The sequence below is a fragment of the Rhodococcus sp. IEGM 1307 genome (genome assembly GCF_030056915.1).
Taxonomy (GTDB): Bacteria; Actinomycetota; Actinomycetes; order Mycobacteriales; family Mycobacteriaceae; genus Rhodococcus_F; species Rhodococcus_F opacus_D.
On the sequence record NZ_JASHKW010000005.1, the window covers coordinates 288,358 to 345,487 of the forward strand.

Consider the following 57,130-nt stretch of genomic DNA (forward strand, 5'->3'; position numbering starts at 1 on the left):
GACGCCTGAACCCCTCGGCGTCACCTCAAAGAAATACAATGAGTTAAGGATCCCGTCATGGATGTGGGCGTAGTTTATTTCTTCACCGATCAGGGTCCGGACCCCGTGGAGTTCGGGCAGGCCGCGGAAGGGTACGGATTCGAGTCCCTGTTCGTGCCCGAGCACACGCATTTTCCGGTATCCCGGAAAACCGACTACCCGATCCCCTACGGGGGACCCGAACTACCCGAGTTCTACCTACGCACCTACGACCAGATCGTCACGATGTCGATGATCGCTGCACATACGCAGACGATCATGCTCGGCACCGGTATCTGCCTTCTGGCCCAACATGATCCGATCGCGAAGGCCAAGCAGATCGCCACCCTCGACCACCTATCCGGCGGACGCGTCATCTGCGGTGTCGGAATGGGGTGGAACGTCGAGGAAGCGGAAGCGCACGGCGTCGTGTGGAAGCAGCGCTACTCCACCGTGCGGGACAAACTCAAAGTCATGCAGGCACTGTGGACCGAGGAGGTGGCGAGCTTCGACGGCCCCCGTGCGTCGCTCGCCCCTTCGTGGGCCTGGCCGAAGCCCGCGCAGCCGAACGGCCCGCGCACCTACCTCGGCGGCGCCGGTCCCACCACGATGCGGCATGCCGCCGAGTGGGCCGACGCTTGGTACGTCGTGCCCTCCGCGGAAGATCCGAGTCTGTCGAAGACGGTGCCCGAGTTCCGCAGAGTCGTCGAGGAGTCCGGCCGCGACCCCGAGTCGGTCGGCATCGCGGTGGCCTCGGCGCCACCGGATCCCGCACTGCTCGAGAGCTATCGAGAATTGGGGATCGAACGGGCGGTGCTGTGGGTCGACCCGGCAGACAACCCGGGCGAGGGCATGCGCAACCTCGAGACTGTCTCCAAGGTTCTCGCACAGATCTCCTGACAAAAATTTCCCAGAAATCAACCCTCACAGGAGGACCCGTTATCATGAACGCTACTACCGCGGATGTGAGCGTCACCGAGCTCGCCGAGCGACTGACACGACTCGAGGACGTCCGCGCAATCGAACAGCTCAAGTATCGCTACGCCGGCTTCTGCGACAACGGCTACGACCCGCAAGGCATCGCCAGTCTCTTCGTCGAAGACGGCCGGTGGGTCGTGGACGGCGAGGGTGGGTCCATGACCGGCCACGAGGAGATCAAGGCGCACTTCCGGGCGTTGTCGGACAAGATCACCTGGGCTCTGCACTACATGATCGCCCCACGTGTGGAACTCGCCGACGACGGCCAGAGCGCAGTTGGATATTTCTACCTGCTGTGCCTGTGCACCATCGAGAACAGTCGGGACGCCACCGAGAAGGACCCGGTCATCCTGACCATCAACTACACCGATCAGTTCGTCAAGCGCGACGGCACCTGGTACTTCCAGGAACTGCGCGGACGCACACACCAGGTGTCCAACTGGGATCAGGGTTGGGTCAAGCAGCCGTTCCGCGACTGAGCCACATACCCCATCGCGGGTGGGCAGGGTAGCAAGAGCTCAATTCTGTTCCGCCATTTCATATTCAGGGGAGGAAGTAATGATCGAAACGGCTAGCGCTACGGGAACTCGACTTGCCGATCGGACGGCGGTGATCACCGGCGGCGCGTCGGGTATCGGCCGCGCGAGCGCTCTACGGTTCGCCTCCGAGGGCGCCGAGGTCGTCGTGTGGGACCTCGATCCGGTCGGGATCGATGCCGTGGTCACCGAGATCCGCCAGGCGGGCGGACGGGCTCACGGGGTGGCGGTCGACATCTCCGACGCGTCGGCGGTGGCAGCGGCGGCCACCGAGACTGCAGCTGTGGCGGGTGAGGTGACGGTGCTGATGAACAACGCAGGTGTTCTCGACGATTATGCCCCGATCCTCGACACCGACGAGGCGCTGTGGGACCGCATCGTCGGCGTCAACCTCAAGGGCATGTTCCTGGTGACCCGCGCGGTGTTGCCGTCGATGATCGCCGCCGGCGGCGGGTCGATCGTCAACACCGCCTCGGTCGCCGCGTTCATCGCCGGTGGGGGCGGTACTGCGTACACCAGTTCCAAGCACGGTGTCGTCGGGTTCACCCGGCAGATGTCCTTCGACTACGCGCACCAGAATGTGCGGGTGAACGCGATCGCGCCCGGTGCGGTGGAAACCGGGATGTCCAAGGATATCTTGTACAACGAGGATCTGCCGGTCGTCGAGGCGCTGCGTAGTGCACCGGCTGGCCGGCACGCGCAGCCCGAGGAGTTGGCGAACGTCGCGCTGTTCCTGATCAGCGACGAGGCGAGCTTCGTGCACGGCGCGGTCTACGTCGCGGACGGCGGCTGGACCATCCGCTGAGATGTGCCCTCGTAGTCGAACGGCTCGGACCGGTTCCCGGTCCGAGCCGTTCGACGTCCGTCCACTCGGCGTCACGGTTGTGACGCGCGGCGGACGATGCAGTACTGCGCGGGGTGTGCACAGCTGAAGCTCTCCGGATCCGGGCTCGCGCGCCGATAGTGTGTGAACCGCCCGGAACCGGAGAGCGTGTGGAGGCCGACCCGCGAGGGCGCAGAGGCTGGGATAGCGGGCCAAGTGGGTCGGCGATCAGGGGGTGGAAGGAGTGGGGCTCACAATCGTGAGCGGCGGGCGCACTCCACGCTCAGCAGGCCGAGGACTCCGATGGTGACCATGGCGTAGGTGGCGCTGCCGGTGGCGTCGATGATCAATCCGAGCATCGGCGCGGCGAGGACTGCTCCGACGTTGCTGACGGTGACGATGAGTCCGCTCGTCTGGTAGTTCGCCTGCGGCTGAGACAGTTCCGCCGCCCACGCCCAGTAGGTGCCACCGTACAACGAGGCTGCCAGGAACATCATGCACAGGTAGATCCCGAGAGTGCTCGCGGGAATCCCGGGCAGGGCGACCACCATGATGCCGGCCAGACCGGCACCGATCATGTTCGTCTGGAATCGCTCGCCGCGGAAGAGCCGGTCCGACATCAGCCCGCCGATGGGAGCCGCGACGAGTTTGAACATGAAGGTGACGCCGATGATCGCCGAGGCTTCGAGCAGCGTCATGCCGCGGTCTTGTTCGAGGAACAAGGGCAGGGCGTAGGAAAGCCCGTAAAGGGTGATCGCAGTGCCTGCACCGTACAGCGAGGACCACCACACTCGGGAGCTGCGCAGCGCCTCGGCGAGTGATCCCGGTTTGGGGAGCGCGTCGAAACGGGTCGAGTGCGGGCGCCGGAGTCCGACGGGTTCGGCAACGAGGGCGTCCATCGAGGGCACACCGGGGTGGGACTTGTGGAAGTCCTTGACGGTGAGCACGAACAACGCACCGCAGGCGATGCTCGGGACCACGGTCAGCCACATCGAGGCGACCTCCCACGACATGCCGCTGTCGGTCAGCAGCGGTCCGGCGAACGAGGTGATCGAGAAGCCGACGCCGAGGAAGCCCATCAGGAGGCCGGTCGCGAAACCGCGCCGGTTCTTGGGAAACCACAAGGATGCATGGGTGGCCAGCGAGGCATTCATCACGCCGCCGCAGCAGCCCAGGAGCAGACGCAGCACGAGCATGCCGGTGTAGGACTCACCGACGACCGGGATCAACAGCCCCGAAACGACATTGCAGAGCAGGCCGATGACGACGATCTTCTTCACCCCGATACGGGCGGCCCACTTGCCGGCGAAGACCGGAACCACGCAGAACGTGAGCATCGATGCGGTGGTGAGCAAGGACAGCTGGGTGGCGTTGATCCCCCAGTCGTCCTGGATGACCGTGCCGAACACGGCCACGGTGTTCAGACCGATGAAGCAACACATGAAGCACAGCAGGCTGACCAGCAGGACCCACCAGCTGTAGAGGGGCGCGCGCGTGGATGTCACACGCGCGCCGGTGAGCGTCGAGGTTGTCATGACGTGCTCCTGTGTCTGGGGCGCCGCCCGCAAGGCAGGAGGCGCAGTCGGGACGAGCGCGACGGACCGGAGTACACACGGCGCGTGGTGAATTCGACCGTGAATCGCACCCGGAACGGAAGGTGCGGTAGCTCGGAACGGAACCGCATCAGCAAAACGAACGTACGTATGTTAGTGCGGCATCACCTGTCGTGTCAACGGTCACAACGAGGATTCAGGACCGGACGCGCCCAACGCGATCGAGTGGTGAGATGACCCACCGGGATTCGCCCACGGAACGCGCAAAACGCCCGGCTGGTGCACCAGCCGGGCGTTTACGGGAGGGTCGACGAACAGTGGTCAGGCGAGCGAGACGGTAACCGCCTTGCTCTGCAGGTAACCGTCGAGGGCTTCGCCGCCCATCTCCTTACCCCAGCCGGACTGCTTGAAGCCGCCGAACGGCAGCGCGGCGTCGAAGACGTTGTAGCAGTTGACCCATACCGCGCCGGCGTTGACCGCCTCGGCGAAGCGGTGGGCGCGACCGACGTTGCTCGTCCACACACCGGCCGCCAGACCGTAGGTGGTGTCGTTCGCGCGGCGCAACACCTCGGCTTCGTCGTCGAACGGCATCAGCGAAACAACCGGACCGAAGATCTCCTCCCGGGCGATGGTCATGTCGTCGTCGACCCCGCCGAGCACGGTCGGCTCGAGGTAGTAACCGGGCTCGCGGGTCTGGGCACCACCGGCGATGATCTCCGCTCCGTCACTGAGCGCGCCCTCGACGAAGGTCTTGACCTTGGAGCGGTGCTGGTCGGAGATCATCGGGCCGACCAGGACGCCGCGCTCGGCGCTGGGGCCGATCTTGATCTCCGGCACCTTGGCGGCGATACGGGCCTGGACCTCGTCGTAGACGTTGCGCTGCACATACAGCCGCGACCCGGCCGTGCAGGCCTCACCCTGGGCATAGAGGACGGCACCGAGCACTCCGTCGACGGCGATGTCGAGATCGGCGTCGTCGTAGATGACATTGGGGGATTTGCCGCCGAGTTCGAGGGTCAGCTTGCTCAGGTTCGATGCCGCCGCGACGACGATCCTCTTGCCGGTCTCGACCGAGCCGGTGAACGCGACCTTGTCGACCTGCGGGTGACCGGCCAACGGAGCACCGGCGTCCGCACCTGTTCCGGTGATCACGTTGACCACTCCGTCGGGCACACCGGCTTCGACGGCCAACTCCGCCAGGCGCAGCGGGGCCAGGGAGGCGAGTTCGGCGGGTTTGAGCACCACGGTGCATCCGGCGGCGAGTGCCGGGGCCAGCTTCCAGACCGCGGCGAGCGCGGCGCCGTTCCAGGGGATGATCTGGGCGACCACGCCGACCGGCTGCCGCCGGGTGTAGGAGAAGAAGTCTCCGGGGTTCTGCCGCGACAGCGGGATGGTGCGTCCCTCGAGCTTGGTGGTCCACCCGGCCATGTAGCGCAGCAGGTCGGCCATGTTCGGCAGGTCGATGTCGCGGATGAACGCGTAGGGCTTTCCGCAGTCCTGGGTGTCGATGAGGGCGATCTCGTCCGCGTTGGCGTCGATGAGGTCCGCGAAGCGGTGCAGGATCCGGGCGCGGGACTCGGCCGGCATCCGCCGCCACGGGCCGTCGTCGAATGCGCGGCGGGCAGCCTGCACCGCCAGTTCGACATCGCGCGGGCCGCCTGCGGCGATCTCGGCGAGCTTTTCTCCGGTCGACGGGTTGAAGACGTCGACAGTGCCGCCTTCGACCGGATCCACCCACTTACCGTCGATCAGCAGTTGATGACGGCTGGGGCTGGTCTCGGACATCTTTTCTCCTTCAGGTAGAGCTGCTCGGCGAACACACGAACGCTGGCGGCGATGATGCGGCCGTGGGTGCCGCCCGGCGCGCGCGGAGGTCCTCGGGACCCGGCGCGCTTACCACATACGAACGATTGTTTTCTACGGTACCGGGTGGGCACCCATCCATGTCAACGATCGGCGCCCACCGGGAGATCAGGGGATGTTGCCGCGGTAGCGGGCCGACCGGTACGGGGTCGGCCAGTCGAGCGTGTCCTCGACGCCGAGTTCCTTTGCCGCCTTGAGCGGCCACATCGGCTCGCGCAGCAGGTTCCGTCCGACGAAAACAGCGTCCGCGGCTCCGTCGACGAGGACTTGCTCGGCCTGAGAGGAGTCGGTGATCAGCCCGACGGCCGCGACCGGCAGGGATGTGTCGTTGCGAATCCGGCGAGCGAACGGCACCTGGTATCCCGGTCCCACGGTGATCTTCTGGTCCGGGGTCAGGCCACCGCTGGAGACGTCGACGAGGTCGATCCCGGAACCCTCGAGCGAGCGGATCAGTGCGACGCTGTCCTCGACGTCCCAGCCGTCCTCGGCCCAGTCGGTGGCGGAGATCCGCAGCAACAGCGGCAACTCCTCCGGCCAGACCGCGCGAACCGCGGCAATGATCTCCCGCAGCAGCCGGGCGCGGCGGTCGGGGTCTCCGCCGTAGTCGTCGGTGCGCTGGTTGGTGATTGGCGACAGGAACTGGTGGAGCAGGTATCCGTGTGCGGCGTGGATCTCGACGACCCGGAATCCTGCGGCCAGCGCACGGGCGGCGGCATCGGCGAAGTCGGCGACCACCTTCGCGATGTCGGCGACGGTCATCTCGCGCGGCACGGCCTGGTCTCCCCAGGCCGTCGCCGACGGACCGACCGTCTCCCAGCCGCCCTCGCTGATCGGGACGGTGCCGTCGCCCTCCCAGGGAACCTGCGCGGAGGCCTTGCGGCCGGCGTGCGCGAGTTGGATACCGGGGATCGATCCGTGCTCCGTGACGAACCGGTTGATGCGGGCGAACGCCTCGAGCTGCGTGTCGTTCCACAGCCCGGTGCACTTGGGGCTGATCCGCCCTTCCGGGCTGACCCCGGTCGCCTCGGTGAGCACCAGGCCGGCCTTCCCCTTGGCGAACGAGCCGAGGTGCACCAGATGCCAGTCGTCGGGTACGCCGTCGTCGGCGGAGAATTGACACATCGGCGCCACCCAGAGGCGGTTTCGGAAGGTCACACCGCGCAGGGTCAGCGGTGAGAACAGCCGCGTGCGATGAATAGTGGGTTGAGACAACACGAACTCCTAGGTCGGGGTGGTGCGGCTATTCCAGCGTCGAGCCGGCGTTCGGGCCCTCGAGGAACTTGTTGGGGGTCAGGAAGAAACACAGCACCAGTGCCCCGTTCGGCGCAGAGGCGCGGTGCTGGTTGCCCTGCGGTCGCCACGAGAAGTTCCCGACGGTGGTCTCGCCTTCCTCGTCGACGATGCTGCCTTCGAGCACCCAGGTCTGCTCGATCCGGACGTGCTCGTGCAGCGGTAGAACCGATCCGGGCTGCCAGCGGAACAGGGCGGTGAGCAGACCGCTCTCCTCATCCTTGAGCAGCACCTTGATATCGATGCCGTCGTACCCGGAAGGGCGCCAGGGCAGGGCGTCGACGTCGACGTAGCGCGAGGCCAGCGGCGGAAGTGCGTTGAGTTCGTCGGCAAAGGGGGTGATCGCGGGCATGATGGTGTTTCTTTCTGTGTTGTGGTGTACGGGTACGCGAGTCAGAACGACCGCGGCAATCCCAGGTACTTCTCACCGATGTGGTTGCGGAGCATCTCGTTGGTCAAGGGGGCGAAGGTGTAGAGGCGGGCGTCGCGGAACAACCGCTCCATCGGGTACTCCTTGCTGAACCCGGATCCGCCCATCAGACGCATGCCGGCGTCGGTGACGGCGACCGCCGCATCGGAGGCGGCGACCTTGGCCATGGCGCTGAGGATGTCGGCGCGCTTGCCGGTGGCGGTGGCCTCGGCGGCCTGGAGCATCAGGGCACGGGCCGACTCGATCGCGATGGCGCCGTCGACGAGGCGGTGCTGGCCGGCCTGGAAGCTGCCGACCGGGCGCCCGAACACCTGACGCTGGCGGCCGTAGTCGACGGCCGCTTCCAACGCGCCGCGGGCGATGCCGAGTGCGGCGGCGGCGGCGTTGAGTCGTTCCCCGTTGAGGGTGCCCAGCACCTGCCGGAACCCCTGGTCGACGTGCCCGAGGACGGCGGCGGCGTCGACTTCGACGTTGTCGAAGGTGACCTCGCAGGTGTCCAGGCTGTGGATGGCGAAGGTGTCGAGTTCGCGCACGGTGACGCCGGGGGTGTCGGTGGGGACCACGAACATGGTGATGCCGTCGATCGGGGAGGACTCGGGCGTCGAGGTGCGGGCCAGGACGATGAGGTTCTTCGCGTGCTGCGGGCCGGAGATCCAGGTCTTGGCGCCGTTGAGTACCCACCGGCCGCCATCGGACTTCTTCGCCCGGGTGCGCATGACGCGAGCGACGTCGGTGCCGCCGTCGGGTTCGGTCAGTGCGAAGGCGACCCGATCGCTGCCGTCGAGGAGCGGGGCCAGGACGGCACTGCGCTGCTGGTCGCTGCCGTACTCGGTGAGCAGTCCGACGCCCATGTACTGCACGACCAGGCACACCGCCATCGAGGTCGGGCCGGCGGCGAGCTCTTCGAGGACGATGATCTGATGTCGGGGGTCGGCGCCGGTCGTGCCGTCGGCCTGGGCGTCGAGTCCGATCAGCCCGGCTTCGCCGAGCGCCCGGTACAGCTCGAGGTCGAACGCGTTGGCGTCGTCGAGTTCCCGGACCCGCTGCGGGGGTGCATACCGTTCGATGATCTCACGCACCATCTCGCGCAGATCCGCTTGCTCCGTAGTGTCCGGCAGGGTGCCGCTTCCGATCATGAGACTCCTCCGACTCGGGGTGACCGCGCCCTTCGGGGTACAAAGGTGCGGCCGTCGCGCTGTGACCTGGTCACCCACCCCACGATACAAACGAACGCACGTTTTTCCAAGGGTCAGGCGACCACTCCTTCCACCTAGACAAACAAACACCCGTTCGTATATCGTGTGTGATGCCCATTACAGAGGGCGCGCAGGCCGCGCGGTCCCACAACGCAACCGGCCCCGCCCTCACTCGTCGTGAACTCGCGTTTCACCCGCGAAAGACGGCACCGACCAGCACGAGAAAGGGTGACCATGCCTCCCACCGAGACCGCTGTCGACTGGAGCCGGCTCTGGTCGGATCCGTCGATGCTCCGCCTGCGACGTGACCGCCGAAGTTTCTTCACCGTTGCCTGGAGCGTTTTCGCGGTGGCGTTCTGCGCGCTCGTCGGCTTCGCCGCATTCGCCCCGGAGATCATCGCGAAACGTCCCGTCCCGGGTCTGAGCGTCGGGCTGATCCTGTCCCTGGCCTACGTCGCGACGGTGATGAGCCTCGGTGCCTGGTACGTGCGCCGCGCACGCCACTGGGACATCCTGGCCGCGGCCGTGCTGAGCGTGCCCGCCACCCGAGAGCGAGAGGTCGCGGGCAATGTCTGACGGATTCAACACCACGGCCGTCGTCGTCACGATCCTGCTGCTGGCGACCACCTTCGTGGCGACCTACTTCGCCTCGCGCCGCACGAAGACGTCGGCGGAGTTCTGGACGGCCGGGGGCGGTATGACCGGACGCAAGAACGGCACCGCCATCGCCGGCGACTTCCTGTCCTCGGCCTCCCTGCTGGGTTACGCCGGGTTGGCCTACCTCTACGGCATGGACGGCATAGTCTACGCGATCTTCGCCTGCGGGATCTTCCTGATGGTGATGTTCCTGATCGCCGAAAAGCTGCGTAATCTAGGGCGTTTCACGTTCGCCGACGCGCTCGCCACCCGGCTCCGGTCCGGTCCGGTCCGCATCGTCTCGGCGATCTCGACGCTCTTCATCTGTGTCTTCTACCTCCTCGCCCAGATGGTTGCCGGCGGTGTGCTGATGGAGGCACTCGCCGGGATCGACTTCTCCTGGGGCGTGGTGATTGCCGCGGTCCTGATGCTGACCTATGTGCTCTTCGGCGGCATGCTCGCCACGACGTGGCTGCAGATCATCAAGGCCGTGGCCCTGATGAGCGTCGTCGCGCTGCTGGTGATCCTGGTTCTCATCCGGATCGATCCCAACCCGCTCAACATCATCGAGCAGGCGGTCTCGCAGAGTAAATTCGGCGATCACTACCTGGCCACCGGCAACTCCTTCCAGGGGCCCTGGAACATCATGTCCATGGCAGTGGCCGTGACGTTGTCCGCGGTGGGCCTGCCCCATGTGCTGATGCGGTTCTTCACCGTCCCCGACGCCATCGAGGCCCGCAAGTCCGCGATCTGGGCGATCAGCCTGATCGGCGGATTCAACGTCCTCATCGCGTTCCTCGGCATCTCGGCACGCGCCGCCCTCGGCGCCGGCGGGGAGGAAATCGCCGGCAAGGGCGGCAATCTCGCCCTGCCCGCCTTGACCGTCTGGCTCGGCGGCGGGGACGGCTTCGCGTCCGACCTGCTGCTGGCGCTGGTGGTCGCGGTCTCGATCGCCACGCTGCTGGCGGTATCGGCCGGCCTGGTGCTCAGCGCGTCGAGCACGATCGCCCACGACCTGTGGGCCAAGACGTTCCATCGTCCCGAAACCGAGGAAATGACGGTCGGCCGGATCGCGGCGGTGGCATTGGTGATCGTCACCGTCGGTGTCACCCTGGCCATCGGCGGCACCCAGAACGTGACCTTCCTGGCCACGCTGGCGACCTCCACCGCGGCCAGCGCGAACTTCCCCGTCCTGATCATGACGTTGCTCTGGCGGCGGATGCGTACCCTCGGAGCCGTAGTCGGGGCACTGTCGGGTCTGCTGACGGCGCTGGCGCTAATCCTGACCGGTCCGCTGGTGTGGCCGAGTCTGGCTCCGCTGCTGTCGGATTCACTGTCGACCACAGCACCCTTCCCGCTCGCATTCCCGATCCTGCTGTCGGTACCCGCCGGATTCCTCGGGTGCATCGTGGGCAGCTACCTCAGTCGCGAGCCCGCAAATGACGCCGCCTTCGACGAACTTCAAGTGCGAGCCCTGACCGGGGCAGGTCTGGACAAGACGAAGACCCTCGCGCACTGATCCCCTCACGGCGGCGTTCGACCGGAAGCTGTCATCTCCGGCCGAACGCCGCCGTGCATTCCCGATTGGTCGCCGAACTTCTACCGTCGCCGACCCCGACTGAAGGAGAAATGTATGTCCGTCAAGATCGTTGCGCTGATCACGTCGAAGTCCGAGCTCTCTCGCGACGAGTTCCTCCGATACTGGAACGTCGAGCACCCCCAGTACGTATGGAAGCTCCCGGAACTCGAGCGCTACGTGCAGAATCCGGCGATCGAGCATCGCACGGAATGGGCGTACGACGGGATGGCGGAGCTATGGTTTCCGTCCGTCGCCGCGGTGGCCCAGGCGTTCGCCTCGCCGGAGGCGGACGCCGTCCGCGAGCACGAGGAAGAATTCATCGGGGACATCACCTGGTTTCTCGCCTCCGAGTCGGAGATCGTGCAGGCCTGAACGGCGCCGTCGAGATCAGGGTTCGCGCAGGACGCCCTCCTGAGAGGCCGACGCGATGCGCGCACCCGCCTCGGTGGTGAAGTCGCAGGTGCACAGGCATCGGCCACCGGTGGCGATCGGGCTGACCTGCCGACACAGCATCCAGTCGTTCATCGAGAACCGGCGGTGAAACCACATCGCGTGGTCGATGCTGGCACCGGCGATCACCCGGTTGCCGTACCAGGAGCGCCCGTGCGGCATCAGTGCCGGGTCGAGCAGGGTCAGGTCGCTGACATATGCCAACAGGGCAGTGTGCAGCAGCGGCTCGTCCGGGACCTTGGTGGCCGCGCGCACCCAGAATTGCTGCTCGGGATTCCGGGTGCCGGCCGCGGCCAGCGCCTCGGGATGTTCGAGAAAGCGGAAATCGAAGGGGTGGGGCCTCGACCACCACTCCGGCAGCATCGCACTCTCGCCCTCGAGTTGCTCGTGCAGCGGCAACAGTTCGTCCGGTGCAGTCTCGGTCAGAGGCGGGGACCATTCGTGCTCAGGGCCGTCCTGCTCGGTGGCGAACGAGAGCTGCAGTGTCGCCAGCACATCATCGCCCTGGGTGGCGGTGACGGCGCGCGCGCTGTAGGAGCGGCCGTCTCGCAGGATCGTCACCTGGTAACTGACGGGTGCATCGGGATTTCCCCCGCGCAGAAACAAGGTGTGCAGCGAGTGCGGATACCGGTCGTCGGGCACCGTCGCACCGGCCGCCATCACGGCCTGGGCGAGCACCTGTCCCCCGAAGAGCCGGGGAAGTTTGCGCGCCGCGGTCGGTCCGCAGAACCGGCTGCCCCCGGCAGGGGTCACCCGCAAGGCGTCGACCAGCAGTTCGAGTTGTTCAGCAGAGGCGATCACCGTCCGCGCCCTCCTTGTCATCCGCTCCAGCCTCGGGGCGAGGCGGGGAGCCATCGTTGACCGTTACCACATCTGACGGTACCGTAAGCGAACGTACGATTGTTTGTCTAAGCGACATGGTCTTACGAAGGCGACCCCACACCGGGGCGTCCATCGAACAGGTATTTCGAAACCCCAAGGAGTCCGGGCATGTTGTCCAAGGTCCTCGTCGCCAACCGCGGCGAAATCGCGGTCCGCATCATTCGCACGTGTGCAGAGGCCGGTGTAGCCAGCGTCGCCGTGTACTCGGAGGCGGACGAGAAGGCACTGCATGTGCGGCTGGCCGACGAGGCGGTCCTGCTCGGCGCGGCCTCCGCGTCGGAGTCGTACCTGGCGATCGACAAGATCATCGAGGCCGCCAAGAGCACCGGTGCGCAGGCCGTGCACCCCGGCTACGGCTTCCTGGCCGAGAACGCGGCGTTCGCCAAGGCCGTGGAAGACGCGGGATTGATCTTCATCGGGCCGCCCTCCTCGGCGATCGAGGTGATGGGTTCGAAGATCGCCGCCCGCGATCTCGCCGCGAAGGCCGACGTCCCGCAGGTCCCCGGCTCGCAGGGCACCATCGCCTCCGTGGCGGACGTGATCGCGTTCGGTGACGAGCACGGCTACCCGGTGGCGATCAAGGCCACCTACGGCGGTGGCGGCCGCGGCATGCGCATGGTCGCCTCGGCCTCGGACGCCGAATCCGCGTTCGCCTCGGCCAAGCAGGAATCCGCCGCCGCGTTCGGTCGTGACGACGTCTACCTCGAGCGGTACCTGTCCAGCGCTCGCCACGTCGAGGTCCAGGTCTTCGCCGACACCCACGGCAATGCGGTATGGATCGGCGACCGCGACTGCTCGGTGCAGCGCCGGCACCAGAAGCTGATCGAGGAAGCACCCGCCCCCGGCCTGTCGGACGAGCTGCGCCGCGCCATGGGCGAGGCGTCGGTCCGCCTGGCCAAGCAGGTCGGCTACGTCGGCGCCGGCACCGTCGAGTTCCTCGTCGAGGCCGACCGGGAGGCCTTCTACTTCCTGGAGATGAACACCCGCATCCAGGTCGAGCACCCGGTCACCGAGATGACCCTGGGCCTGGATCTGGTCACCGAGCAACTCGCCGTCGCCGCCGGCGAGCCGCTGTCGATCACCGAGTCCGGCGCCGACCCGCGAGGGCACGCGATCGAGGTCCGCGTCAACGCCGAGGACACCCGCGGCGCCCTGTTCATGCCCAGCCCCGGCCCGATCGCCACCGTGCAGGCACCGACGCGCGCCGGCGTCCGCTGGGACGGGGGCTACGAATCCGGCGACGAGGTCCAGCCGTACTACGACAGCCTGGTCGGCAAGCTCATCGTGTGGGCGCCGACCCGGGACCGCGCCCTGGACCGGCTGACCCTCGCCCTCGACGAGCTGATCATCGACGGCGTGCCCACCACCGTCCCGGCCGCACGACAGATCATTGCGCACAAGGACTTCCGCAACGTCGCCATGCACACCAACTGGCTCGAGCGCGACATCGACTTCGCCTCGCTGCTGCCGCCGGTCGAGGACCTGTCCGACACCGATGCCGAGGACACCGAGGAGATGCTGCCCCGCAACGAGGCGTGGGTCGGTGACCGCCGCTACGTCATCCCGTTCTTCACCCCCGCCGGCCCGGCCGCTGCCGCGCCCGTCGCCGAGCCGCAGGCGCGCCGCGCCGCGACCGGCGGACCACGGAAGAAGCGGGGCGGCGGCGCCGCGGCGAGCGGTGAGGCCAAGAGCCCGATGCAGGGCACGGTCGCGCAGATCGACGTCGAGGTCGGCGCCCAGGTCGAGGCGGGGCAGGTGCTGATGGTGCTGGAGGCGATGAAGATGCAAAACCCGATCCGCGCCGCCGTTAACGGTGTCGTCGAGTCCTTGCACGTCGAGGTCGGGCAGGTCGTGGCGGCCGGAGCATCCCTGGCCACCGTCGCGGCGGCAGGTGAGTGAGATGACCACACCCGCAGGGCCGCCGGTCGCGGTCGTCACCGGCGCCGGAGGCGGACTCGGAGCCGTCACCGCCACGGTGCTCGGCGAACTCGGCCTGGCGGTGGCCTGCGTCGACATCGACGAAGTCGCGGCCAAGCGCACCGCCACCGAACTGGGCAACAACGGGGTCACCAGCGCCGCGTACGGCGTGGACATCACCTCCGAATCGGCGGCCGGCTCGTTGGTCGACGCGGTGCACGTCGACCTCGGCCAGGTATCCCATCTGGTCAACATCGCCGGCATCCTGCGCCGCACCCATCTCGCCGACACCACCGCCGACTCCTGGCGGCAGGTCATGGACGTCAACGTCACCGCCCCGTTCCTGCTCACCCAGGCCTTCGCGGACGATCTGAAGGCCGCCGAGTACGGGCGAGTAATCAACTGCGCGTCCTTCGCCGGCACCCGCGGCTACGAGTACCCCGCCTACGCCGCCTCCAAGGCCGCACTGATCAACCTGACCAGCTCCCTGATGTTCGACTTCTGGGGCACCGCGGTCACCGTGAACGCCGTCGCCCCCGGCGCGATGGTCACCCCGATGCTCGACCGCCCCGCGGCAGAGCGGATGGCGGCCAAGACACCGACCGGACGCATTCTCGACCCCGACGACGTCGCCGCGGTCATCGGTTTCCTCGCGGGCCGCACCTCACGCGGGGTCAACGGCACCACCACCGTCATCGACGGCGGCGCCTCCCTGCTGTTCAGCTACAAGTAGCGCCCCCACCGACGATTCGTAATCCACTACCTCCGAAACAGTTTGGAAAGATCATGACTGACATTCTCGACGAGAAGACCACAGCGGCCCCGGTCGGCCCGCACGAAGAGCTCGAGACGCGGCTGGCCAAGGCCCGGCTCGGTGGCTCGGAGAAGCAACGCCAGAAGCAGATCGATGCCGGCAAGATGCTCGTGCGCGACCGGTTGGAACTCCTGTTCGACAACAGCTGGTCCTTCGAGGACGGCCTGCTCGCCCGCTACGACGAAGGCCTGCCCGGCGACGCCGTCGTCACCGCGGTCGGCAAGGTCGACGGCCGCGATGTCGTCGTCATCGCCAACGACTACACCGTCAAGGCCGGCACCTGGGGCAAGCGCACCTTCGAGAAGATCGTCCGCGCCCAGGAACTCGCCGACTCCACCGGCACCCCGATCGTGTACCTGTTCGACTCCGCGGGCGCCCGCATCGACGAACAGTTCGAAAGCTTCGTCGGCCGCCGTGCCTGGGGCAACATCTTCTACAACCAGGTCCAGATCTCCGGCCGCGTCCCCCAGGTCTGCGCCCTCTTCGGGCCCTCCCCCGCCGGCTCGGCCTACGTGCCCGCGCTGTGCGATCTGACGATCATGGTCCGCGGTCACGCCACCGCCTACCTCGGCTCCCCCCGCCTGGCTCAGATGGTGACCGGTGAGGACGTCACCCTCGAAGAGATGGGTGGGGCGGAGATGCACTCGACCGTCTCCGGTCTCTCCGACGTCCTCGTCGAGGACGACGCCGAAGCGATTGCCGCCGTGCGGGTATGGCTGTCGTTCCTGCCGTCGAACTGGCAGCAGGAGCCCCCGATCACCGCACCGGCGGACCCGTCCGGCGCCCGGACCATCAAGGAGATCGTCCCCGAGGTCGAATCCGAGATCTTCGACATCCACGAGCTGATCGACTCCCTCGTCGACGACGCCAGCTTCTTCCCGTACAAGGATTTGTTCGCCCCGGAACTGGTCACCGGATTCGCGCGCCTGAACGGCCAAAGCGTCGGCATCGTCGCCAACCAGCCCACCGTGAAGGGCGGGGTGATCTTCCCCGACTCCTCAGACAAGGCCGCCCGGTTCATCTGGATCTGCAACGCCTACAACATCCCGATCCTGTTCCTGGTCGACATCGCCGGCTACATGATCGGCTCCGAGGTCGAACGACAGGGCATCATCCGGCACGGCGCGAAGATGATCTTCGCCGTCTCCGAGGCCCGCGTGCCCCGCATCACGGTGCTGCTGCGCAAGGCATACGGCGGCGGGTACCTCGCAATGTCCGGTGCCCCGATGCAGCCGGACGCCCTGATCGCGCTGCCGACGGCCAAGCCCGCCCTGATGGGCCCGGATGCCGCCGTGAACGGCATCCACTACAACCGCATCCAGGCCATCGAGGATCCGGAGGAGCGGGCCGCGTTCATCGCCGAGAAGCAGGCCGAGTACGCCGCCGGGATCGACGTGTTCAAGATCGCCAACGAGAACGCCGTCGAAGCGGTCGTGCCCGCGAACGAGCTGCGCAACGAGCTCACCCAGCGTCTGGCGCTCTACCGGAAGCGGGACCGCACCGCGCCCGCCCGCCGAAATGGCGTCACCCCGGTATGAGCGCGCCGGTGCTCGCGCCGCGGCGGGAACGTCTCACCGGTGTCGTCACCGGTGCGGGCACCGGGATCGGTCGGGCCTGCCTCGAAGTGCTGGTCGACCACGGCGCCCGCGTCGACGCGTGGGATCGCAGCGACGAGGCGCTGGCAGATCTTGCCGGGCGTGAGGAGGTCGCTCCCCGTACCGTCGATGTCACTGATGCGGCGGTGGTCGGATCCGCAGCGTCGGCGGCGTTGAAGCACTGGGGCCGCATTGACTTCGTGATCAACTGCGCAGGCGCGTTTTTGGTCGGTCCGCTGGCCGACGTCAGTGCCGCGTCGGTGCGTGCACTGTTCGAGGTGAACGTACTCGGGACGACGGTGGTCACGCAGGCGTTGCTCCCGGCGCTCAAGAGCAGCCGGGGGTCCATCGTGAACGTGGCCAGCTCGGTCGCCCTCAAGCCCACCGCCAGCAATGCGCACTACGCGGCGTCGAAGGCGGCGGTCGCGCACCTGACCCGGTGCTGGGCCCTCGAGTTGGGGCCTGAGGGGGTTCGGGTCAATTCCGTCGCTCCCGGACCGACGCCGACCGCGATCTACCGGACCGCCGGGATGAGCGCGGAGCAAGAGTCGACGCTACTCCGCGAGCGGGCTGAGGCGATTCCACTGCGCCGGGTCGGCGATCCCGTCGACACCGCCCGGTGGATCGCACGGTTCGCGCTCGAGGACGACTGGACGACCGGTGTCGTTCTTCCGGTGGATGGTGGTATGGCGCTCTGACGCCGCGCATCCTCGCCATTCGCTTTCGGCACCCGGATCCCGGGCCCTCACGACGAGGGCCCGGGATCCGGTGCCTCCCGTCGGATCAAGTCAACCCTCGACTCCGAAAGCGACCTATCCCGCAGTGCCTGATCATTCGGACCACCACATCGACCGGGACTGGCAGCACCGCGCCTCATGTCGCGGCACCGACACCGAGAGGTTCTTCTCCCCCGACGGTGAACGCGGCAGCGTCCGCGCCCAGCGTGAGCACGCCGCCAAACAGATCTGCCAGGACTGCCCCGTGCTCGCCGAATGTCGCACCCACGCCCTCGCCGCCACCGAGGCTTACGGCATCTGGGGTGGCATGTCCGAAAACGAGCGCGCCCGCCAGACCAGACGTACCCGCCTCGCGTCCCGGCCCGGGGAGTTCGTCGCGCCACCGGACCCTCGAACCGCGCCGGACCCGAGCACGTCATGAGGTAGAACAGTCACGGCCACCCACCTACGACGCACCGAGAGTCATCGAATCCGGCGAGTACGCAGGAACGTTGCTCGAACAGGTGGCGGCCAGCAGGGAAGAAGCGCAGTCACCCCTCGTACACGTCGAGGACATGCGTGATTCCGAACAGTCCGGCAAATCACCTGCACCAGTCGCATTCTGTTCCACTGCGCACTTTGTCAACGTCAGGCCCGGCCGTGGCGCGCGTATGAGCCGCCCTCACTGAGGCGAGAAGACACGCAGCGCAAAGCCCACTGCCCCTTCACCCGAAACGTTTCCGTCGCGGGTGAAGGGGCAGTGGGGATGGTCCCGCGGCCAGACTTGGATCGGCCACGGAATCCGACGGCTTCTAGCCGCCGACCTTCTGACTTGCGCCGGCGTCGATGGGCAGGTTGATTCCGGTGATGTACCGCGACTCGTCCGAGGCCAGGAAGAGCACAGCGTTGGTGATGTCGATGGGTTCGACCCACGGGATGTTCGGGAGCGAGTGCATCGTGGCGAACGCGTCGCGGGAGTCCTCGAGCGTCGGGTGCGCGAGGTCCGGACGGAAGAGTCCGTAGAAGGTTTCGTTCTGCAAGAGCTTGGTGTTGACGTTCGTCGGATGGACCACATTGACACGGATCCCCTTGGGGCCCAGCTCATTCGCGAGGGTGTGCATCAGTCCGACGATGCCGTGCTTGGCGGTGACGTAGTGGCCGACGTTCGGGTAACCGTTCAAGCTCGACGTCGATCCGGTAAAGATGACCGAGCCACCTTCGCCCCGCTCGACCATGTTTGGCACCGCGGCCTTGACGGTGTGGAAGACACCGGTCAGGTTGGTGTCGATCATGTCGTTCCACTGCTCTTCGGTCAGGTCCAGGACCTTGTTGGCCGAGATGATGCCTGCGTTGGCGCAGACGATGTCGATACGGCCGAACTCGGCGAGGCCGTCAGCGACCGCAGCCTCCATCTGCTTCAGGTTGCGCACGTCGGCCTGCGCGATGACGACGCGGCGGCCCAGCTCCTCGACCAGTCGCGCCGTTTCCTTCAGGTCGTCGAGCGACGCCATCGGGTACGGCACACTGCCGATCTGGTCGGCGATATCGATGGCGATGATGTCAGCGCCCTCTTTGGCCAGCCCCAGTGCGTGTGAACGGCCCTGGCCGCGTGCGGCCCCGGTAATCAGGGCGACCTTGCCCTCCAAGCGGCTCATTGAGTTTCCAATCTCTCGATGTACGACCCTGCCGATGTCGGCGGAGAAAGCAACAAACGTACGTGCGTTTGTTTAATTAGAGTGTGATGTGAGCGACAGCAAATGTCAACCATGCGTGCCGGGTGAAGACGAGGGCCCGCTGCATGCACCATTGCGGCAGACGAGCACCACAAAAAGATCAACAGAGTCCGGGAAGCATTCTCCGCGAAAACATTACCGAGACAACGGGACGAACAGCGCAGCGCTCCCACGTGCGTACGCGGCCGTAGCCATCGATCGGGGGACGCCCGTTTGTCACCAAAGTTGTCAGCCCGCGCCCAGGGCTGAAGCGCCGGGCGCGGGCTGAATGGAAATACGGTCGGATCAGCCGGCGTTCTCGACGCCGAGCTGGCGCAGCGCCATCTTGATATAGGTGTTGACGACCTTGTCGAGCGACTTGGGTCCGCCGGGTTTGTACCAGGACGACACGTGCGCACCCTGAGCCAGTATCGAGTACGTCTGCAATTTGGCATCGAGGATGTCCGCGCCGGTTTCCTTGGCCACATCCTTGATGAGTTTCTGCAGCAGGCGCTCGTACTCGGCACGCTTGGCGAGGACCAACTCCAAGTCTCCGTCGCTCAGCGCCCGGAGCTCGGTATTGCCGATGAACGTCTCCCGCGCATGCTCCGCGTGATAGCGGATGTGGCAGTCGACCGCCGCCTTGAACCGGTCCAGCGCACTCCCATCGACGCTGACGAGCGCTTTGTTCACGGCTTCGAGGAGTTCGTCCATGACCGACACCATGATGTCGGTCAGCAATTCTTCTTTGCCGCTGATGTGGTTGTAGAGGCTGCCGACCTGGATGCCGACCTCGCTCGCAACGGTGCGCAGCGACGTGGCCTCGTAGCCGTGCTCGTAGAACAGGCTGGCCGCGGCCTCCCGTATAGCGACGTTGGTGCGCGCGCCGCCGCGTGTCACCCGAGTTGCTCGCGTCACTGTGCCCCCTCCGAGGTAAATTGGACGGTCCCCGAAGGGGCCGGCAAGCGGTCTCAGGAACAATCGTACGTTAGTCGATCGCTATTCTCGCTGATTGTCGGCACGGTTGTCACCAGCCCATCGTCGCCCGGATGTTGGTTTTGACAATCTTGCCGCTGGGATTCATCGGCAGGGCGTTCGGGCCCACGAGCGCGATCATCTTCGGGACCTTGTATCCAGCCAAGTGCTTGCGCAGGAAAGTGGCGATCTCCGTCTCCGTGACGGTCTGACCCGGCCGAACGGCGATCACCGCTCGCACTTCCTCGTCCCACTCCTCACTCGGCACGCCGAGGACGGCGGCTTCCATGACAGCCGGGTGCGTGTGGAGCAACTGCTCGATCTCCGAGCTGTATACGTTCTCGCCACCGGTCTTGATCATGTCCTTGGCCCGGTCGCGGAAGTACAGGTAGCCATTTTCGTCGCGAACCGCCAGGTCGCCGGTACGCAGCCACCCGTTGTCGAGCACCTCCTTGGTGGCGTCCGGTCGACCGAAGTATCCGGTCATCAGATTGGGGCCCCGGACGCAGATCTCTCCGATCTCTCCCACCGCGGTCGGGGCACCGTCGTAGAGATCACGCAACTCGACCTCGGTGAGGAGGTATTCGGTGCCGATCGAGCCGTCGATCTCCGGCCGGAGCATGTCCTGCGGGAGCAAACGGGTGACCATCGGCCCGGCTTCGGTGAGGCCGTAGCGGAAGAACAGGTCGACGTCCGGGATCAGTGCCGACACTGCCAGCTTGTCCGGCATGCGCAGCAACCCGGCACCGGTGTGGAGGGCCTTGAAATTGTTGCGGAACCCGTCGGTGTCGAACGTGCCCGACTTGAGCATGCGCCGGATCATGTTGGGCACGAGGAACATGTTGGTGATCGACTCGCGCGCGACGAGGTCGGCGATCTCCTCTTCCACGAATTTGTGAACGAGGACCGAGCTGTTCCCCGTGACGTAATGGGGCAGGAACCAGCACAGCAGTGCGGCGGAGTGGAAGAGCGGGGTGACGACCAGGCCACGATCGTTCGGGCGGCCACCGATCCGGCAGTCGGCGATTTCGTTGACTGCGTTGGTCAGGATCGCCGAGTGCGAGAGCACGACCCCCTTGGAGAAGCCGGTGGTGCCGCCGGTGAACAGAATGCAGGCAGCATCCGATGCTTGAACCGGCATATCCTTGATCGGTTCCGATCGCAGCAGGTGATCGAATTCGTCCCCCTCGTGCACCACGGCGACCGGCGCTTCGAGGCCATCACCGGCCAGGACCTCCGCGATTGCGGCGTCGAAGCCGTCGCCGACGAGTACGACACGGGCGCCGGTCTCGTTGATGCCGTGGGCCAGCTCCTCGGTTGCCCATCGCCAGTTGTAAGGGACGAAGGCGGCGCCGGCAGCAACGATTCCCAGGAAGGTTTCGATACTGAAGGCAGTGTTGCCCGCCAGCACGCCGACGGTGTCACCGGGCTCGACACCCCGCGCCCGCAGGCCGGCGGCGATAAGCCACGCCCGGTCCGCGAGTTCTCCATGGGTGAGCCGGCGCGTACCGTCGAAGATCGCTTCGCGTTGGGGCACCAGCCGCTCGTTGCGACGAATAGCGTCGACGAGAGTAAACATCGTTCTCCTTAGCCGTACAAGAGCCGTACAAGTGTTGCTGTGGTCTTCAACACTACGTTAGGCGTACGTACGTTCGCTAGTCCTACGGTTCTGGAATTCCCGCCGACTTGCAGCGAATACCGAATGACCGCCCTCTGGGGCAAGACAGCTAATGGCTCGCGTACCGCGACGTCTGCCACACGGTCGCCTCATGGGTGGACGAGGAGTACGACAAGCGCCTCGACGAAAGGGCGGCCGCGGAACACCCCACCCGGGGCACTCCTTCAAGCGACGGGTCGTACCTTCGCCGGCAGGTGGGTCAAGCGCCACCAATCAGCCGGCGGGCGTTGCCGTAGCGATCAGGCATCAATGGTTCCCCCGCCCCGCCGGCTCATCGTCTCAGTCTCGCGTGTATACCTCCGCGCCCCCGACAAACGTTGATTGGACGCCGATTTTCGAGATCTGGTCGTGCGGCACTTCCAGCGGATCCTCGTCCAGGACCACGAAGTCAGCGAGCTGGCCTGCGGCGAGTGTGCCCTTGCGGTCTTCCTCGCCGGTGGCAACCGCTGATCCTGCTGTGTAGATCGCGAGGGCTTCGGTCGGCGAGACACGTTGCGACGACCCGACGAGGGCACCGTCCCACCCGGTTCGAGTGACCATGCTCTGCATCGCCAGGAGAGGTTCCACTGCTCCACAGGGGAAGTCGGAGGACCCCGCCACTGCGACTCCGGCATCGAGGAACGCCCGGTGCGCAAACATCCGCTCTACCCGGTCCTCGCCGTACCAATCGATCAGATGGCTGCCATGTTGATGGACGTAGTTGCCGAAGGGGACCGCGATCGCGGAAAGCTCGTTCATGCGCCGCAAGATGCCCTCGTCCACCACACTGCAGTGTTCGATGCGGTGCCGCAGTCCTGGTCGCGGCATCTTCTTCTGCGCGGTTTCGTATTCGTCGAGGACGAGCCGGATGGCGCGGTCGCCGTTGGCGTGGACGCAGACTCGGTTGCCGTCACCGTGCACCTTCTGGACCACCTCCGCGAGTTCCTCACGGGTGAGCACCTGGATGCCGTGATGACCGGTGTCGTGGTCCGGCTCTTCCAGCAGGAGGGTTCGTCCCCCGACAGCGCCGTCGACGAGCGCCTTCACTCCGACGAAGCGCAGGTAGTCGTCGCCGAAACCCGAGCGTAGGCCGAGCCGGTGTACTGAGTCGTAGTGCTCGGCGGCGAGAAGGAATCCGACACGCATCGTCAACAGGCCTTGCTCGCGAGCTGCCTCGAAAAGGCGAATGTCCGCGGGCCCGGCAAATGCGTCGCAGACCGATGTCAACCCTGCTGCGTGCCAACGGCGAATTACATTCCCTAGCGCTGCTATCCGCTCGTCGAGTCCCAACTCGGGTACGACCGTCCTCCCGTCGACATCGCCCTGGGCGTAGGCGAAATCGGTGAGAGCGCGCTCATAGAGAATGCCGTTGAGCCGACCAGTTCCGTCCCGTCCGAAGTCACCTCCGCTGGGCGGCTCCGAATTGTCGGTGATGCCTCCCGCGGCGAGCGCTGCGGAGTTGACCACTCCCCAATGACAGGCGACGTGGAGGACGATCGTGGGAACGTTCCCGGTGACGGTGTCCAGGTCCCAGCGGGTCAGAACCCGACCTTCGGGCATCTTTGCGTCGTCGTAGCCCACCGCGCGGACCCAGCCCTGTGCAGGGTCGGCCTTGGCCGCAGCACCGACTTTGTCGAGTAGTTGCGTGAGCGTGGATGCCTGCGAGGGTGACACGTCGAGCTTCAGTTCGTTCTCGGCGGCCATAGCGAGGTGCAGGTGTGCGTCGTGAAACCCGGGTGAGATCACGGCGTCTCCCCTGTCGTCGACCCATGCGGTGGGGAATTGTCGGAGCAGATCGTCGGAGTCGCCGAGCGCAACGATACGGTCACCGATCATCGCGATCGCGTTGGCGGATTCCGCAGCGGAGGTGAGGATTCGACGTCCGCGAACGATGCGCGGTCGTGCGGGTGTGTTCATGAGATGGTCCTTAGATCGTGATCGTGATGGTGATGGTGTTCAGTCGACTTCGGCAACGACGTGACGCTCGGTCGCGACGTTGAGGCTGACATCTGTGCGCTCCGAGTGAGGGGCGGGCCGAGTTCGCGTTCGCCGGGCGAGCAGGACCACACACGCCAAGGTGAGCAAGGTGAGGGCCACGTGGTACAACGCCACCATGGCGATACCGCTGCCGGCGAGGAGCCACTGAGCGATGAACGGCACCATTCCGCCGATCAACGTTGCCGACAACTGGTAAGCCAAAGAGATACCGGTATAGCGGATCCGGGCGTCGAACGCTTGCGCGAGGAAGCCGGCCAACACGGCAAAGTACGCCGGACTCGTCAGAGCACCGAGGGCGAGGCCGACGTAGATCAGACCGATGTCCCCTGTGCTGACCAGCGCATAAACAAGCGGCGTCAAAATCACCGTGGCGACCAGCGCCGTCACCATGATTCGCGTCCCCCCGAAGCGATCCGCCAGGAGTGCGCCGATGGGTTGGACGAAGAACTGCACGACCGTTGCCAGCAGCAAAGCCGACAAGATCGTCGATCGGCTGACACCCAGGTCCGTGGTCGTCCACGCAACCATGAACGTGCCCATGAAATAGGCTCCACCGACACCGATCGCCGCGGCTCCGATTCCGAGAAGGAGCGGGACGGGAGCGGTTCGGATGGTTTCGAGTGCCGGCGCCTCGGAAATTTCCCCATGCTCCTTCGCTGCAAGGAATTCCGGTGATTCCTCTACGCCGATTCGAATGATCAACCCGACCAGAAGCAGTACCGCCGAGAAGAGGAATGGGATCCGCCAGCCCCAGGAGGCGAAATCGTCAGCCGGGAGTGTGCTGACGCCCAGAAAGGCGAGGGTCGCCAAGATGTTGCCGACGGGCGATCCCTGTTGCGCGAAAGCACCGAACAGCATCCGTCGGCCGGGCGGCGCGTGCTCGGCGGCGATCAACACCGCACCACCCCACTCGCCGCCCAACGCGAGTCCTTGAACCATCCGGAGCAGGATGAGCAGAACTGGAGCGGCGATGCCGATCGACGCGTAGCCGGGCAAAAGTCCGATGGCGGTACTGGACAGACCCATCAGGACGAGGGTGGTGATCAGCGTCTTCTTCCGGCCGATCCGATCGCCGAGATGACCGAACACCACACCCCCGAGAGGACGGGCCAGGAAACCTGACCAGAACGTCGCGAACGAGGCGAGCAGTCCCACGGTCGGCGATGCCGACGGGAAGAACACGGGCCCGAATGCGAGTGCGGCCGCGGTACCGAAGATGAAGAAGTCGTACCACTCCACCGTGGTGCCGATCAGCGCGCCGAAGCCTGCTCTCCGAGCCCCGCGAAGGTTCGGGACGGCCTCGGAACCCGGGCCGGATATAGCGTTCATGCCTTCTCCTCGAAAGAAACGGAGCCATGAGCCGGCTCACAGTCACGTGCGTGGAGATAAGTGTGCAGAGTGCTGCTATAACCGTCCAATATCCATTTCGCAGCAGGCCAATGCCTAGGAGGCATGGTGGAGATACGTGTACTTCGGTACTTCCTCGCGGTCGTCGACCACGGGTCGGTTACGGCGGCCGCCCGCGCGGTGAGAGTGGCGCAACCCTCGCTCTCCCGGCAACTTCACAATTTGCAGCAGAAGTTGGGTGTCGAATTGTTTCGCCGCGGACCGGGCGCCCTACGTCTGAGTGTCGCAGGCGAACGTTTCCTGCCGCTCGCCCGCGACCTCGTGGCGCGGGCCGACCAAGCGAGCTCAGTACTCAGGCACCTCGCCCGAGGCGACGACATCCCACTGACGATCGCGGCGCCGGCGACCACCATCGCCGACGTCCTCGGTCCGTATCTCGCTGGTCGATACCTGAGGTCAGGACTGAACGACATCATCGAGCGGGATACCCGCACCGTGTACGACGTGGTCCAGCGCGGAGATGCCGACATCGGCATCTCGACGTTCCCTCCACCCGGGTCGATGGAGACCCGAGTCATCGGCCGCGCCCCGGTGTGCGCGCTGGCATCACCGGAACATCCCCTGGCCGGACAGACCCAAGTCGCCTTAGCCGACCTCGTTCGAGAATCGCTCATCCTGATGCACCGCAACAACGCTGCCCGACTCGCATTCGACACCGCCACCGCCGGCCAAGGCCTCGCCTACGTCGACCCCCGGGTTGTGTCAGTGACATCTGTAGCCAGAGCACTCGCCGCATCGGGCCAGGGGGTTGCTGTACTGACCGATCAACCCCTCTTCAACCTCATCCGCGTGCCGATCCAGATCCCTGAAGGCATCCTCGCCGTCACCCTCTATGCGGGCTGGGATCCCGACCACTTCGCCGCGCCCGCAGTGTCGGCACTCGTCGATTCGATCTCCGACTACCACCGAAACGTCCTGACGCCGACGGCGGAGATCACGATCGCCGACCCACTGCACACGCCCGACCGACCGTGACACCGGCGTTCACTGCGCGAGGAAGTCGGCGAGAGCCTGCGCCACGAGGGCAGGCTCGTCCTCGGTGAGGAAGTGCCCGGCGCCGGGCACGAGCGTCGCTCGCGCCCCGGGGATGCGGCGCGCGAGAGCGTCGGCGAACGACCGGTCCAGCCATTCGTCGTCCGCACCCCACACGATCTGCACCGGCACCTTCACGGTGCCGAGTTTCTCGACGACGTCGGCGGTGTCGCGTTCGTCGAAATATTGGACCTGGTCGAGGTAACGCTGCTGCCCGCTCGCGCCCGCGAAAGGACCGAGGTAGGCCTCCGCGACGGACGCCGGCAGCCGACGGCGCGTCGCGGTGTCGAGGTGCGCCTCGGTGATCCGCTGAAAGATGTGCGTCGGCATCGTGCGGTACACGTCGAGGTGGCGTTGCATGTGCTGCGCCACCGGCGTCACCCACGGCGAGAGCACCGCCGCGTCGAGGAGTGCGATGCGCCGGACCGGGACTCCCTCGACGAGGTGTGCCCGGAGCACCGTCGCCGCACCGATGTCGTGGCCGACCAGCACAGGCCGTTCGAGTCCCCAATGCTCGACCAGTCGGGCGAGCACGCGCGCGTGCGTGCGGATCGCCACCGGCTCGCCGGGAATCGGAGGCGAGTCACCGTAGCCCGGGAGATCCCAGACATACACCGTGTTCCGCTCGGCGAGGCGGGAAATCACCGCGCGCCACAGATACGACGACGAGGGCGTGCCGTGCACGAGAACGACGGGCGGTCCGTCGCCGAAGACTCCGGCCGCGATGGTGGCGCCGTCCACCGTCAGCCGGTCGGGCAGGCGCCACCGGTCGGTGTCGACCGTGCTGGAGATCTGCTGTCGAGTCATGATCATCCTCCCGAGACGTAATGGTTAAACTAGCGTGGTAACCATTACGCTAGACGGAGGATGTAAGTGATGCAACTGACTTTCACCGATTACACCTTCGGGGCAGCGGTGGCGACGGCGCTCGTCCTCACCGCCCCGGAGGTGCTCGTCGCGACCGGTGACGCCCTCACCGACGGCGAGTCGCTGCACGCATTCCTCACCGAGCACGGCATCGGCCCCGGAGACCGGCAGGCAACCGGCACCGATCTGGACGAGATCCGTGCGCTGCGGACACGGGTGCGCGACGTCGTGGCCGCGCCGAACGAGGAGGCGATCGTCGACGGAGCCAACCAACTCCTACGCGTCGCCCACACCGCCCCCTTCCTCGGGCGCCACGACGGCACATGGACGTGGCACCTCGAGACCGCACCCGAGTCGACGCTCGCCGACGACCTGGCCGTCGTCATCGGAACGGGCCTGCTCGGAACCGTGGCTTCGCTGGGGCCGAACCGGTTCCGATCGTGCGAATCCCCCTCGTGCAACGGAATTTTCGTCGACACCAGCCGGGCGGGACGGCGCCGGTTCTGCATGCCACAGGTGTGCGGAAACCGTGTCAACGTGGCGAACTTTCGCGCCCGACGCCGTCGCGAACAGCAGGATCGCCCCGGAACGGGCCCCACAGACGCCGGGTGAGGAGTCGATGCCGATACGACCACCACCACCGGCGCCGGATCATCGTGTGGGAACAGCGAGGAGTTGCCTAGGCTCGGGCCGCCGCGGGAGACGCGGTGAATCCGGCGCTCGGCGTGAACCGTGCCAGCACGTCCTCGGCCGGTTCCCCGGCCTTGGCGGCGATGAACGCGAGAACGTCCTCCCTGGTGTCGATACCGATCAGCGTGTCGGGTTCGGAGAGGAACCCGAACAGGGCCGCGGCGACGGGTTCGCTCACGGTCGCCGCCGGGAACAGCAATTCGGCGTGGACCGCGTACTTCGGATCGCCGAGGAACAACCGGGTGACCTCTGCGGCAGCGTGACCCCTTGTGTGCCAGTGCTTCTCGAACTGCTCGGACAACCAGTCGGCGGTGAACTCGCCGTCGTGCGCACGCGCCGCGTCGACGAGCGCGGCCACCTGCACGGCGGTGTTCTGGGCGCCCTGTCCGGCGAGGGGGTCGAACGCGATCGCGGTGTCACCGATCGCCGCGACCACGTGGCCGCTACTGGTCGTCCCGACCGCGCGGCGCACCGTCGGGGTGACCGCCCCTTTCAGCCACGAGTGCGGGTCGGACTCGATCACCTGCAACTGCTGGATCTCGGGGGCGTCGTGCGGGAAGTAGTCGCGGTAGAAGTCGACGACGGTCTGCCGCGCCGAGTGCACGTCGGTGACCGCGGCGAACCGCTCCTCCCACGGGCTGCCCGGTTTCGCGAATCCGAGGAAACTCCATGTGGCGCCGGCGTCCTTGTGCAGGTATGGGCCGAGCCAGGCCTCACCGAAGTCGGTGTGCAGGTTGAAGAGATTGTGCGCGCCGCCCGCCGCGGACCGGTAGCCGAAGGTGTCCGCGCCGTGGCCGAGGCCCTGCAACGTCACCAGCAGCAGTCGGCGCTGCGGTTCGCTGTACACGGTCCGTTCGGTGTCCACCGGGAACAGCGTGGACAGCCCGCCCTTTCCGGTCGCCACGAGCGTCAGGTCGTGGTCGGCGGCGATCGCGTCGAGGGCGTCGGGGTCCACCGTCCGGACCTCGAAGCGGCCGCCGCGGTCCAGGAACCGGCCGAGCCGGTCGTCGGCCCGCAACCGCACGTCGACGCCCTGCGCGACGTACCGGAAGTCGGGGTCGAACTCGAGGACGTCGGCGCGGGTGTCGCCCTCCCCCGTGTGCAGGCGGGTGCTCATCCCGGTCGAGTGCGGACCGTCGGCGTAGAGGTCCTCGATGATGCGGGCGTCGGCCTCACGGGACTTGCCGAAGTAGACGGCGGTGCCGGTGGCCGGGACGTCGTTGCGTAAGGCGTCGCGGTCGCGGTCACTGTAGAGGGTGACGGTGAAACCGGCGTCGACGAGACCGAGCGCGGCAGTGGTGCCGGCCAATCCGGCTCCGACGACGGCGGCGGTGCGGGGTGTACTCATGGGTCCTCCCGGTGGTTGTGGTGGTCGTTCAGGTGTTCGTGTACGCGCGGTAGCGGTCGGTCCGCGTCGAGAGGTCGCCGCCGAGGCGGTACCGCGCGCCCCGGTGGTCGGCGGGAAGCCGGTCGCCCTTGTCGAACAGCTTGTGGCGCAGGGTCCCGTCGGTGTAGCCCGTCGGGTAGGCACCCCGGGCCTGCAGCGCCGGCACGACGTGGGTGACGACGTCCTCGAACGAACCCGGCGTGATCGCGTACGCCAGGTTGAACCCGTCGACGTCGGTGTCGGCCACCCACTCCTGCAACTGCGTTGCGACGGTCTCGCCGGAGCCGACGAACCGCGGCCCGAGCCCGCCGATGCTCGCCCACTCCGCGATATCGCGCACCGTCCACTCGCGACCGTCGTCCGCGGCCTCCTGGAATGCGGCGACGGCCGACTGGATGGCGTTGCTCTCGACGTTTCCGATCGGGTCGTCGAGGTCGTACCGCGACAGGTCGATCCCCATCCAGCCGGACGTGAAGACCAGTGCGCCGTCGAGGTCCGCGTATCGCCGGTACTCCTCCTGCTTCGCGGCCGCGGCCTCGTCGGTGCTGCCCGTGATGACGGTGGACAGCGCGTAGATCCGCGCCGAATAGGGGTCGCGGCCGGCGTCGACGAGGGCCTGGCGGATCCGTGCGACGGTGTCCTTCAGCACCCGCTTCGACGGCGGCCCCACGAAGATCGCCTCGGCGTTCTCGGCGGCGAACCGGACACCGCGCGGCGACGCCCCCGCCTGGTAGATCACCGGCGACCGCTGCGGCGACGGTTCCGACAGGTGGATGCCCGGGACCGTGAAATGCGTTCCGCGGTGGCCGATGTGGTGCACCTTCTCCGGGTCGACGTACACGCCGCGCTCGGTGTCGCGCACGACGGCGTCGTCCTCCCACGAACCTTCCCACAGCTTGTAGAGCACCTCGAGGTACTCGTCGGCATGGTCGTACCGGGTGTCGTGGTCGAGTTGGTCGGCGTCACCGAAGTTCCGGGCCGCGGACGGCAGGTACCCCGTCACGACGTTCCACCCGATCCGTCCCCCGGTGAGGTGGTCGAGGGTGGAGAGTCGGCGCGCGAACGGATACGGGTGCTCGAATCCCGTCCCCGTGGTGATGCCGAAACCGAGGTGTTCGGTGACCGCTGCCATGGCCGAGACGAGCAGCAACGGGTCCGCGACCGGGATCTGGGCGCCCTGCCGCAGCGCGGCCTCGTCGGTTCCGCCGTAGACGTCGTAGGTGCCGAGCACGTCGGCGATGAACAGGCCGTCGAACAGCCCGCGTTCGAGGAGCCGGGCGAGGTCGGTCCAGTAGCCGAGGTCGGTGTAGCGGTGCGACTGGTCGTCCGGGTGCCGCCACAGCCCCGGCGACTGGTGGGCGACGCAATTCATGTCGAAGGCGTTGAAGCGGATCTGCCGGGTCATGCCGGCGCGTCCGCGTCCCGCACGCTCTGCCGCTGCCCGGCGCTCCAGGCGTACGGCAGCGGGTCACCGTTCAGGACGTACGCCCCCACCGACTGCTGCTTGTAGATCAGAGGGTTGTGGGCCGAAATGGTGCGTGCGTTGCGCCAGTGCCGGTCGAGACCGAGTTCCGACGAGGTGATCGACGCGCCCCCCACCTCGAACACTTGCGCGGTCGCGTCGAGGACGAGGCCGATCACCACGGACTGTGCGCGGGCCGCGGCGGCCTCGGCACGGTCCAGGAGTTCAGGGTCCTCACCACCGGCGCCGAGCAGGCGGTCGAGTTCGTCGGCGACGGCGAGCACGGTCGCGCGGGCGCCGTATGCGGCGGCGGACAGCTTGCCGATCACCTGCTGCACGAGCGGGTCGTGCCGGGGCAGGTCGGCGGCGGCGTGGGTGAACGTGCGGGTACGGGCACGAACCCATTCCGCCGTGTCCGTTTCCGCACGGCGGGCGATCCCGGCGAGGACGGCCAATTGCACGAGTTGCAGGTAGGACGTCGCGTAGGTGCGGCCGGGCGCGCCGTATCCGGGCCCGAGGATCCGGTCCTCGGGCACCACGACACCCGAGAACGTGGTCGTGCCGCTTGCAGTGAGCCGCTGTCCGAAACCGTCCCAGTCATCGGTCTGGGTCACGCCCGGAGCGTCGGCGTCCACCAGCACCGACACCCGCTCGCCGTCACGGTCGGCCGCGACGAGGATGTGATCGGCGTACAGACTGCCCGTGCTGTAGTACTTCACGCCGTCCAGAACCCAGGTGCCGTCGTCGCCGCGGCGCAGCGTCGTCTGGTACCGGTCGGCGGCTCCCACCCCGGGTTCGGTGATGGCGTTGCCGACCAGTGTCCCCTCCGCCGCCGCGCGCAGCCACCGCTCGCGGTTGACCGTCGGGGCGGCGAGACGCTGGTCCTCGACGAAGCTCCAGTGCACCCGAAGCGCCTGGGGCAGATTGGATTCCGCGGCAGCCAGGTCGATCAGCAGACCGAACAGCTGTCGGACCGACGCGCCGAACCCGCCGAACTCGACGGGGACGCGCAGGGCACCGAACCGCGCGTCGCGAAGCAGACCCACCTCGTCGAACGGCAACCGGCGATCCTGTTCCCGGCCCAGCGCGCCCTCGGCGATCCGGTCGAAGATCGGATGGAACCGGTCTTCGAGTTCGCGGTCGGTCACTGCCTCGGCCTCGATCGTTGAACTGCTCACGTGCCTGCTCCTCGGTGCGTCGACTATGTCGACACCACGATGGGCGAACGGGCCACGTGGGGGCACTACTTACGATCGTGCAGAGTCGAACGCTCGGCTCGCGCGGTCTGAGGTGCCGCTCTACCCGCACCGTGTACGTCGAGCCGACCGATCATCGACGGAGGAATCGATTGTCCCGGTGAAATCACTTGGAACAGCGGCCATATTCGCAGCCTCGCTAGCTTCCCGACCCGACGTCGATCGGCACACGAGGCGCCGAACGGCGATCACTGGCGATGGTTACCACGCATTCCACTCGCGTACCGAGAAGTGAACGAACGCCGGTGAGCTCGTCGATGCTCGTCTCGTCGAGAAACTGCTCCTCGATGCTCTGCTCGTCGAGCGACCCGACCTCTTCGGAAACTTCGACGGGTGCCTTCGGTCCGCGCGTCGCCCACCAGCACAGGATTGCCCCGAGGCACACCACAGCGGTTCCCACCCAGAACGTGAGGCCGAGTGCCGTGGCCAACATCGACGACGAGAATGCGGCGGACAGTACAGGCGTGAAGTACGAGACAGCGGCGAGCAAGGTCATGTTTCCGCGGAGGATTCCGACATTCCACAAGGCGTAGCCGAAGCCGATCGCGCACGCCGCCACCACCGTCGCCGCGATCGCGGTGAAGCTCAGGTGCATCGGCTCGCGACCGGACGACAGGTACATGCACCAGAACGCCACAGCCGTCAGCACGAAGAACGGGGTGATGCCGTTGTTCCCGTTCGCGAACATCTTGGTGACGGTGCAGTAGCCCGACCAGATCACTGCGCCGGCGAACGCGAGCCCATAGCTCAGAGGATTCGAGCGCACGTTGTCGACGGTGCCTGCGACGTCCAGTCCGGCGTCACCGCCGAGAACGACGGCAATGCCGACTACCGACAGCACGATGCCGGGCAGGATCAGGCGCGAAGCCTTCTGTCCGGCGAACACGATCGCGAACACCACCGTCAGGCTCGGCCACAGATAGTTCACGATTCCGACTTCGATTGCCTGCCTCGGAGTGTCCGCCAGTCCGATTGCGAGGGCAAAGCACACCTCGTACGCGGCAAACATCACGGCACCGGTGACGAGATACGTCCGACTGAAGTCTTTGAACTTGGGCCATCCGACAGTCACCGACAACAGAATCGCGCAGCACGAGTAGATCATCGCAGCGCCGCCGATCGCCCCAGGCTATCGGTGACCAGACGGATCATTCCGACCATCGAACTCCACAACACAATCGCCAACAGCCCCGCCGCGGTGGCACTTCCGCTCGACTTGGTCGCTCTCACAACAACACTCCTCCTTTACCGTGCTCGTGAACTCTCGGTGACACCGTCGATCGTACCGATTCGACCGGGATGCAACGAGTTTCGCGCCCTGTCGCACAGGGAAACGACTGCCGCTGCAACCGAAGGTCTCGGTTGTACTGCGGGCATCAGAGACTAGTTTCCTGAGTCATAAATAAGCCATCGGTTGTTAAGATTGGTCATGGCAACTCGCGGTCCGCGACCGGCGGACATTGTGCTGACCGAGACCGAACGCGTAGAACTCGAGGGGTGGTCGCGGCGACGCAAGACCGCTGCAGGTCTGGCGGTACGGTCGCGAATCATTCTCGCTGCTGCCGATGATGGATCGAATACCGAAGTGGCGCAGAGGCTGAGGTTGAACCGAGGCACGGTGCGGCGGTGGCGGGACAGGTTCGTCGAGGACCGATGCGACGGGTTGCTCGACGAACCACGCCCCGGCCGTCCCCGGACGATCGACGACGACAAGATCAAGGATCTGATTACCTCGACCCTCGAAACGACACCGAAGAACGCCACACACTGGTCCACACGATCGATGGCAGAGCATCTCGATATCTCGCAATCGACGGTCTCGAGGGTGTGGCGCGCGTTCGGTTTGGCCCCACACAAACAGGACTCATGGAAACTGTCGAAGGATCCACTGTTCACGGAGAAGGTCCGTGACGTCGTCGGCCTGTACATGAACCCGCCCGAGCGGGCTCTGGTGCTCTGCGTCGACTGGGGGTCCCTCCCGCTTGCGGGGGCGAAGACTCAGATCCAAGCACTGGACCGGACCCAACCGATATTCCCGATACTTCCCACCACCCCGCAACGCGCCAGTCACGACTACGTCCGCAATGGCACCTCGAGCCTGTATGCCGCTCTCGACATCGCCTCGGGGAAGGTGATCGGATCACTCCATTCACGCCACCGCGCACAAGAATTCATCGCATTTCTCCGCAAGATCGACGCTCAGGTTCCCGACGATCTCGATGTCCACCTCGTGATGGACAATGCATCGACGCACAAGACTCCCGCGGTCAAACGATGGCTCCTCGCGCACCCGCGCTTCGTCAGCCACTTCACACCGACCAGCTCATCGTGGATGAACCTCGTCGAACGCTGGTTCGCCGAACTGACCACCAAGAAGCTCCAACGCTCCACGCATACCTCGGTCCAACAGCTCAACAAAGACATCCGAGCATGGATCGAGACCTGGAACGACAACCCCAGACCTTACGTCTGGGTCAAGACCGCCGACCAGATCCTCGACTCCATCGCACACTACTGCGCCAGAATTAAAGGCTCAGGAAACTAGGGAACAGTCCGAGGAATCTGCCGAGCACCAGACCGATGTGCAGTTCGAGACGATGCGCGCCCACCGTGAGGTCGAGCCCAGTGAGGTCCGCTCGGTCGTCAGTGGGCATCGAGGAAAGCCTGCTCGATGTCCGCGGGTATCCGGCCGCGCGAGGAGATCTCGTAGCCCTGCTGGACTGCCCATTCCCGGACCTCCTTGGCCGTGCCCCCGCCCCGGGGCCGTCGAGTGCGGGAACGGCGCGTCGGCCGTTCCTCCTCCTCGGGCTGCTCGGTCTCTTCGCCCTCGTCGTTCTCGCCCGTCACCTCGGACTGCTCGTCTCCTTCGTCCTCCGGCAACTCTCCGCCGTCCCACACCTGTTCGTCCTCCGCGGACTCGTCACCCGCAGGTTCTTCCTCGCTCTTTTCCGGCTCGACTACGCGGAGGTCGCGGTTCTCGCCCGACCTCCGCTTGGTGCCGGCCTCCTCGGCCACGCCACCCACGAGGTGTCCGGCGCTCGACTGGAGGCGGTTGTTCAGCGAATCGATGCGCGAGCTGGTCGCGGTGACCGCCGCGGCTTTCGCGGCGGTCATCAGCTCTACCCGAATAGACTCGGTCAGCTTGGCGACCTCCGGGGAACTCGCGAGCTTCGCGGTCCAGCCCCTCAGTAGAAAGCCGGCCCCGACCGCCACCACCAAACGACCTTTGGTTTTCATCACCCTCACCCGCAGTTGCCGAGTTGTCACCCCGCACCTCGGCGTCGGTGGGCGGCGAGATACATCACGGAACCGTTCCCGGCGGGGTGCGTAAGCCCTGTTTACCCCGGACAGGGGCGCCTAATCATCATCACCTGGCTCATAGGACAAACACCAAACTCCACACCCTCCCCTGGGCCCCCGGCGCCCACTCGATCGGCGCGTCCGGGAGCTAGTCGTAGATGACGGCAAGTCCCCGGCGCTCGAGGTCGGCCAAACCGTCCCGCATGGTTTGGAGCTGTTCGGGTGAATGCCCCACCCAGTCCGTGATCTCGCCGACTATTCTCACGGGCTCCCGTGTGCGGTAGGAGCGGGTCGGATTTCCGGGAAACTTCTTGTCCGTCACGTTGGGGTCGTCCTCCAATGCGCCTTCCGGTTCCACGATGTAGATGCGCCCCCTGCCCTCGCCTATAGCCAACTCCGCTCCCCACACTGCGGCATCCAATGTTTGCGTCACATAAACGTGGTTCGAGAGGCGCCCGACCCCGTAGTTCGACAGGTACCCGGGCACCAGCACATCACCCACCGAAAGGTCTGCCTTGGTGCCGTGAAAGAGCGCGCCCGACTCGTGCACTTCGAAAGGTTTCGTCACAACAACCCCATCCGTTGTTCTCGTCGGACGATTGTGCAGCACGTCAGGGGCCTTGCCGCAAGCCCCACTCCCCGCCATATAGTGAGAGCGGGAGAATCCGTAATGGGAGTTTGCTGCCATAATCGTCGACCGTATCGTCGTTCGCACAGTGAGATCCATACGTGGACCCCACCGCCCAGCCAGTAACAGCCTGCCGGGCAGAGTGGATACAAGGGCGACGATGTCCTCCACCCGCAACGCAGCCCGCGGCGTCCTGGATCGGCCGCGGCGGTTCAGTGCCGTCGGATCCCCGGACAGGTTCGAGGAAACCAAGCTTCCGCTGCAGGACTCTGCAGGCACGCGGTCCGCGTCGTAGTGCCCGATCACCCACACCCACCGACTCAGCGTGGACGACGAATAGGCGCGCTCCCCTCTCTGTCGACGGTGTCGGCGGCATAGGCCACGTCGGCGGCGACGCGAGACCGGGTGCGACGGCAACGCACTGCGCCCGCGCGTCTCACCCCAGCCCAGAAGCCCGCCAGTCGCCGGCATAGACCCGGTCGGTCCGGTGCCGCGCCGAGGACCGGACCGGGCTTCAGGGCGGCTTGCACACCCATGCGAGGTCGAACGAAGATGGAACGGTGATCATCGAACGCAGCTCGGTCGTCGGCGCACCGATCGGGCAGGTGTGGGCGAGGGTCGTCGACCCGGAGGGGATCAACGACGAAATGCGTCCGTGGATGACGATGAGCATCCCGCGGGGTCGGGACTCGATCACCATCGACTCGGTCCCGATCGGTGAGCCGCTCGGGCGAGCGTGGCTGCGGCTGTTCGGGCTCGTCCCGTTCGATTACGACGATCTGACCATCGCCGAACTCGAGCCGTGTCGGCGGTTCCACGAGAAGTCGACGATGCTCAGCATGCGCCGGTGGGAGCACGAACGGACGCTGCGGCCCTTCGACGACGGGAGCACCGGCGTCCACGACCGGATCACGTTCGAGCCGAGGCTGCCGCTGGTGCCGCTGACGCCGGTGCTCGCCCGCGTCCTCCGCGCGTTCTTCGCCCACCGGCACCGCCGTCTGGTGCGACACTTCGACTGACATCCGCGCCCAATGTCACACCGGTGCAGTCGGACTGAACCAGTGTGACATTGGGCGCGACAACCGGGTCAGTGCGCCGTGTACCCACCGTCGACGACAAGTTCGGTGCCGGTGGTGAAGCCGGACTCGTCCGAGGCGAGGTAGAGCACCCCGTACGCGATCTCGTCGGGTTCCCCCTGCCGCGGGAGAGGGTTGCCCGAGACGAGTTGACGGTAGTACTCCTCCGGTCCGATCGCGCTGCCCTCGGCCGACCGCTGACTCATTGCCGTCCGCATCGACCCGGGGTGGATCGAGTTGACGCGAATTCCGTGCGGCCCGTACGTGACGGCGTCTGCCTTGCTCAGCAGTCGCACAGCACCTTTCGACGCGTGGTAAAGCGGGACGTTGGAGCCTCCGGTCAGCCCGTGGATCGACGAGAAGTTCACGATGCTGCCCTTCTTCCGGCCGATCATGTGGGGCACGACGTGCTTGGTGATCAGCCAGACACCCTTGACGTTGACGTCGAAGATCTGGTCGAACTCGGCGACCGACGCCTCGTGCGACGGCGCGGGCCGCCCGATGATGCCGGCGCAGTTGACCAGGATGTCGGGAACACCCACAGTCTCCACCACCGCTGCGACGGCCTCGGCGACGCCGGCCTCGTCGGTGACGTCGACCGCGAACGACGTGATCGCCGTCGAATCCCACGGCGCATCCGGCACTTTGAGGTCGAGGGCCGCGATCAGCGCGCCCTCTCGCGCGAGCATCCGCGCGGTCGCGCCACCCAGGTCACCGTTCGCCCCCGTGACGACGGCGACCTTCCCTGCCACTCGACCCGTCATGACCTACCTCCCACTGCAGCGACGGCCCACGGGCCGATCATCGGATTCCATTCGGTGATGTCGTACGACGCGACGAACCCGCGGGTCCGGAACGGGTCGCCCTCGACGACGTCGACGACGTCGTGTTTGCCCGCGGCCTCGTAGATCATCGCCGCGCCGGGGTCTTCTCCTGCCGCGAACGGTCCGGATCCGAGGATCAGTCCGCGGTCGGCGGCGGCTTGCAGGTGGCTCTTGTGTTCGGGACGGTGCTCGTCCCGGCCGGCCGTGTCGCCGGTGTATACGTAGCGGACGAGGAAGAACGGCACGTCAGACCTCTTCCAGGACGGTCGGCTCGACGGATTCACTGCGCAGCGACGCGAGGATCTCGGCGTCCCGGCCGATGGTGTATCCGAAGACGAGGGCGGGCCCGATGTTGGCGCCGTAACCCGGGTAGCCGCCGCCGAAGATGCTCACCGCCGCGGAACCGGCGGCGAACAGGCCGGGGATCGGCTGGTTGTCGTCGTCGAGGACCTGGCTGTGCCGGTCGACGGCCAGACCGGAATAGGCTCCGAGGTCGCCCATCTCGATCTTCGCGGCGTAGTACGGTCCCTTGTCGAGTGGCTCGAGGTTCGGGTTGGGCTGGTGTTCCATGTCGCCCTTGAAGTGGTGGAACCAGTTCGACCCGCGGTTGAACTTCGGGTCCTCCCCCTTCGCGGCTCCCGCGTTGAACTCGGCGAGGGTCTTCTTCAGCCCGGCGACGTCGACACCGATCTCGCGGGCGAGTTCCTCGACCGTGTCGGCCTTGTGGAGGAATCCGGTCTTCTTGAAATAGCCCTGCGGGATCGGCCACGGCTTGGCGTAGCCGATGCCGTACTTGTTCATGGCTTTCGAGTCGGCGATGATGTAACCGAATGTCGCGTCCTGGCCGTCGTTGTCCTGAATCATCGCCATGCCGAAGTCGTGGTAGGAACTCGACTCGTTGGCGAAACGTTCACCCTTGCGGTTCACGGCGATCAGTCCGGGAAGGCCGAATGCCCGCAGGTGCGGGAAGATCCGCTGTTGCCCGCGCAGGCCGGTGAACACCGTCACCGGGGCCCACGCGGCCGGCTCGTGGACGTCGGTGTCGACGTGCCCGCCGAGCGGCGCGGCCAGTCGCACGTTGTCGCCGTCGTGCCCGACCGTGGGAGTGAAGTGGTTGTCGCCGTGCGGATCATGACCCCAGTACTCGGCTCGCAGCGCCGGATCCGAGGAGTAGCCGCCGGCCGCGATGACGACGCCGAGCCGCGCCTCCACGGTTCCCGCGTGCACTCCCCCGAGTACCGCCCCGGTGACGACGCCGTTCTCCGACTGCAGAATCTTCGTCACGGGCGTCTCGGTCCACATCCGGATGCCGAGCTTCGCGGCGGACGACACCATCCGCACCATGAGCGAATTGCCGTTGGTCCGGTCGAACGATCGGCGGCAGAGGACCGTCTCGACCCACGTCTTGAGGAGCTTCTTCGACACGTAGGCAAACGATTTCCACGACTGGTTGGCGTGGAGGAACTGTGCGATGTCGGGCCCGACTTCGGGCATGTAACCGAAGACGGTGTAGGTGTCGAGGTAGGGGCGCAACCGCAGCCGGTTTTCGCCGAGGGTGCGCGCGTCGACCACCTTGCCGGAGATCGCGCGGCCCGACGGCTTCGCGCCCGGCGCGTCCATCTGGTAGTCCGGAGCCATTTCCGGATAGACGAATTCGACGTCGGTGTCGCGCTCGAGCCAGTCGATGGCCTCAGGCACCTCGTCGAGGAACGTGTCGACCATCTCGGCCTTGTAGCAGTCCTTGGCGAGGGCGCGGATGTAGGTTTCGATGTCCTGACGGGTGTCACCCTGCGCGACGCCCTGCTTGTTGCCGGGCACCCACGCCCAGCCTCCTGAGATCGCGGTGGTGCCGCCGAGCCACTGCGACTTCTCGGCGACGATGACGCTGTGCCCCTCGCTCGCCGCCTTGAGTGCGGCGGCCATGCCTGCGGCCCCGGATCCGATGACCAACAGGTCGCATTTGACAGTTTTCGAGCTCATGCTTGGACCTTCCCTGGAGAGTCGGCACTCGATCAGGCATCGGCGAAAGTTCTGGTGTGCAGTGACTTTCGGATCGCGATGCGTGATCGGTGACGGTGTGTTCGTGACAATCACTCTGACCGACCCGAGACCCGAGTCACAACGCGACTCCAATGGATGGAAAGGGTTTCTGTCAGTGCCGCGATCCGCGCGTCATCGCCCGGGTGATGCCGCGCGACGCCGTCGTCAGCGCCGCGACCACCGACTGCGGGTTGGCCTGATCGTGCGGTATGACGACGGACAGGGCGGCGATCACCCTGCCGCCGTCGGTGTCCCGCACGGGCACAGCGACTCCCGTCGCTCCGGGTGTGATGAGACCTGCGGCTACCGCGAAGTGCTGGTGCCGGACCTCGGCGAGAAGACGTCGCATCTGCTCGGGGTCGGTGACCGTGGCGTCGGTGTAGCGCTCGAGCGGCTGCGACAGCAGTTCGTCCTGCACGTCGCGGGAGGCGTTGGCCATCAGGACCAGACCGGACGAGCAGGCGTGCACCGGAAGACGTCCGGCGATCTTGGTGACGTTGACGACGGATCCGCGGGTGGAGAGCCGTTCGACGAACAGCACCTCGTTGCCGTCGAGGATGCCCAGTTGGGTGTGTTGCTTGATCGCGGCGTTCACGTCTTCCATGAACGGCATCGCGGCTTCACGCAGGCTCAGGGTGTGCGACCCGCGGGACCCCAGTTCCCACATCCGCACGCCGATGCTGATGCGGGTGTCGTTGCGTTCGAGGAGGCGGTACTTCACGAGTTCCCCGACGATGCGGTGCGCCGTCGCGACGGGGAGGTCGGATCGACGCGCGATGTCGGACACCGACAGGGATGGTGTGTCCGCGTCGAATGAGGACAAGACCCTCACGACGCGGGCAGTGACCGATTCTCCTGTCGGTGTCCGTGACATCGCCCTATTGTCCTCCGGCTACTCCCGAGGGGGCGACGGACGCCCGAGTTCGGCCAGCGGCACCCGGTACGTCTCACGGGCGGTGAAGGCGGCGACGGACGAGACCAGCATGCAGAGCGCCGTGAACACCGCCACGGGGACCCACGCGTTCACCCCGGTACCGAGCAGCGCCCAGCCGATCGCCGGGGCGAAGCCGGCGATGAGGAAGCCGATCTGCGTACCGACCGCGAAACCGGAGTAGCGCACGGGCGCCGCGAACATCTCGGTGAAGAAGCTCGGCCACAGACCGTTCACCATCGAGTAGAACAGCGTCATCGTAAGCAGCGCGGCGAGGAAGATCAGTGGAATGGAGCCGACGGAGATGGCCCAGAAGTACCCGAAGATCGTCACGGCGCACCCGAGGGCGCCGGTGACCCAGACGGGGCGGCGTCCGACGCGGTCCGACAGCTTGGCGAGCAACGGGATCGCGACGATGGAGCCCGCGATCGACACCGACGACGCCCACAGCATCGTGGTGCGGTCGATGCCGACGTCGGGTCCGGTGGCGTAGGCGAGCCCGAAGACCGTGAACACGGTCTGCCCCACCGCGAACAGCGAGCACAGCGCGATCCGCAAGACGTCCCGCCACTGGGTGGTCACGACGGTGACGACGGGCAGCTTCTGCACTTCCGCGTGCTCGCGCGACTCCTCGAACACCGGGGTCTCGTCGAGCTTGGTGCGCACGAAGTAGGCCACCACGAGCATCACCGCGCTGCACCAGAACGGAATTCGCCAACCCCAGCTGTCGAGTTGGTCTTTCGGCAGCGCGGCCACGGGGATGAAGACGAGGGTCGCGAGGACCATCCCGGCGGCATATCCGGTCATAGTGAAGCTGGTGAAGAACGCCCGCCGCCCCTCGGGTGAGTGCTCGAGCGTGAGGGTGCTGGCTCCGGCGGCCTCGCCGCCTGCGGAGAATCCCTGCGCGAGGCGGCACAGCACGAGGAGGATCGGAGCGGCGATGCCGATCTGCTCGTACGTGGGCAGGAATCCGATCGCGAGACTGGACAGACCCATGATGAGCAGGGTCAGCAGCAGAATCTTCTTGCGGCCCAGCTTGTCTCCGAAATGCCCCAGCACTATTCCGCCGACGGGCCGGGCCACGTAGCCCACGCCGAACGTCGCGAGCGCGGCGACCGTGCCGATCGCGTCGTTGCCGGCCGGGAAGAACGTGTGCCCGAAGACGAGGGCGGCGGCGGATCCGTAGATGAAGAAGTCGTAGTACTCGAGCGCACTGCCGAGGAACGACGCGAGCGCCGCCTTCTTCGGCGTCTTCGCGACCTCGGTGGGTGTCGCGGTCGTCGGGCTGTCGTGCGTGACGGCGGATACGTTCATCGACTCTCCTGCGATCGGGCCTGGCGTGGTGTGACACAACGTGCCAACCGCACCTACGCGTGCGCAACGTCACATCCATCCATTGGAAAGCCGGCCTCGCGCCCCGGACGAACGGGACGGTCGTTGCGTCAGATCGAACGAGCGTCCCGTTCGTCCTGCAACGGCTACGGCTGCGCCGGGGACAACTCCCAGCCGGTGCTCATGTCGCGGGCGAGGTCGGGCACCCGCCGCAGCACCCGCTGGCCCTCGACGAAGTCGCGGAACGGGATGGCCAGCAGGGCCCGCAACTCTCCCGGACGACCCTCGGCCAGCCGCTGGTAGGACGACGCGATGTCACTGACGATGTACTGCCAGCGCGGTTCGCGATCGGCCCAGTTGAAGCCGGGCAGGGGCGTGCGGAGGCGATAGGCCGAGCCGTTCACGTCGCCGTCGACCGACATCGGCGCGACCTGACCCGGTGCGCGCGAGCCGGGAACCGACGGTTGCGCCGCGACGGTGGTAGCGTACGTGAGCGCGCGGCCGACGCCGTCACGGGCTGCCGCGGTGACGTCCCACTGATCGGCGATGATCTGATTCTGCTCGCGCGACGCCATCCGGAACAGCGCGTCCGCGTACCCCGCCGGAGTGCCGGAGAAGATGCCGCTCCACGCGATCTGGGCGTTCTCGTCGAGCAGTCCGGCGGCGGCCATCTCCTCGACAGCGGCCGTGCCCTCGTTCAGGTACGCCTCGTGCATGGGCACCATGTCGAAGTAGATGTGCTTCTGCATCATCAGCAGGCGCTTCTGGTACCAGTCCATGTCCTCGGCGGTCATCGTCGGGCCGACGGTGGCGAGCGTTCTCGGGTCCGCAGGCAGGAGCGTCATCGCCTCGCCGGGCAACCCCCGGACCGTCGACGCGACGGCGTTGCCGAGGGTGTGGACGGCGTCGACCCCGAGCACGGTGCGGCCGAGGTCGAGGTCCCAGAAGCCGGCGGCGAACGACCCTCCCGCCAACCCGGCCATGCCGGACCAGTAGAGCTCGGTGCGCTGGAGTTGGTACCGGCCGTAGTTCTCGTAGACCCGGTCGACCACCGCTGCGTTGGCGATCAGCCCTGCGTTCGGATCCCAGGCGGCCAGGTCGATGCCGGACGCCTCGGATCCTCGAGCGAGCCAATACTGTTGCAGAAGAGCGGAATACCGCGTCGGAGCGACACCGTCGGAGCGGGCGGCCGCCAGCGCGGCGCCGAGTACGGCGGAGTCGGTGGCCAGCCGGGGGTCGAGTCCGCCGATGGTCTCCGCCGCCGCGTTCGCCGGTGTGATGTCGAGCAGGCCCTCATAGTCGGTGGCGTGCGCGACGATCGGCGTCGGCGCCACGAGCGCGACCACCCCGAGCAGCGCGACGAGCACCGCGCGGATCGTGGTGTTGCGGACCCACGGTGATGGGCAGTGCACAGCACTGGGCATGTCAGGTATTTAACAACATATATGTAGTGGCGTCAGGGGTTTGCCCGGATTGCCGCCGGCGCAATGCAATCCCAGGTCAGCGCACGTGAGTGGCAAAGCGTGCCCCCGGACGCTTTGCCACTCACATGGGCTGGGGACCGAGCTGGCCCAGGACGGCCGAGAGGATGGTGTGCGCGCTGCCGATGACGGACTCGATCGGCTGCGGGTTCTCCGACAGCACCCATTGCTGGGCGATCATCAGCACGGCTCCCACCAGTCCGGTCGCGAGAGTGCGCAGGTGGAAGTCGGGGAAGGCAGTCCGGTCGACGGCCGGACCGATGACGACGAGAACGGCGTCCACGAACGACAGGGTGACGCGGCGATAGGCGTTGTCGACCTCCGGCCCGACACCGAGGACCTCCTGGAATGCGATCCGCGGGATTCGTGGGTCGTCGGCGACGGATCGGAAGAACGCGGTCAGCGCACCGCGAACCCGCGCATCGAGATCGGCGCCGCCGTCCCCCGCACCGCGCAGGACGCTGTCCCGCAGACGGTCGGTCACACTCGCGTACGCGGCCAGGAGCAGGGCCTCGCTGCCGTCGAAGGACTCGTAGAAGTAGCGCTTGGTGAGCCCGGCGGTCGAACAGATCTTCTCCACCGTCGCGGACCGGTAACCGCTGGTCCCGAACACTTCGACGGCCGCATCGACGAGGCGCACGCGGCGCTCTTCCTGACGCTGGCGCGGACCCGCACCGCGGTAGGTGCGGCCCGTGTCGTCGAGCCTGGGCGAACTCACGACCCCCATATTGACACCGTCCAGTTCCAGATACAAACTGACACCGAACGGTGCCAGATCACACGCCAGGAGATCCCATGCCCACGCTCAGGAACAAAGTCGCACTCGTCACCGGAGCCGCGCGGGGCATCGGCGCAGAAACGTCGCGCGCCCTCGCCCGCAAGGGCGTCAAACTGGTTCTGATCGATCTGGACGCCGAACCGCTGAAGGCGCTCGCCGCCGAACTCGGCGACGACGTCGCGGTCGCCGCGGCCGCCGACGTGTGCGATCTGGCTGCCGTGCAGAAGGCCGTCGACGCCGGTGTCGCGAAGTTCGGTGGCATCGACCTCGTACTCGCGAACGCCGGCATCGCCAGTTTCGGCTCGGTCCTGCACGTCGATCCGGCCACGTTCAAGCGGGTCATCGACATCAACATTCTCGGCGTCTTCCACACCGTCCGCGCTGCACTGCCGTCCGTGATCGAACGCAAGGGCTACATCCTCGTCGTCTCGTCGTTCGCCGCGTTCGCGCCCGCACCCGGGCTGGCCGCGTACAACGCGAGCAAGGCCGGCATCGAACATTTCGCCAACACCCTTCGCCTCGAAGTCGCGCACCACGGCGTCACCGTGGGCTCGGCCCACATGTCGTGGATCGACACACCACTCGTCCAGGACGCGAAAGCCGACCTCACCGCGTTCAACCAATTTCTCGCCTCGCTGCCGGGACCGCTCGGCAAGACGACATCGGTGGGCTCCTGCGTCGACGCGTTCGTGGACGCCCTGGCCAAGCGGAAACGCCGGGTCTACGTGCCCCGGTGGGTCGGAATCTTCGCCTGGCTGAAGGCGGTGGTGACGTCGCGGATCGGGGACCGCACCCTGCTGCCGCCCGTCCCCCGGATCCTTCCGCTGATGGACGAGGAAGCCGCGAAGCTCGGCCGGTCCACCAGCGCACGTAATGTCGCTCTCGGCGACGTCGCCGTAGACCCGAAGTAACCACCCTTCCCCGCCAGCGAGAGAGTGTTCATGTCACACACCGAGACCGCCGCCGAGACCACCGGGGCGAAGGCGCCCGTCGAACACGTCGACGTGCTGATCATCGGGGCCGGACTGTCCGGGATCGGTGCCGCGTACCACCTGCAGGACAACTTTCCCCGACGGAGCTACGCGATCCTGGAGAGCCGCGAATCGATCGGCGGCACGTGGGACCTGTTCCGCTACCCCGGCATTCGCTCCGACTCCGACATGTACACCCTCGGCTACCGGTTCAAGCCGTGGTCGGGTGAGAAGTCCATCGCCGATGGGCCGTCGATTCTCGAGTACGTCCGCACGACCGCCGCCGAGCACGGGATCGACCGGAACATCCGGTTCCAGCACAAGGTCGTTCGTGCCGAGTGGTCCACCGCCGATTCGCGCTGGACGGTCGATGCCGAGCGCACAGACACCGGCGAGACGGTCCGGCTCACCGCCGATTTCCTGATATCCTGCAGCGGCTACTACCGTTATGACGAGGGCTACACCCCCGAGTTCCCCGGGCTCGACCGCTTCGGTGGTCGCGTCGTGCACCCGCAGCAGTGGCCCGAGGACCTCGACTATGCGGGCAAGCGGGTCGTCATCATCGGCAGCGGCGCCACCGCGGTGACGCTGGCGCCGTCCATGGCTGCCGACGCCGCCCACGTGACGATGCTGCAGCGGTCGCCCACCTACATCATCTCGATGCCGGCGAAGGACAAGCTGGCCAACAGGCTGCGACGTCACCTGCCCGCCAAGCTCGCCTACGCCCTCACCCGCCTGAAGAACGCATCGGTCGCCACCGCGATCTACCAACTGTGCCAGCGATACCCGGAATTCATGAAGGGCCGCATCCGGCAACTCCAGGAGAAGTGGCTCCCGAAGGGGTACGACATCGACACCCACTTCACGCCCCGATACAACCCGTGGGATCAGCGACTGTGCCTGGTGCCCAACGGGGATCTGTTCCGCGCCATTCGGAACGACGAGGTGTCGATCGTGACCGATCACATCGACACCTTCACCGAAACCGGGATCACGCTGAAGTCCGGTGAGGAATTGCACGCCGATGTGGTCGTCACCGCAACAGGTTTGAACCTGCTCGCGTTCGGCGGGATGACGCTCGCCGTCGACGGCCACGACATCGACCTCACCGAAACCATGGCGTACAAGGGAATGATGCTCAGCGGGGTGCCCAACTTCGCGTTCGTCATCGGGTACACCAACGCGTCCTGGACGCTCAAGGCCGACCTGGTGTGCGAGTATGTCTGCCGTCTGCTCGCGCACATGGACGCGAACGGCTTCACGCAGTGCGCCCCGGAGCGCGACAGTTCGGTCGAGGAGGAGCCGTTCCTCGACTTCGCCGCCGGATACGTGCTGCGGTCGGTGGAATCTTTTCCGAAGCAGGGTTCGAAAGCGCCGTGGCGGCTGCGGATGAACTACTTCCGCGACCTGGTTGCACTGCGGCACGGCAAGATCCTGGACGACGCGATGGCGTTCCGCCCGTGAGTACTTGTTAACCGCCCGCGGTTAACAAGTACTCACGGGCCCGCGGCCTCGCTCTCGCGCAGCGCCTTGCCCTCCTGCACGTACTGCTCGTACTTCTCGGCGTTCTTGTCGGAGACCCGCGTATCGCGGGCCGGCAATTGCAGTTCGTCCTCGGCCGGAATGCCGGCCTGCAATTCCCGTCCGCGTTCGAGTTCGGCGTCCAGTTCGGCGCCGAAGAGCAACGCCAGGTTGGTGATCCAGAGCCAGAGCAGGAACACGATCACGCCGGCCAGGGAGCCGTACGTCTTGTTGTAGCTGCCGAAGTTGGCGACGTACAGACCGAACAGGACCGACGCCACGATCCACGTCACGATGGCGAGGAACGCGCCGGCGCTGATCCAGCGGAACTTGGGTTGCTTCACGTTGGGCGTGACGTAGTAGAGGATGGCCACGGCCACCACGACGATGCCGAGGACAAACGGCCAGCGGGCAATGTTCCACACGGTCAGGGCGGTGTCGCCGAATCCGATTGTGTCACCCACCGAGCGTGCGACGGGGCCGCTCAGGGCGAGCATCGCCGCAGCGGCCGCGACCAGGACCAGGCCGACGATGGTGACGGCCAGCATCTGGGGCCGGAGCTTCCACACGGGACGCCCCTCCTCGACCTCGTACATGCGGTTCATCGCGCGTCCGAACGCCCCGATGTAGCCGGACGCCGACCACACCGCACCCAGCAGGCCGAGGACGAGAGCCATTCCCGCGGTCGGTGCTGCGACCAGTTGCGCGATGGGGTCGCGCAACGTGTCCACGGCGGAGGACGGCCCGAGGTCGTCGACCATCTGCAGGACCATGTCGGTGGTGCGCTGCCCCTGACCGAACACTCCCAGCAACGAGACCAGCGCCAGCAGCGCAGGAAACAGCGAGAGGACCGCGTAGTACGTCAGCGCGGCGGCCAGGTCGGTGCACTGGTCGCGCGTGAACTCGTGCGCCGTCTTCCTGATGACGTACCACCAGGACGGTTTCGTCAGGTCCGCGGGCGAATCCGGCTTACGCGGATCGTCGGGTTCCGGTTCGGCGTGCTGATCGTCGTTCATCGGTCACGCCTACCCGGAACGCAGGTCGGGGAAACTGGGGCCCTATTCGCGGTCGGTGCCTGCGGTGAAGTTCGCGACGACCTCTGCCGCGATCTCCCGAAGTTTGACGTTGCGGTTCTGCGAATAGGAAGCGAGTTTGTCGAAGGCGGTGTCGGCGTCGCACTGGAAGGCGGCCATCGTCAGCCCGACAGCTTGGCTGAGGGTTGTTCGCGTATCCAGTGCTTTGCGCAGTTGTTCCGTTTCGAGCTCGCTTTCCGTGACCAGAGTTTCACGAAGCCACGACATTTCGAGATGAACACGCACCCGCGCGACGAGTTCGCTCGGCTGAAACGGTTTGACGATGTAGTCGTCGGCGCCGTGGTTCAGTCCGTCGATGGTCGACTCCGTTCCCGCTCGGGCGGTGAGCAGAACGACCGGGAGCCGTGCCGTCGACTGCTCCGATCGCAGCTCGCGGAGGAAGTCGATGCCGTCACGACCGGGAAGCATGATGTCGCTGAGCACGAGATGCGGCGTGCGGACGGCGACGCGCTTCAGCGCGGACTCCGCGTCGGCGACGGCATCGACGTGCCAGCCCTGCTCGTGCAGCAATCGTGTGAGGTAGGCCCGCAGGTCCGGATGGTCTTCGACGAGCAGGATGCGGCGGTCCGCCCCGGGTTCGGTCGAGGGCGCGACCTCGGCGAACGGTTCCCGCTGGTCGATGCCGCCGAAGGACGTCACCGCGCCGACGGGTCGGTCGTCTGCCCGCGGGGTCACGCCGTCCGGCGCCGGGACCCGCGGTAGGCGGACGGTGAAGGTGCTGCCCCGGCCCGGTGCGCTGTCGAGATCGACGGAACCACCGAGTGCAGCGGCGAAATCGGCCACCAGGGAAAGCCCGATGCCGACGCCGCCTGATCCGCCGGCCTCGACGCGATAGAACCTGTCGAATACGCGTTCCCGTTCTTCGGCGGGAATGCCCACACCCGTGTCGGTCACGCTCAGCACCAGCCGGCCGGCGTCCTGGCGGAGCGCCACGGACACGGATCCGGACCGGGTGTACTTGACCGCGTTCGACACGAGGTTCAGCACGATCTTCACCCACATCTCGCGGTCCACTTCGACCGGACCGGCGCCTTCGTCGATGTCGGCCCGGAGCGCGAGTCCGGCCTGCACGGCGGCGGAATCGAACATGCTCACGCATTCGGCGGTCAACCGGCCGACATCGGTCGGCTCCGGGCGGGGCAGCAGCTGGCCGGCTTCCGCCTTGGACAGATCGAGAAGGTCGTCGACGAGCTGCTGTAGCCGGACCGCTGCCCGGTGGGCGGCCGCGATCGCGTCACGCTGATCTGCGGGCGACTCGTCCCCGGTCCGCTCTCGCAGAGTCTCGAGGGGGCCCAGCAGCAAGGTCAACGGGGTACGGAACTCGTGACTGACGTTCTGGAAGAACCGCGTCTTCGCCGCGTCCAGTTCCGCCAGCGCAGCCGCGCGGTCCCGTTCGAACTCGTAGGCCAGAGCGTCCGAGATCAGCGTCGACACCTTCGCCGTCACCAACTCGGCGAAGCCCCGATACGCGTCGTCGAACGCGCGATACGGACTGATCCCGAGCACGAGCACACCCACCGGCTCCGCGTGACCCGTCACGATCAACGGACACAGCCGCACCTCCGTCACCGCCTTCGACCCGGCGGACTCGAACTCGCCCGGCACCCGGACACGGTGGCTGGTGACGTCGGTCGCCGGGATCCGGGCGGGCCTGAACTCGCCGTCGTCGTCCACTCCGACGGCACCGACGAGCACGAGGTCGTCGGCGGCGTCGTCGCCCGAGCCGCCGGCGACCTCCCGGCGGAGGTAGATCGCGGCCAGCGGAACGTCTTGTCCGCTGTCGCCGAGTACCCGCACGACCGCACGGCAGGCGTCGACGAGCGGATCGTCGCCGCCCGCGGTGGATACCGTGCCCAGTTGCCGCAGCGTCTCCAGTCGCCGCTCCCCGAGCACGGTCGCGGTCACGTCGGTCGTCGCCACAAAGATGCCGGCGACGTTCCCGTCCTCGTCCTGCACCGGACTGTAGGAGAACGTCCAATACGTCTCCTCGAGGTACCCGTGCCGCAGCAGGTACAGCGGCTGATTCTCCGTGTAGGTCGCCGCGCCGCCCGACATCACCTGCTCGGCGAGCGGTCCCACCTCGTCCCAGATCTCCGCCCAGCACTGCGCCCCGGGTTCGCCGATCGCGGCGGGATACTTGGCGCCGAGGACCCGGGTGTACGGGTCGTTGAAGATCTGCACGAGCTCAGGACCCCACCAGAGCAACATCGGGACCTCGGAGGGCAGCACCGTGCGTACCGCCGCCCGCAACTCGACAGACCAGGTCTCGACCGGGCCCAGCGGCGTGGCCGCCCAATCGGTGCGGCGTAGCCGCTCCCGTGTCTCGCCCGGCCCGGCGAACAACCGCTCCGCCGACCAGGAATTACCGAAACCCGAGCCAGTCACATCCATGGACCTTTCGCCCACTGCCGGTCGCCCGGACCCTTCCAGTTGTCAACAGAGAAATCATGGCCCAGTACCGCGTGCAACCGCCACTTCTGTATTCCGACATTCGGAAGCGAAGTTGGAAACGAGTGACCCGTCCGCCACGGTAGGTGAGTCGTGAGCCACATCACAGCCCACCTCCGAGGAAGAACAGGTCCCGCGCATGCAATTCGACCTACGCGAACGCATCGACAACAGCCCGATGACGCGCTACCAATGGGGCGCCATCGCCATCTGCGGTCTACTCAACGTGCTCGACGGCTTCGACGTCCTCGTCATGTCGTTCACCGCCCAGTCGGTATCGCAGGAGTGGGATCTGTCCGGCTCGGTCGTCGGCCTCCTGCTCAGCGCCGGACTGTTCGGCATGGCCGCGGGATCGCTGTTCCTGGCGCCGTGGGCTGACACCATCGGCCGCCGCGCCATGATCCTGCTGTGCCTGGCACTCGCGTCGACGGGCATGCTGCTGTCGGCGGTCAGCCAGAACGCGATGCAACTCGGCCTGCTCCGCGCCCTCACCGGCGTCGGCATCGGCGGAATCCTCGCCAGCAGCAACGTCATCGCCAGTGAGTACGCGTCGAACCGCTGGCGCGGGCTCGCGGTGAGTCTCAACTCCACCGGCTACGCCGTCGGCGCCACCCTCGGCGGAATCATCGCCGTCGTGCTGCAGAACTCGCTCGGCTGGCGCTCGGTGTTCCTGTTCGGCGGGCTGTGCACGGCGGCCATCATCCCCGTCGTCTACGCCCGGCTCCCCGAATCGATCGACTTCCTGCTCGTCCGGCGACCGGCCAACGCACTCGACCGGATCAATGCCTTCGCCCAGCGGGTCGGTCAGCCGCGACTCGACGAGCTGCCCGCACCGCGTGCCGCCGCCACCGCCGACGCCGGATTCGCGATGCGCGTCCTGCTGTCACCGCAGCGCCGCCGCAGCACACTCCTGGTGTGGTTCGCATTCTTCATGGCGATGTTCGGCTTCTACTTCGTCACCAGCTGGACCCCGAAACTGCTGGTCGAGGCGGGCATGTCCGCGAACCAGGGCGTCACCGGCGGAGTGCTCCTCAACCTCGGCGGCATCTTCGGCGCCACCCTGCTCGGGGCGCTGTCCGCACGTTTCGCCCTGAAGCGTGTGCTCATCGCCTACATGGCGATCGCGGGCGTACTGCTCGTCGTCTTCGTTCCCGCCACCGCGTCCATCGTCATCGCGTTCGGGCTCGGCGCCCTGATCGGCGTCTTCGCCAACGGCTGCATCGCCGGGCTGTACGCGATCACGCCGTCGGTCTACTCGCCCGCCGTCCGGGCCACCGGCGTCGGCTGGGGCATCGGCATCGGCCGCGTCGGCGCCATCGCGTCCCCGATCGTCGCGGGCGCCCTCCTCGACCGCGACTGGTCGCCCACCCAGCTGTACATCCTCGTGGCCGTGTCCTTCGTCCTCGCCGGACTCGCCGTGTCGCGACTGCGGTTCGAGAAGACCGGCGTGGACGCCGGGGACGCCACCGCGGATGCGCCGCTGACCACCCACTGAGGCGGCTCCGCCACCCGTGCGCCTTTCTGGTTGGCGGAACAACCAGAAAGGCGCACGGGCCCGGAGGGCCTAGATCCCGACCTTCGACAGGATCGCCGTCATCGCCGCCTGGACGCCGGTGGACAGGGTGGGCTCCGCGACGGGGGCGAAGTACGGTGAGTGGTTCACCGGCACAGGGTTTCCGCTCTCGAGGGTCTCCGCGGTGTGGCCACCGAACATCCAGAACACCGACGGCACGCCGATCACCTCGGCGAGCAGACCGAAGTCCTCCGAGCCCATCATCGGAGACGACGGCGTGACGTTGTTCTCGCCCAGCACTTTCTGCAGCTCGGCGACGAGTTCGGCGGTGGCGTCGGGATCGTTGTAGTTGCGCGGGAACGTGTACAGCTCCTCGATCAGCGGCTTCGGCGCCCCGGACGCGGCGGCCTCGGCGTAGATGATGCGGCGCAGCGCGGCATTGACCTGCTCACGCACCTCGGGGTCGAGGGTGCGCACGTTGATCGTGAACTCGGCCCGGTCCGCGATGATGTTCTCCTTCAGCCCCGCATGGAACGTCGCAACCGTGACGACCGCCGGCTTCAGGGGGTGCACTTCGCGGGACACAATGGTCTGGATTCGGTTGATCATGTTGACGCCCTGGATGATCGGGTCGATCGAATCCTGCGGCTGGGAGCCGTGTGAACCCTGGCCGTAGACGGTGACCTTCAGCGAATCGGCCATGGCCATCGCGTCGCCACTCGTGACGTGCACGGTGCCGGCCAACATCGGCCCGACGTGCTGCCCGAAGACGATCTCCGGCTTGGGTGCCCGGTCCCACAGGCCGTCCTCGACCATCGCCTTCGCCCCGGCCGCCGTTTCCTCGCCGGGCTGGAAGAGGAACACGATCGTTCCGGCCCACGCCTCCCGCGCGCCTGCGAGCAGTTCGGCGACGGTGAGCAGGGTGGCGACGTGTGTGTCGTGGCCGCAGCCGTGCATCACTGGCACCTCGGTGCCGTCGTCGAGGTGTCCGGTGGCGGCGCTGGCGTAGTCGACGCCGGTGTCTTCCGCGATCGGCAGCCCATCGGAATCGGCGCGGAAGGCCACCGTGGGGCCCTCGCCGTTGGTCAGGACACCCACCACTCCGGTGCCGCCGCAGACGAACGTGTCGATCCCGAGGGCGACGAGGGAAGTCTGGATCAGCTCGGCGGTCTTGTGTTCCTGCATGGACAGTTCCGGGTGCGCGTGCAGGTGGTAGTAGAGGTCGTGCATCTTCGTCCGCAGCTCGTCGGTGAGCGCGATCGGCAGGTCGGTCATGGAGCCTTCTTTCGAATCAGGTGAATGTGGGATATCTCCGCGTATCGGTTCTTACTCGATGGTCGCGAGCTCGGCCGGGCTCTGGTCGTTCTTGTTCCGCAGGAACCAGGCGAGGACCGCCGTCACGATCACCGCGATGGCGGTGGACGACAGCGCGAGGCTCGGCATCGCCGGAACCACGACGAACGTGATGACCGCGGCCACCAGCAGCGCGACCACTGTGGCCCGGGGCTGCTTCATCGACACGATCGCCTGCACGAGGACCGCCCCCAGGACCGAGGGAAGGATGTAGGAACGGGTGACGGTCACGATGTCGGCGGGAATCACGCTGATCAGCCAAGTGCCGAGCAGCCCCACGAACACGGCCAGGGACACGAGGTGCACCATCGCGGCGCCGCAGATCGCCAGGACCGCAGCCAGTTCGGCCCGCTTGGTTCCCGGTTTGGCTCCGATGTTCGTCTGCGCGATCAGCGCGGCCGGCAACAGCTTGTTCGCGATGTTGCCGATCATGAACGCCTGGTACATCGCGGCCGGGCCGAGGATGGGGAAATAGGTCAGGGGTTCGACCAGCCAGATGATGAAGAATGTCCCGGCCACCGCGGCGAACGCGGTCCACAACTGGCCTGCGGTGACGTCCACCTCACCCGAGAACACCAGGTACAGGGGCGCACCGATCGACAGGAGCAGCCCCACGATCATCGTGATCCGACCCCAGCGGGACGTCGTCTTGTCGAACTCGGCGAGTGCACGCGCGCCGGTGGACACCGTTACGGCTTCGTCGGTAGTCATCGAAAAGTCCTTTCCGTGCGTGTCGTGAATCAGGAGGTGACCAGGTAGGTGACGGTGAGGGCGACGAGGATCGAAATACCCAGCCCCCATTCACGGAGCCAGCCCTTGCCGAACGTCCGGGCCACGAACAGGCAGATCCCCATTGCGGCCGCGGAGGCGGCGAACGCAACGATGTGATAGCTGGACTTCGTGAGTTCCTGGAAGCCCAGCGACGCGAACGCGCCGATCAGGGCCGCGGACGGAACGACCGCCATCAACGCCGGATTCACCGTGCGAATCTTCGCGTCACCCCGCTTCAGCAGCGGAGTGAGGACGAGCGCGGACAGCATCCACATCACGCCGCCGATGCTCATCGCGAAGAATGCGACGACGAAGACGTTCTGGGTGTACGTGTCGGCGCCGAGTTTCGCGCCCATGGAGTCGGCGGCGATGCTGGCCGCGGACACGTCGTACGCGGCGGAACCGATCAAGCCGATGCGGGCCAGGACGGCGGGCGTGCCGAAGAGAGCGAGCAGGGCGATCGCCACGAGGCAGACCGCCAGAGACGGTCCGATCGCCGAGACGGCGCCAGAGCGGAACGAGACTTTCATGTCTTCCGGCGACATGTCCGCGACGGGTGCCACCTTGCGGACCGCGGTCATGTAGATCGCCGACTGCACGACTATGACGACGAAGATGCCGGCAACGGCCACCCAGAGAACAGGCGAGTTGGCGACAGCCATGATGTCCGTGGATGCCCCACTAGCAGTCACATTCATGGATCTCCCAGGGAGAGTGAGCAACCGGCAAAACGATCACTCGAGCGATGTGAGGGTGATCCGGTGGATCACCTCGGCTGACACCCGCTCTGTTCCGTAACCTGAGAGTTTGGAGACACACTCGTGCGAGTGGTCATCGTGCCCCGTCGGTGAACGTGCCGTTACAGGCGACACGCTGCTCTCCAGAGTTCCCGACCCTGACTGTCCTGGTGCCTGAGAGTTTGTGGGTACTTGCTCCTTCGGCGCCCGGGACTCGGTCCCGGAACTCTCCAGCCAGGCTCATAGGGAGAAACCATCGAGATGGTTCCGAATCGAACTGACTCGGGACGTACTGTTCCGCAGACGTATTACGAAAGCATGACTTCACCGTTCCGGCGTGTTAACTCACAACAGTTCCTGGTCGGAAATCGCCAGTGCGCGTTCGCATGCCGAACACCCCATGTGAGTGGCAAAGCGTGCGCCAGCACACTTTGCCACTCACATGGGGGTCAGCCGTGGACGTGGAGTGGCTTGCCGGCCACTGCCATCAGTGCCTCACCGAGCGCCTCGCCCTGCGTGGGGTGGGCGTGCACGAACTTCGCCGCCTGCGCGGCGTCGACCTCGAAGTTGTAGAGCAGCTGCGCCTCGCCGATCAGCTCACCGACACGGTCGCCGACCATGTGCACGCCGACCACGACCCCGGTCGGCGCCACCACGAGTTTGACCGCCCCCGACGTCTTGAGGATCTGGCTCTTGCCGTTGCCGGCGAGGTCGTAGGTGACGGTCTCGACGTTCTCGCCGAACTTCTCCCTGGCCGCGGTCTCGGTCAACCCGACGGACGCGACCTCGGGGTGGGAGTAGGTGACCCGCGGGATGCCGGTCTCGTCGATGACCTCCGGACGGAGCCCGGCGATCTCCTCCGCCACGAAGATGCCCTGCTGAAACCCGCGGTGGGCCAGCTGGAGCCCGGGGACGATGTCGCCGACCGCGAAAACGTTCGGGACCGTGGTGCGCAGTCGATCACTGGTCACCACGAAGCCCTTGTCGAGCATCACTCCGGTCTCCTCGTACCCCATGGACGCGGTGTTGGGTCCGCGCCCCACTGCGACCAGCACGACGTCGGCGTCGAGCACGTCGCCGGAGTCCAGGGTGACGGACACCGCATCCTCGTCCTGCGTCACCTCCGTCACCCGCACACCTGTCTTCGCGACGATCTTGCGACGACGGAATGCCCGCTCGAGGTACTTGGAGCTCGTCTCGTCCTCGTTCGGCACCAGCCGCGGCATCGCCTCGACGATCGTCACCGACGCACCGAACGACGCCCAGACACTGGCGAATTCGACGCCGATGACGCCGCCGCCCAGGATGATCGCCTTCTTCGGGACGGACGGCAACACGAGAGCCTCGTCGCTGGTGACGACCCGGCCACCGATGCTGATGCCGGGCAGCGTCTTCGGCGACGACCCCGTTGCCAGGACGACGGCGGCGCCCGTGATCAGCTCGTCGTCGACCTCCACTCCGTTGGGTCCGACCAACCGGCCGCGGCCGTTGACGACGGTGATGCCGTACGAGTCGACGAGGCCCTGCAGTCCCTTGTGCAGTCGGGTGACGATGGTGTTCTGGTAGCTCAGGACCTTCTCGAGGTCGACACCGTCGAACGTGACGTCGATACCGAACTGCGAGGCGGTGCGGGCACTGTCCGCGACCTCGGCGGAGTGCAGCAGCGCCTTCGTCGGAATGCACCCCTGATGCAGGCAGGTGCCGCCCAGTTCGTTCTCCTCGACGAGGATGACCGAACGGCCCAGTTCGGCCGAGCGGATGGCGGCCGCGTAGCCGCCGGAACCGCCGCCGAGGATGACGACATCTGCAGATCGGTGGGACATGGGAACTCCTTGCTGGAACGGAAGAGGGTGGGGTTCAGTGAACTGCGGTTGCGGCGACGGCCTCCGCGTGGAGGCGGCCGGCCCGATAGGAGGAGCGCACGAGCGGACCGGACAGGACGCCGAGGAAGCCGATCTCGCGGGCGATCCCGTCGAGCATGACGAACTCGTCCGGCGTCGCCCACCGTGCCACCGGATGGTGCCGGGCCGACGGCCGCAGATACTGCGTGATCGTGATCAACTGGCAGCCGGCCGCGTGCAGGTCCCGGAGGGCCTGAATCACCTCGTCCGTGGTCTCCCCCATCCCGAGGATCAGGTTCGACTTGGTGATCAGGCCGTCCTCCCGAGCCCGTGTGATCACCTCGAGGGACCGCTCGTACGTGAAGGCAGGGCGGATACGACGGAATATCCGGGGAACAGTCTCCACATTGTGCGCGAGTACTTCCGGGCGGGTGTCGAACACCTTGCGTAGTTGCGCGGCATCGGCGTTGAAATCGGGGATCAGCAGTTCGACGCCGGTGCCCGGGCACAGTTCGTGAATCTGCCGGACCGTCTCCGCGTACAGCCAGGCGCCGCCGTCCGGCAGATCGTCGCGGGCAACCCCGGTGACGGTGGCGTACCGAAGGCCCATGGTCTGCACCGACTCGGCGACCCTCCTGGGTTCGCCCCGGTCGAGTGCGGCGGGGCGGCCTGTGTCGATCTGGCAGAAGTCGCACCGCCGGGTGCACTGGCTTCCGCCGATGAGGAACGTCGCCTCTCGGTCCTCCCAGCATTCGAAGATGTTGGGACATCC

The 57,130-nt window shown here is 66.5% G+C and carries 52 protein-coding genes, 1 pseudogene and 2 riboswitches (2 of these 55 running past the window's edge); of the genes and pseudogenes, 20 read left to right on the top strand and 33 right to left on the bottom strand.

Annotated elements, in window-relative coordinates; genetic code table 11:
* From QM841_RS12195 to QM841_RS12210, 4 genes are all read left to right on the top strand, one after another.
* On the top strand, nt 1–9 hold the 3' end of the coding sequence (locus tag QM841_RS12195; protein ID WP_005565844.1) for an EthD family reductase. The gene continues 345 nt to the left of window position 1, outside the view; only the last 9 of its 354 coding nucleotides appear in the window; the start codon falls outside the window, past its left edge; its stop codon occupies nt 7–9.
* A gap of 48 nt (nt 10–57) precedes the next feature.
* Nucleotides 58–918 carry an LLM class F420-dependent oxidoreductase gene (locus tag QM841_RS12200; RefSeq protein WP_061697303.1) on the top strand — a complete coding sequence of 287 codons (861 nt, stop codon included), beginning with the start codon at nt 58–60 and terminating at the stop codon, nt 916–918.
* A gap of 44 nt (nt 919–962) precedes the next feature.
* Nucleotides 963–1,475: a nuclear transport factor 2 family protein gene (locus QM841_RS12205; RefSeq protein ID WP_169694588.1), complete on the top strand. Its 513-nt coding sequence runs from the start codon at nt 963–965 to the stop codon at nt 1,473–1,475.
* Nucleotides 1,476–1,554: 79 nt separating this feature from the next.
* Nucleotides 1,555–2,337: an SDR family NAD(P)-dependent oxidoreductase gene (locus tag QM841_RS12210; RefSeq protein ID WP_283332184.1), complete on the top strand. Its 783-nt coding sequence runs from the start codon at nt 1,555–1,557 to the stop codon at nt 2,335–2,337.
* 269 nt (nt 2,338–2,606) lie between these two features.
* Here QM841_RS12210 and QM841_RS12215 read toward each other — a convergent pair whose 3' ends face one another.
* The 5 genes from QM841_RS12215 to QM841_RS12235 form a co-directional block, all read right to left on the bottom strand.
* Entirely contained in the window at nt 2,607–3,890 is a 1,284-nt protein-coding gene (locus QM841_RS12215; RefSeq protein ID WP_283332185.1) for an MFS transporter, read from the bottom strand.
* 339 nt (nt 3,891–4,229) lie between these two features.
* Nucleotides 4,230–5,693: an aldehyde dehydrogenase family protein gene (locus tag QM841_RS12220; protein WP_283332186.1), complete on the bottom strand. Its 1,464-nt coding sequence runs from the start codon at nt 5,691–5,693 to the stop codon at nt 4,230–4,232.
* 186 nt (nt 5,694–5,879) lie between these two features.
* Entirely contained in the window at nt 5,880–6,983 is a 1,104-nt protein-coding gene (locus tag QM841_RS12225) for an NADH:flavin oxidoreductase/NADH oxidase (RefSeq protein WP_283332187.1), read from the bottom strand.
* Nucleotides 6,984–7,011: 28 nt separating this feature from the next.
* A complete protein-coding gene (locus QM841_RS12230) occupies nt 7,012–7,413 on the bottom strand; it encodes a cupin domain-containing protein (protein WP_283332188.1) in 402 nt (133 codons plus the stop codon).
* 41 nt (nt 7,414–7,454) lie between these two features.
* Nucleotides 7,455–8,627 carry an acyl-CoA dehydrogenase family protein gene (locus tag QM841_RS12235; protein ID WP_283332189.1) on the bottom strand — a complete coding sequence of 391 codons (1,173 nt, stop codon included), beginning with the start codon at nt 8,625–8,627 and terminating at the stop codon, nt 7,455–7,457.
* 294 nt (nt 8,628–8,921) lie between these two features.
* Between QM841_RS12235 and QM841_RS12240 the strand changes: the two genes are divergently transcribed.
* The 3 genes from QM841_RS12240 (at nt 8,922) to QM841_RS12250 (ending at nt 11,274) form a co-directional block, all read left to right on the top strand.
* On the top strand, nt 8,922–9,263 hold the full coding sequence (locus QM841_RS12240; RefSeq protein WP_268789277.1) for a DUF485 domain-containing protein: 342 nt from the start codon (nt 8,922–8,924) through the stop codon (nt 9,261–9,263).
* On the top strand, nt 9,256–10,842 hold the full coding sequence (locus QM841_RS12245; RefSeq protein WP_283332190.1) for a solute symporter family protein: 1,587 nt from the start codon (nt 9,256–9,258) through the stop codon (nt 10,840–10,842). Before QM841_RS12240 ends, QM841_RS12245 begins: the two co-directional genes overlap by 8 nt.
* Nucleotides 10,843–10,956: 114 nt before the next feature.
* Nucleotides 10,957–11,274 carry an EthD family reductase gene (locus tag QM841_RS12250; protein WP_271211802.1) on the top strand — a complete coding sequence of 106 codons (318 nt, stop codon included), beginning with the start codon at nt 10,957–10,959 and terminating at the stop codon, nt 11,272–11,274.
* A 15-nt stretch (nt 11,275–11,289) separates the two neighbouring features.
* On the opposite strand, the gene QM841_RS12255 is transcribed toward QM841_RS12250, so the two are convergent.
* Nucleotides 11,290–12,153 carry an acyl-CoA thioesterase gene (locus tag QM841_RS12255; protein ID WP_283332191.1) on the bottom strand — a complete coding sequence of 288 codons (864 nt, stop codon included), beginning with the start codon at nt 12,151–12,153 and terminating at the stop codon, nt 11,290–11,292.
* 189 nt (nt 12,154–12,342) lie between these two features.
* Here QM841_RS12255 and QM841_RS12260 point away from each other — a divergent pair, with 189 nt between their 5' ends.
* The 5 genes from QM841_RS12260 (at nt 12,343) to QM841_RS12280 (ending at nt 17,718) form a co-directional block, all read left to right on the top strand.
* Nucleotides 12,343–14,133 (top strand): acetyl/propionyl/methylcrotonyl-CoA carboxylase subunit alpha, encoded by a 1,791-nt coding sequence (locus QM841_RS12260; RefSeq protein ID WP_283332192.1) that lies wholly within the window; start codon nt 12,343–12,345, stop codon nt 14,131–14,133.
* A 1-nt stretch (nt 14,134) separates the two neighbouring features.
* The gene (locus tag QM841_RS12265) at nt 14,135–14,884 is read left to right on the top strand and encodes an SDR family NAD(P)-dependent oxidoreductase (RefSeq protein WP_064080348.1); all 750 of its coding nucleotides are present in this window, start codon (nt 14,135–14,137) and stop codon (nt 14,882–14,884) included.
* 53 nt (nt 14,885–14,937) lie between these two features.
* The gene (locus QM841_RS12270) at nt 14,938–16,503 is read left to right on the top strand and encodes an acyl-CoA carboxylase subunit beta (protein ID WP_005563089.1); all 1,566 of its coding nucleotides are present in this window, start codon (nt 14,938–14,940) and stop codon (nt 16,501–16,503) included.
* Nucleotides 16,500–17,258 carry an SDR family NAD(P)-dependent oxidoreductase gene (locus tag QM841_RS12275; RefSeq protein ID WP_283332193.1) on the top strand — a complete coding sequence of 253 codons (759 nt, stop codon included), beginning with the start codon at nt 16,500–16,502 and terminating at the stop codon, nt 17,256–17,258. Before QM841_RS12270 ends, QM841_RS12275 begins: the two co-directional genes overlap by 4 nt.
* A gap of 124 nt (nt 17,259–17,382) precedes the next feature.
* Complete coding sequence (locus QM841_RS12280) at nt 17,383–17,718, top strand: WhiB family transcriptional regulator (protein ID WP_283332194.1); 336 nt, start codon at nt 17,383–17,385, stop codon at nt 17,716–17,718.
* A gap of 370 nt (nt 17,719–18,088) precedes the next feature.
* On the opposite strand, the gene QM841_RS12285 is transcribed toward QM841_RS12280, so the two are convergent.
* The 5 genes from QM841_RS12285 to QM841_RS12305 form a co-directional block, all read right to left on the bottom strand.
* A complete protein-coding gene (locus tag QM841_RS12285) occupies nt 18,089–18,931 on the bottom strand; it encodes a mycofactocin-coupled SDR family oxidoreductase (RefSeq protein ID WP_283332195.1) in 843 nt (280 codons plus the stop codon).
* Between the two features lie 363 nt (nt 18,932–19,294).
* Nucleotides 19,295–19,906, bottom strand: a complete 612-nt coding sequence (locus tag QM841_RS12290) for a TetR/AcrR family transcriptional regulator (protein WP_283332196.1) — start codon at nt 19,904–19,906, stop codon at nt 19,295–19,297.
* A 109-nt stretch (nt 19,907–20,015) separates the two neighbouring features.
* Nucleotides 20,016–21,542, bottom strand: coding sequence for a class I adenylate-forming enzyme family protein (locus tag QM841_RS12295; protein ID WP_283332197.1), 1,527 nt, complete (start codon nt 21,540–21,542; stop codon nt 20,016–20,018).
* A gap of 378 nt (nt 21,543–21,920) precedes the next feature.
* Nucleotides 21,921–23,537, bottom strand: coding sequence for an amidohydrolase (locus QM841_RS12300; protein WP_283332198.1), 1,617 nt, complete (start codon nt 23,535–23,537; stop codon nt 21,921–21,923).
* A 39-nt stretch (nt 23,538–23,576) separates the two neighbouring features.
* Nucleotides 23,577–24,947, bottom strand: coding sequence for an MFS transporter (locus tag QM841_RS12305; protein WP_283332199.1), 1,371 nt, complete (start codon nt 24,945–24,947; stop codon nt 23,577–23,579).
* 123 nt (nt 24,948–25,070) lie between these two features.
* Here QM841_RS12305 and QM841_RS12310 point away from each other — a divergent pair, with 123 nt between their 5' ends.
* Nucleotides 25,071–26,000 (top strand): LysR family transcriptional regulator, encoded by a 930-nt coding sequence (locus QM841_RS12310; protein WP_283332200.1) that lies wholly within the window; start codon nt 25,071–25,073, stop codon nt 25,998–26,000.
* Between the two features lie 9 nt (nt 26,001–26,009).
* On the opposite strand, the gene QM841_RS12315 is transcribed toward QM841_RS12310, so the two are convergent.
* The gene (locus QM841_RS12315) at nt 26,010–26,864 is read right to left on the bottom strand and encodes an alpha/beta fold hydrolase (RefSeq protein ID WP_283332201.1); all 855 of its coding nucleotides are present in this window, start codon (nt 26,862–26,864) and stop codon (nt 26,010–26,012) included.
* Between the two features lie 69 nt (nt 26,865–26,933).
* On the opposite strand from QM841_RS12315, the gene QM841_RS12320 reads away from it, so the two are divergent.
* Complete coding sequence (locus QM841_RS12320) at nt 26,934–27,536, top strand: CGNR zinc finger domain-containing protein (protein ID WP_283332202.1); 603 nt, start codon at nt 26,934–26,936, stop codon at nt 27,534–27,536.
* A 67-nt stretch (nt 27,537–27,603) separates the two neighbouring features.
* On the opposite strand, the gene QM841_RS12325 is transcribed toward QM841_RS12320, so the two are convergent.
* The 4 genes from QM841_RS12325 to yddG form a co-directional block, all read right to left on the bottom strand.
* Entirely contained in the window at nt 27,604–28,962 is a 1,359-nt protein-coding gene (locus tag QM841_RS12325; protein ID WP_283332203.1) for a styrene monooxygenase/indole monooxygenase family protein, read from the bottom strand.
* Between the two features lie 28 nt (nt 28,963–28,990).
* Nucleotides 28,991–30,406 (bottom strand): LLM class flavin-dependent oxidoreductase, encoded by a 1,416-nt coding sequence (locus tag QM841_RS12330; RefSeq protein WP_283332204.1) that lies wholly within the window; start codon nt 30,404–30,406, stop codon nt 28,991–28,993.
* Nucleotides 30,403–31,641: an acyl-CoA dehydrogenase family protein gene (locus QM841_RS12335; RefSeq protein ID WP_283332205.1), complete on the bottom strand. Its 1,239-nt coding sequence runs from the start codon at nt 31,639–31,641 to the stop codon at nt 30,403–30,405. The genes QM841_RS12330 and QM841_RS12335 overlap by 4 nt, the downstream gene beginning before the upstream one ends.
* 217 nt (nt 31,642–31,858) lie before the next feature.
* Nucleotides 31,859–32,791, bottom strand: coding sequence for an aromatic amino acid DMT transporter YddG (gene yddG / locus QM841_RS12340; RefSeq protein ID WP_283332206.1), 933 nt, complete (start codon nt 32,789–32,791; stop codon nt 31,859–31,861).
* Between the two features lie 357 nt (nt 32,792–33,148).
* On the opposite strand from yddG, the gene QM841_RS12345 reads away from it, so the two are divergent.
* Nucleotides 33,149–34,264 carry an IS630 family transposase gene (locus tag QM841_RS12345; RefSeq protein WP_283332207.1) on the top strand — a complete coding sequence of 372 codons (1,116 nt, stop codon included), beginning with the start codon at nt 33,149–33,151 and terminating at the stop codon, nt 34,262–34,264.
* On the opposite strand, the gene QM841_RS12350 is transcribed toward QM841_RS12345, so the two are convergent.
* From QM841_RS12350 to arr, 3 genes and pseudogenes are all read right to left on the bottom strand, one after another.
* Nucleotides 34,245–34,373, bottom strand: coding sequence for a hypothetical protein (locus QM841_RS12350; RefSeq protein WP_283332208.1), 129 nt, complete (start codon nt 34,371–34,373; stop codon nt 34,245–34,247). The two genes, QM841_RS12345 and QM841_RS12350, sit on opposite strands and share 20 nt — an antisense overlap.
* A pseudogene (locus QM841_RS43390) lies at nt 34,363–34,479 on the bottom strand (Lsr2 family DNA-binding protein); the annotation flags it as partial. The gene QM841_RS12350 and the pseudogene QM841_RS43390, both read right to left, overlap by 11 nt.
* 688 nt (nt 34,480–35,167) lie before the next feature.
* Nucleotides 35,168–35,665, bottom strand: coding sequence for an NAD(+)--rifampin ADP-ribosyltransferase (arr, locus tag QM841_RS12360; protein WP_502943258.1), 498 nt, complete (start codon nt 35,663–35,665; stop codon nt 35,168–35,170).
* Between the two features lie 142 nt (nt 35,666–35,807).
* On the opposite strand from arr, the gene QM841_RS12365 reads away from it, so the two are divergent.
* Nucleotides 35,808–35,942 carry a hypothetical protein gene (locus QM841_RS12365; RefSeq protein ID WP_283332210.1) on the top strand — a complete coding sequence of 45 codons (135 nt, stop codon included), beginning with the start codon at nt 35,808–35,810 and terminating at the stop codon, nt 35,940–35,942.
* Between the two features lie 265 nt (nt 35,943–36,207).
* Nucleotides 36,208–36,666 (top strand): Rv1443c family protein, encoded by a 459-nt coding sequence (locus tag QM841_RS12370; RefSeq protein ID WP_283332211.1) that lies wholly within the window; start codon nt 36,208–36,210, stop codon nt 36,664–36,666.
* A gap of 68 nt (nt 36,667–36,734) precedes the next feature.
* On the opposite strand, the gene QM841_RS12375 is transcribed toward QM841_RS12370, so the two are convergent.
* The 7 genes from QM841_RS12375 to QM841_RS12405 all read right to left on the bottom strand — a co-directional run bounded on the left by QM841_RS12375 (nt 36,735) and on the right by QM841_RS12405 (nt 44,049).
* Nucleotides 36,735–37,487 carry an SDR family NAD(P)-dependent oxidoreductase gene (locus tag QM841_RS12375; protein ID WP_283332212.1) on the bottom strand — a complete coding sequence of 251 codons (753 nt, stop codon included), beginning with the start codon at nt 37,485–37,487 and terminating at the stop codon, nt 36,735–36,737.
* Entirely contained in the window at nt 37,484–37,792 is a 309-nt protein-coding gene (locus QM841_RS12380; RefSeq protein WP_283332213.1) for a YciI family protein, read from the bottom strand. Before QM841_RS12380 ends, QM841_RS12375 begins: the two co-directional genes overlap by 4 nt.
* Before the next feature lies 1 nt (nt 37,793).
* The gene (chcC2, locus tag QM841_RS12385; protein WP_283332214.1) at nt 37,794–39,527 is read right to left on the bottom strand and encodes a 4-oxocyclohex-2-ene-1-carboxylate 5-dehydrogenase; all 1,734 of its coding nucleotides are present in this window, start codon (nt 39,525–39,527) and stop codon (nt 37,794–37,796) included.
* 172 nt (nt 39,528–39,699) lie between these two features.
* Complete coding sequence (locus QM841_RS12390; protein WP_005575358.1) at nt 39,700–40,461, bottom strand: IclR family transcriptional regulator; 762 nt, start codon at nt 40,459–40,461, stop codon at nt 39,700–39,702.
* 18 nt (nt 40,462–40,479) lie between these two features.
* Complete coding sequence (locus QM841_RS12395; RefSeq protein ID WP_283332215.1) at nt 40,480–41,832, bottom strand: MFS transporter; 1,353 nt, start codon at nt 41,830–41,832, stop codon at nt 40,480–40,482.
* Between the two features lie 164 nt (nt 41,833–41,996).
* Nucleotides 41,997–43,274, bottom strand: a complete 1,278-nt coding sequence (locus QM841_RS12400; RefSeq protein ID WP_283332216.1) for a hypothetical protein — start codon at nt 43,272–43,274, stop codon at nt 41,997–41,999.
* A gap of 121 nt (nt 43,275–43,395) precedes the next feature.
* Entirely contained in the window at nt 43,396–44,049 is a 654-nt protein-coding gene (locus QM841_RS12405) for a TetR/AcrR family transcriptional regulator (protein ID WP_283332217.1), read from the bottom strand.
* A 77-nt stretch (nt 44,050–44,126) separates the two neighbouring features.
* On the opposite strand from QM841_RS12405, the gene QM841_RS12410 reads away from it, so the two are divergent.
* Entirely contained in the window at nt 44,127–45,020 is an 894-nt protein-coding gene (locus QM841_RS12410) for an SDR family oxidoreductase (protein WP_283332218.1), read from the top strand.
* 30 nt (nt 45,021–45,050) lie between these two features.
* Nucleotides 45,051–46,544, top strand: coding sequence for a flavin-containing monooxygenase (locus QM841_RS12415; RefSeq protein ID WP_283332219.1), 1,494 nt, complete (start codon nt 45,051–45,053; stop codon nt 46,542–46,544).
* 32 nt (nt 46,545–46,576) lie between these two features.
* Here the strand turns inward: QM841_RS12415 and QM841_RS12420 are convergent, their stop codons facing one another.
* Both QM841_RS12420 and QM841_RS12425 read right to left on the bottom strand, forming a co-directional pair.
* On the bottom strand, nt 46,577–47,617 hold the full coding sequence (locus QM841_RS12420) for a YihY/virulence factor BrkB family protein (RefSeq protein ID WP_283332220.1): 1,041 nt from the start codon (nt 47,615–47,617) through the stop codon (nt 46,577–46,579).
* Nucleotides 47,618–47,659: 42 nt separating this feature from the next.
* On the bottom strand, nt 47,660–50,086 hold the full coding sequence (locus QM841_RS12425) for a response regulator (RefSeq protein ID WP_283332221.1): 2,427 nt from the start codon (nt 50,084–50,086) through the stop codon (nt 47,660–47,662).
* A gap of 196 nt (nt 50,087–50,282) precedes the next feature.
* Between QM841_RS12425 and QM841_RS12430 the strand changes: the two genes are divergently transcribed.
* Nucleotides 50,283–51,638 (top strand): MFS transporter, encoded by a 1,356-nt coding sequence (locus QM841_RS12430; RefSeq protein WP_283332222.1) that lies wholly within the window; start codon nt 50,283–50,285, stop codon nt 51,636–51,638.
* Nucleotides 51,639–51,707: 69 nt separating this feature from the next.
* Here QM841_RS12430 and QM841_RS12435 read toward each other — a convergent pair whose 3' ends face one another.
* The 5 genes from QM841_RS12435 to lipA all read right to left on the bottom strand — a co-directional run.
* The gene (locus QM841_RS12435; RefSeq protein ID WP_283332223.1) at nt 51,708–52,931 is read right to left on the bottom strand and encodes an amidohydrolase; all 1,224 of its coding nucleotides are present in this window, start codon (nt 52,929–52,931) and stop codon (nt 51,708–51,710) included.
* A gap of 51 nt (nt 52,932–52,982) precedes the next feature.
* Complete coding sequence (locus QM841_RS12440) at nt 52,983–53,720, bottom strand: hypothetical protein (RefSeq protein WP_009475681.1); 738 nt, start codon at nt 53,718–53,720, stop codon at nt 52,983–52,985.
* A 29-nt stretch (nt 53,721–53,749) separates the two neighbouring features.
* Nucleotides 53,750–54,442 carry a DUF5058 family protein gene (locus tag QM841_RS12445; protein WP_009475682.1) on the bottom strand — a complete coding sequence of 231 codons (693 nt, stop codon included), beginning with the start codon at nt 54,440–54,442 and terminating at the stop codon, nt 53,750–53,752.
* 123 nt (nt 54,443–54,565) lie between these two features.
* Nucleotides 54,566–54,666, bottom strand: a riboswitch (glycine riboswitch).
* A 3-nt stretch (nt 54,667–54,669) separates the two neighbouring features.
* A riboswitch (glycine riboswitch) is annotated at nt 54,670–54,761 on the bottom strand.
* A gap of 205 nt (nt 54,762–54,966) precedes the next feature.
* The gene (gene lpdA / locus QM841_RS12450; protein ID WP_283332224.1) at nt 54,967–56,340 is read right to left on the bottom strand and encodes a dihydrolipoyl dehydrogenase; all 1,374 of its coding nucleotides are present in this window, start codon (nt 56,338–56,340) and stop codon (nt 54,967–54,969) included.
* Nucleotides 56,341–56,374: 34 nt separating this feature from the next.
* Nucleotides 56,375–57,130 carry the 3' portion of a lipoyl synthase gene (gene lipA / locus QM841_RS12455; protein WP_283332225.1) on the bottom strand. It continues 234 nt past the right edge of the window, so only the last 756 of its 990 coding nucleotides appear in the window; the start codon falls outside the window, past its right edge; the stop codon is at nt 56,375–56,377.

Coding starts and splice junctions, on each gene's coding strand:
- QM841_RS12200 (WP_061697303.1), top strand. CDS start 58: ATGGATGTGGGCGTAGTTTATTTCTTCACCGATCAGGGTCCGGACCCC.
- QM841_RS12205 (WP_169694588.1), top strand. CDS start 963: ATGAACGCTACTACCGCGGATGTGAGCGTCACCGAGCTCGCCGAGCGA.
- QM841_RS12210 (WP_283332184.1), top strand. CDS start 1,555: ATGATCGAAACGGCTAGCGCTACGGGAACTCGACTTGCCGATCGGACG.
- QM841_RS12215 (WP_283332185.1), bottom strand. CDS start 3,890: ATGACAACCTCGACGCTCACCGGCGCGCGTGTGACATCCACGCGCGCG.
- QM841_RS12220 (WP_283332186.1), bottom strand. CDS start 5,693: ATGTCCGAGACCAGCCCCAGCCGTCATCAACTGCTGATCGACGGTAAG.
- QM841_RS12230 (WP_283332188.1), bottom strand. CDS start 7,413: ATGCCCGCGATCACCCCCTTTGCCGACGAACTCAACGCACTTCCGCCG.
- QM841_RS12235 (WP_283332189.1), bottom strand. CDS start 8,627: ATGATCGGAAGCGGCACCCTGCCGGACACTACGGAGCAAGCGGATCTG.
- QM841_RS12240 (WP_268789277.1), top strand. CDS start 8,922: ATGCCTCCCACCGAGACCGCTGTCGACTGGAGCCGGCTCTGGTCGGAT.
- QM841_RS12245 (WP_283332190.1), top strand. CDS start 9,256: ATGTCTGACGGATTCAACACCACGGCCGTCGTCGTCACGATCCTGCTG.
- QM841_RS12250 (WP_271211802.1), top strand. CDS start 10,957: ATGTCCGTCAAGATCGTTGCGCTGATCACGTCGAAGTCCGAGCTCTCT.
- QM841_RS12260 (WP_283332192.1), top strand. CDS start 12,343: ATGTTGTCCAAGGTCCTCGTCGCCAACCGCGGCGAAATCGCGGTCCGC.
- QM841_RS12265 (WP_064080348.1), top strand. CDS start 14,135: ATGACCACACCCGCAGGGCCGCCGGTCGCGGTCGTCACCGGCGCCGGA.
- QM841_RS12270 (WP_005563089.1), top strand. CDS start 14,938: ATGACTGACATTCTCGACGAGAAGACCACAGCGGCCCCGGTCGGCCCG.
- QM841_RS12275 (WP_283332193.1), top strand. CDS start 16,500: ATGAGCGCGCCGGTGCTCGCGCCGCGGCGGGAACGTCTCACCGGTGTC.
- QM841_RS12285 (WP_283332195.1), bottom strand. CDS start 18,931: ATGAGCCGCTTGGAGGGCAAGGTCGCCCTGATTACCGGGGCCGCACGC.
- QM841_RS12295 (WP_283332197.1), bottom strand. CDS start 21,542: ATGTTTACTCTCGTCGACGCTATTCGTCGCAACGAGCGGCTGGTGCCC.
- QM841_RS12300 (WP_283332198.1), bottom strand. CDS start 23,537: ATGAACACACCCGCACGACCGCGCATCGTTCGCGGACGTCGAATCCTC.
- QM841_RS12305 (WP_283332199.1), bottom strand. CDS start 24,947: ATGAACGCTATATCCGGCCCGGGTTCCGAGGCCGTCCCGAACCTTCGC.
- QM841_RS12310 (WP_283332200.1), top strand. CDS start 25,071: ATGGTGGAGATACGTGTACTTCGGTACTTCCTCGCGGTCGTCGACCAC.
- QM841_RS12315 (WP_283332201.1), bottom strand. CDS start 26,864: ATGACTCGACAGCAGATCTCCAGCACGGTCGACACCGACCGGTGGCGC.
- QM841_RS12320 (WP_283332202.1), top strand. CDS start 26,934: ATGCAACTGACTTTCACCGATTACACCTTCGGGGCAGCGGTGGCGACG.
- QM841_RS12325 (WP_283332203.1), bottom strand. CDS start 28,962: ATGAGTACACCCCGCACCGCCGCCGTCGTCGGAGCCGGATTGGCCGGC.
- QM841_RS12330 (WP_283332204.1), bottom strand. CDS start 30,406: ATGACCCGGCAGATCCGCTTCAACGCCTTCGACATGAATTGCGTCGCC.
- QM841_RS12345 (WP_283332207.1), top strand. CDS start 33,149: ATGGCAACTCGCGGTCCGCGACCGGCGGACATTGTGCTGACCGAGACC.
- QM841_RS12350 (WP_283332208.1), bottom strand. CDS start 34,373: ATGCCCACTGACGACCGAGCGGACCTCACTGGGCTCGACCTCACGGTG.
- arr (WP_502943258.1), bottom strand. CDS start 35,665: ATGGCGGGGAGTGGGGCTTGCGGCAAGGCCCCTGACGTGCTGCACAAT.
- QM841_RS12365 (WP_283332210.1), top strand. CDS start 35,808: ATGTCCTCCACCCGCAACGCAGCCCGCGGCGTCCTGGATCGGCCGCGG.
- QM841_RS12375 (WP_283332212.1), bottom strand. CDS start 37,487: ATGACGGGTCGAGTGGCAGGGAAGGTCGCCGTCGTCACGGGGGCGAAC.
- chcC2 (WP_283332214.1), bottom strand. CDS start 39,527: ATGAGCTCGAAAACTGTCAAATGCGACCTGTTGGTCATCGGATCCGGG.
- QM841_RS12390 (WP_005575358.1), bottom strand. CDS start 40,461: ATGTCACGGACACCGACAGGAGAATCGGTCACTGCCCGCGTCGTGAGG.
- QM841_RS12395 (WP_283332215.1), bottom strand. CDS start 41,832: ATGAACGTATCCGCCGTCACGCACGACAGCCCGACGACCGCGACACCC.
- QM841_RS12400 (WP_283332216.1), bottom strand. CDS start 43,274: ATGCCCAGTGCTGTGCACTGCCCATCACCGTGGGTCCGCAACACCACG.
- QM841_RS12410 (WP_283332218.1), top strand. CDS start 44,127: ATGCCCACGCTCAGGAACAAAGTCGCACTCGTCACCGGAGCCGCGCGG.
- QM841_RS12415 (WP_283332219.1), top strand. CDS start 45,051: ATGTCACACACCGAGACCGCCGCCGAGACCACCGGGGCGAAGGCGCCC.
- QM841_RS12420 (WP_283332220.1), bottom strand. CDS start 47,617: ATGAACGACGATCAGCACGCCGAACCGGAACCCGACGATCCGCGTAAG.
- QM841_RS12425 (WP_283332221.1), bottom strand. CDS start 50,086: ATGGATGTGACTGGCTCGGGTTTCGGTAATTCCTGGTCGGCGGAGCGG.
- QM841_RS12430 (WP_283332222.1), top strand. CDS start 50,283: ATGCAATTCGACCTACGCGAACGCATCGACAACAGCCCGATGACGCGC.
- QM841_RS12435 (WP_283332223.1), bottom strand. CDS start 52,931: ATGACCGACCTGCCGATCGCGCTCACCGACGAGCTGCGGACGAAGATG.
- QM841_RS12440 (WP_009475681.1), bottom strand. CDS start 53,720: ATGACTACCGACGAAGCCGTAACGGTGTCCACCGGCGCGCGTGCACTC.
- QM841_RS12445 (WP_009475682.1), bottom strand. CDS start 54,442: ATGGCTGTCGCCAACTCGCCTGTTCTCTGGGTGGCCGTTGCCGGCATC.
- lpdA (WP_283332224.1), bottom strand. CDS start 56,340: ATGTCCCACCGATCTGCAGATGTCGTCATCCTCGGCGGCGGTTCCGGC.